Annotated in this window: 55 protein-coding genes, 3 tRNA genes and 1 pseudogene (1 of these 59 cut by a window edge); 27 read left to right on the plus strand and 32 right to left on the minus strand. The window is 62.6% G+C overall.

Annotated features, from left to right (window positions below):
* The 8 genes and pseudogenes from CO656_RS30495 to CO656_RS16070 form a co-directional block, all read right to left on the minus strand.
* Positions 1-77 (minus strand): annotated as a pseudogene (locus CO656_RS30495) (elongation factor Tu); the annotation flags it as partial.
* Positions 78-504: 427 nt separating this feature from the next.
* Positions 505-1293, minus strand: a complete 789-nt coding sequence (locus CO656_RS16040) for an SDR family oxidoreductase (RefSeq protein ID WP_097526393.1) — start codon at positions 1291-1293, stop codon at positions 505-507.
* Positions 1293-2567 (minus strand): L-fuconate dehydratase, encoded by a 1275-nt coding sequence (locus CO656_RS16045; RefSeq protein WP_097526394.1) that lies wholly within the window; start codon positions 2565-2567, stop codon positions 1293-1295. Before CO656_RS16045 ends, CO656_RS16040 begins: the two co-directional genes overlap by 1 nt.
* Positions 2564-3406 carry an ureidoglycolate lyase gene (locus tag CO656_RS16050; RefSeq protein WP_097526395.1) on the minus strand — a complete coding sequence of 281 codons (843 nt, stop codon included), beginning with the start codon at positions 3404-3406 and terminating at the stop codon, positions 2564-2566. The genes CO656_RS16045 and CO656_RS16050 overlap by 4 nt, the downstream gene beginning before the upstream one ends.
* A gap of 55 nt (positions 3407-3461) precedes the next feature.
* On the minus strand, positions 3462-4406 hold the full coding sequence (locus tag CO656_RS16055) for an ABC transporter substrate-binding protein (protein WP_037414239.1): 945 nt from the start codon (positions 4404-4406) through the stop codon (positions 3462-3464).
* Positions 4407-4473: 67 nt separating this feature from the next.
* Entirely contained in the window at positions 4474-5451 is a 978-nt protein-coding gene (locus CO656_RS16060; protein WP_095677934.1) for an ABC transporter permease, read from the minus strand.
* Positions 5444-6967, minus strand: a complete 1524-nt coding sequence (locus CO656_RS16065; protein WP_097526396.1) for a sugar ABC transporter ATP-binding protein — start codon at positions 6965-6967, stop codon at positions 5444-5446. Before CO656_RS16065 ends, CO656_RS16060 begins: the two co-directional genes overlap by 8 nt.
* A 21-nt stretch (positions 6968-6988) precedes the next feature.
* Complete coding sequence (locus tag CO656_RS16070; protein WP_097526397.1) at positions 6989-7726, minus strand: SDR family oxidoreductase; 738 nt, start codon at positions 7724-7726, stop codon at positions 6989-6991.
* 125 nt (positions 7727-7851) lie between these two features.
* Between CO656_RS16070 and CO656_RS16075 the strand changes: the two genes are divergently transcribed.
* Positions 7852-8643 carry an IclR family transcriptional regulator gene (locus tag CO656_RS16075; RefSeq protein WP_050988170.1) on the plus strand — a complete coding sequence of 264 codons (792 nt, stop codon included), beginning with the start codon at positions 7852-7854 and terminating at the stop codon, positions 8641-8643.
* Positions 8644-8757: 114 nt separating this feature from the next.
* On the opposite strand, the gene CO656_RS16080 is transcribed toward CO656_RS16075, so the two are convergent.
* Positions 8758-8831 (minus strand) — tRNA-Gly (locus tag CO656_RS16080).
* Positions 8832-8854: 23 nt separating this feature from the next.
* Positions 8855-8939: transfer RNA gene (locus tag CO656_RS16085), tRNA-Tyr, on the minus strand.
* Between the two features lie 215 nt (positions 8940-9154).
* Here CO656_RS16085 and CO656_RS16090 point away from each other — a divergent pair.
* The gene (locus CO656_RS16090) at positions 9155-10030 is read left to right on the plus strand and encodes an RNA methyltransferase (RefSeq protein WP_097526398.1); all 876 of its coding nucleotides are present in this window, start codon (positions 9155-9157) and stop codon (positions 10028-10030) included.
* A gap of 15 nt (positions 10031-10045) precedes the next feature.
* Here CO656_RS16090 and CO656_RS16095 read toward each other — a convergent pair whose 3' ends face one another.
* Together CO656_RS16095 and CO656_RS16100 are read right to left on the minus strand one after the other, a co-directional pair.
* Positions 10046-10321, minus strand: coding sequence for a hypothetical protein (locus tag CO656_RS16095; protein ID WP_097526549.1), 276 nt, complete (start codon positions 10319-10321; stop codon positions 10046-10048).
* A 165-nt stretch (positions 10322-10486) separates the two neighbouring features.
* Positions 10487-11107: an FMN-dependent NADH-azoreductase gene (locus CO656_RS16100; protein WP_097526399.1), complete on the minus strand. Its 621-nt coding sequence runs from the start codon at positions 11105-11107 to the stop codon at positions 10487-10489.
* A gap of 203 nt (positions 11108-11310) precedes the next feature.
* On the opposite strand from CO656_RS16100, the gene CO656_RS16105 reads away from it, so the two are divergent.
* Positions 11311-12252 carry a LysR family transcriptional regulator gene (locus CO656_RS16105; protein ID WP_037414227.1) on the plus strand — a complete coding sequence of 314 codons (942 nt, stop codon included), beginning with the start codon at positions 11311-11313 and terminating at the stop codon, positions 12250-12252.
* Between the two features lie 60 nt (positions 12253-12312).
* Here CO656_RS16105 and CO656_RS16110 read toward each other — a convergent pair.
* Positions 12313-12388 (minus strand) — tRNA-Thr (locus CO656_RS16110).
* Between the two features lie 156 nt (positions 12389-12544).
* Between CO656_RS16110 and CO656_RS16115 the strand changes: the two genes are divergently transcribed.
* A complete protein-coding gene (locus CO656_RS16115; protein WP_037414225.1) occupies positions 12545-13315 on the plus strand; it encodes an NAD kinase in 771 nt (256 codons plus the stop codon).
* A gap of 74 nt (positions 13316-13389) precedes the next feature.
* On the plus strand, positions 13390-13872 hold the full coding sequence (locus tag CO656_RS16120) for a hypothetical protein (protein ID WP_037414223.1): 483 nt from the start codon (positions 13390-13392) through the stop codon (positions 13870-13872).
* Between the two features lie 63 nt (positions 13873-13935).
* Here the strand turns inward: CO656_RS16120 and prfB are convergent.
* The 3 genes from prfB to CO656_RS16135 all read right to left on the minus strand — a co-directional run bounded on the left by prfB (position 13936) and on the right by CO656_RS16135 (position 19118).
* A protein-coding gene (prfB, locus tag CO656_RS16125; RefSeq protein ID WP_097526400.1) for a peptide chain release factor 2 occupies positions 13936-15067 on the minus strand; the annotation gives its coding sequence in 2 pieces (ribosomal slippage) (positions 13936-14997 and positions 14999-15067; 1131 coding nt in all).
* 98 nt (positions 15068-15165) lie between these two features.
* On the minus strand, positions 15166-17619 hold the full coding sequence (locus tag CO656_RS16130; protein ID WP_097526401.1) for a penicillin-binding protein 1A: 2454 nt from the start codon (positions 17617-17619) through the stop codon (positions 15166-15168).
* 326 nt (positions 17620-17945) lie between these two features.
* Positions 17946-19118 (minus strand): N-acetylmuramoyl-L-alanine amidase, encoded by a 1173-nt coding sequence (locus CO656_RS16135; protein WP_050988172.1) that lies wholly within the window; start codon positions 19116-19118, stop codon positions 17946-17948.
* Positions 19119-19941: 823 nt separating this feature from the next.
* On the opposite strand from CO656_RS16135, the gene CO656_RS16145 reads away from it, so the two are divergent.
* Positions 19942-22731: an Rne/Rng family ribonuclease gene (locus tag CO656_RS16145; protein WP_179864780.1), complete on the plus strand. Its 2790-nt coding sequence runs from the start codon at positions 19942-19944 to the stop codon at positions 22729-22731.
* 184 nt (positions 22732-22915) lie between these two features.
* Here the strand turns inward: CO656_RS16145 and CO656_RS16150 are convergent, their stop codons facing one another.
* Positions 22916-24073, minus strand: a complete 1158-nt coding sequence (locus CO656_RS16150; RefSeq protein ID WP_083853864.1) for an aminotransferase class I/II-fold pyridoxal phosphate-dependent enzyme — start codon at positions 24071-24073, stop codon at positions 22916-22918.
* A gap of 228 nt (positions 24074-24301) precedes the next feature.
* Here CO656_RS16150 and CO656_RS16155 point away from each other — a divergent pair, with 228 nt between their 5' ends.
* The 5 genes from CO656_RS16155 (at position 24302) to aat (ending at position 28140) form a co-directional block, all read left to right on the plus strand.
* Positions 24302-25069, plus strand: coding sequence for a DsbA family protein (locus CO656_RS16155; protein ID WP_097526551.1), 768 nt, complete (start codon positions 24302-24304; stop codon positions 25067-25069).
* A 144-nt stretch (positions 25070-25213) separates the two neighbouring features.
* Complete coding sequence (aroQ, locus tag CO656_RS16160; protein ID WP_037414211.1) at positions 25214-25660, plus strand: type II 3-dehydroquinate dehydratase; 447 nt, start codon at positions 25214-25216, stop codon at positions 25658-25660.
* A 23-nt stretch (positions 25661-25683) separates the two neighbouring features.
* Complete coding sequence (accB, locus tag CO656_RS16165; RefSeq protein ID WP_037414209.1) at positions 25684-26160, plus strand: acetyl-CoA carboxylase biotin carboxyl carrier protein; 477 nt, start codon at positions 25684-25686, stop codon at positions 26158-26160.
* Between the two features lie 12 nt (positions 26161-26172).
* The gene (accC, locus tag CO656_RS16170; protein ID WP_037383004.1) at positions 26173-27516 is read left to right on the plus strand and encodes an acetyl-CoA carboxylase biotin carboxylase subunit; all 1344 of its coding nucleotides are present in this window, start codon (positions 26173-26175) and stop codon (positions 27514-27516) included.
* 9 nt (positions 27517-27525) lie between these two features.
* Entirely contained in the window at positions 27526-28140 is a 615-nt protein-coding gene (gene aat, locus CO656_RS16175; protein WP_037414207.1) for a leucyl/phenylalanyl-tRNA--protein transferase, read from the plus strand.
* A 70-nt stretch (positions 28141-28210) separates the two neighbouring features.
* Here the strand turns inward: aat and CO656_RS16180 are convergent, their stop codons facing one another.
* From CO656_RS16180 to gatB, 5 genes are all read right to left on the minus strand, one after another.
* The gene (locus tag CO656_RS16180) at positions 28211-28663 is read right to left on the minus strand and encodes a DUF2155 domain-containing protein (RefSeq protein ID WP_037414205.1); all 453 of its coding nucleotides are present in this window, start codon (positions 28661-28663) and stop codon (positions 28211-28213) included.
* Between the two features lie 119 nt (positions 28664-28782).
* Complete coding sequence (locus CO656_RS16185) at positions 28783-29178, minus strand: NADH:ubiquinone oxidoreductase subunit NDUFA12 (RefSeq protein ID WP_037414202.1); 396 nt, start codon at positions 29176-29178, stop codon at positions 28783-28785.
* A 122-nt stretch (positions 29179-29300) separates the two neighbouring features.
* A complete protein-coding gene (locus CO656_RS16190) occupies positions 29301-29759 on the minus strand; it encodes a GNAT family N-acetyltransferase (protein WP_097526403.1) in 459 nt (152 codons plus the stop codon).
* A 99-nt stretch (positions 29760-29858) separates the two neighbouring features.
* Positions 29859-30356 carry a GNAT family N-acetyltransferase gene (locus tag CO656_RS16195; protein WP_097526404.1) on the minus strand — a complete coding sequence of 166 codons (498 nt, stop codon included), beginning with the start codon at positions 30354-30356 and terminating at the stop codon, positions 29859-29861.
* A 2-nt stretch (positions 30357-30358) separates the two neighbouring features.
* A complete protein-coding gene (gene gatB, locus CO656_RS16200) occupies positions 30359-31861 on the minus strand; it encodes an Asp-tRNA(Asn)/Glu-tRNA(Gln) amidotransferase subunit GatB (RefSeq protein ID WP_097526405.1) in 1503 nt (500 codons plus the stop codon).
* 337 nt (positions 31862-32198) lie between these two features.
* On the opposite strand from gatB, the gene CO656_RS16205 reads away from it, so the two are divergent.
* Positions 32199-32453: a YjhX family toxin gene (locus CO656_RS16205; protein WP_037414193.1), complete on the plus strand. Its 255-nt coding sequence runs from the start codon at positions 32199-32201 to the stop codon at positions 32451-32453.
* Positions 32454-32626: 173 nt separating this feature from the next.
* On the opposite strand, the gene CO656_RS16215 is transcribed toward CO656_RS16205, so the two are convergent.
* The 4 genes from CO656_RS16215 to CO656_RS16230 all read right to left on the minus strand — a co-directional run bounded on the left by CO656_RS16215 (position 32627) and on the right by CO656_RS16230 (position 35807).
* Positions 32627-33100: a GNAT family N-acetyltransferase gene (locus tag CO656_RS16215; protein WP_097526406.1), complete on the minus strand. Its 474-nt coding sequence runs from the start codon at positions 33098-33100 to the stop codon at positions 32627-32629.
* Positions 33101-33176: 76 nt separating this feature from the next.
* Positions 33177-34658 (minus strand): Asp-tRNA(Asn)/Glu-tRNA(Gln) amidotransferase subunit GatA, encoded by a 1482-nt coding sequence (gene gatA / locus CO656_RS16220; RefSeq protein ID WP_097526407.1) that lies wholly within the window; start codon positions 34656-34658, stop codon positions 33177-33179.
* Positions 34659-34706: 48 nt separating this feature from the next.
* Positions 34707-34994, minus strand: a complete 288-nt coding sequence (gene gatC, locus CO656_RS16225) for an Asp-tRNA(Asn)/Glu-tRNA(Gln) amidotransferase subunit GatC (RefSeq protein WP_037414187.1) — start codon at positions 34992-34994, stop codon at positions 34707-34709.
* 108 nt (positions 34995-35102) lie between these two features.
* Complete coding sequence (locus CO656_RS16230) at positions 35103-35807, minus strand: metal-dependent hydrolase (protein WP_037414185.1); 705 nt, start codon at positions 35805-35807, stop codon at positions 35103-35105.
* Positions 35808-35924: 117 nt separating this feature from the next.
* Between CO656_RS16230 and ruvX the strand changes: the two genes are divergently transcribed.
* The gene (gene ruvX / locus CO656_RS16235; protein ID WP_097526552.1) at positions 35925-36413 is read left to right on the plus strand and encodes a Holliday junction resolvase RuvX; all 489 of its coding nucleotides are present in this window, start codon (positions 35925-35927) and stop codon (positions 36411-36413) included.
* Here ruvX and CO656_RS30230 read toward each other — a convergent pair.
* Positions 36356-36700: a DUF6105 family protein gene (locus CO656_RS30230; protein ID WP_176536615.1), complete on the minus strand. Its 345-nt coding sequence runs from the start codon at positions 36698-36700 to the stop codon at positions 36356-36358. The genes ruvX and CO656_RS30230 overlap by 58 nt on opposite strands.
* Entirely contained in the window at positions 36697-36852 is a 156-nt protein-coding gene (locus tag CO656_RS30235; protein WP_176536593.1) for a hypothetical protein, read from the minus strand. Before CO656_RS30235 ends, CO656_RS30230 begins: the two co-directional genes overlap by 4 nt.
* 207 nt (positions 36853-37059) lie before the next feature.
* On the opposite strand from CO656_RS30235, the gene CO656_RS16245 reads away from it, so the two are divergent.
* Positions 37060-37995, plus strand: a complete 936-nt coding sequence (locus CO656_RS16245) for an AEC family transporter (protein WP_097526409.1) — start codon at positions 37060-37062, stop codon at positions 37993-37995.
* Here CO656_RS16245 and CO656_RS16250 read toward each other — a convergent pair.
* On the minus strand, positions 37977-39629 hold the full coding sequence (locus CO656_RS16250; protein ID WP_037414179.1) for an acyl-CoA dehydrogenase family protein: 1653 nt from the start codon (positions 39627-39629) through the stop codon (positions 37977-37979). The genes CO656_RS16245 and CO656_RS16250 overlap by 19 nt on opposite strands.
* A 170-nt stretch (positions 39630-39799) precedes the next feature.
* Here CO656_RS16250 and CO656_RS16255 point away from each other — a divergent pair, with 170 nt between their 5' ends.
* From CO656_RS16255 to rpmG, 10 genes are all read left to right on the plus strand, one after another.
* Positions 39800-40741, plus strand: coding sequence for an aspartate carbamoyltransferase catalytic subunit (locus tag CO656_RS16255; protein ID WP_097526410.1), 942 nt, complete (start codon positions 39800-39802; stop codon positions 40739-40741).
* A complete protein-coding gene (locus tag CO656_RS16260) occupies positions 40738-42030 on the plus strand; it encodes a dihydroorotase (protein WP_097526411.1) in 1293 nt (430 codons plus the stop codon). Before CO656_RS16255 ends, CO656_RS16260 begins: the two co-directional genes overlap by 4 nt.
* A gap of 27 nt (positions 42031-42057) precedes the next feature.
* Positions 42058-42669, plus strand: coding sequence for a glycerol-3-phosphate 1-O-acyltransferase PlsY (gene plsY, locus CO656_RS16265; RefSeq protein ID WP_097526412.1), 612 nt, complete (start codon positions 42058-42060; stop codon positions 42667-42669).
* Positions 42669-43829: a DNA-processing protein DprA gene (dprA, locus tag CO656_RS16270; protein ID WP_097526413.1), complete on the plus strand. Its 1161-nt coding sequence runs from the start codon at positions 42669-42671 to the stop codon at positions 43827-43829. Before plsY ends, dprA begins: the two co-directional genes overlap by 1 nt.
* 200 nt (positions 43830-44029) lie before the next feature.
* Positions 44030-46690, plus strand: coding sequence for a type I DNA topoisomerase (gene topA / locus CO656_RS16275; protein WP_097526553.1), 2661 nt, complete (start codon positions 44030-44032; stop codon positions 46688-46690).
* Positions 46691-46692: 2 nt separating this feature from the next.
* The gene (gene rnr, locus CO656_RS16280) at positions 46693-49059 is read left to right on the plus strand and encodes a ribonuclease R (protein ID WP_097526414.1); all 2367 of its coding nucleotides are present in this window, start codon (positions 46693-46695) and stop codon (positions 49057-49059) included.
* A gap of 42 nt (positions 49060-49101) precedes the next feature.
* Positions 49102-49557: a DUF983 domain-containing protein gene (locus CO656_RS16285; protein WP_097526415.1), complete on the plus strand. Its 456-nt coding sequence runs from the start codon at positions 49102-49104 to the stop codon at positions 49555-49557.
* 86 nt (positions 49558-49643) lie between these two features.
* The gene (locus CO656_RS16290; RefSeq protein WP_234819785.1) at positions 49644-50267 is read left to right on the plus strand and encodes an NUDIX domain-containing protein; all 624 of its coding nucleotides are present in this window, start codon (positions 49644-49646) and stop codon (positions 50265-50267) included.
* A gap of 12 nt (positions 50268-50279) precedes the next feature.
* On the plus strand, positions 50280-51464 hold the full coding sequence (locus CO656_RS16295) for an MFS transporter (protein ID WP_097526416.1): 1185 nt from the start codon (positions 50280-50282) through the stop codon (positions 51462-51464).
* Positions 51465-51559: 95 nt separating this feature from the next.
* On the plus strand, positions 51560-51727 hold the full coding sequence (gene rpmG, locus CO656_RS16300; protein WP_034795357.1) for a 50S ribosomal protein L33: 168 nt from the start codon (positions 51560-51562) through the stop codon (positions 51725-51727).
* A gap of 570 nt (positions 51728-52297) precedes the next feature.
* On the opposite strand, the gene CO656_RS16305 is transcribed toward rpmG, so the two are convergent.
* Both CO656_RS16305 and CO656_RS16310 read right to left on the minus strand, forming a co-directional pair.
* Positions 52298-53665 carry a PleD family two-component system response regulator gene (locus CO656_RS16305; protein WP_037414165.1) on the minus strand — a complete coding sequence of 456 codons (1368 nt, stop codon included), beginning with the start codon at positions 53663-53665 and terminating at the stop codon, positions 52298-52300.
* 17 nt (positions 53666-53682) lie between these two features.
* Complete coding sequence (locus CO656_RS16310; RefSeq protein ID WP_037382972.1) at positions 53683-54054, minus strand: response regulator; 372 nt, start codon at positions 54052-54054, stop codon at positions 53683-53685.
* A 156-nt stretch (positions 54055-54210) separates the two neighbouring features.
* Between CO656_RS16310 and CO656_RS16315 the strand changes: the two genes are divergently transcribed.
* Positions 54211-54480 (plus strand): DUF3572 domain-containing protein, encoded by a 270-nt coding sequence (locus CO656_RS16315; RefSeq protein ID WP_037414160.1) that lies wholly within the window; start codon positions 54211-54213, stop codon positions 54478-54480.
* A 2-nt stretch (positions 54481-54482) separates the two neighbouring features.
* Complete coding sequence (locus CO656_RS16320; RefSeq protein ID WP_097526417.1) at positions 54483-55136, plus strand: hypothetical protein; 654 nt, start codon at positions 54483-54485, stop codon at positions 55134-55136.
* 50 nt (positions 55137-55186) lie between these two features.
* Here CO656_RS16320 and CO656_RS16325 read toward each other — a convergent pair whose 3' ends face one another.
* Complete coding sequence (locus tag CO656_RS16325; protein WP_280951809.1) at positions 55187-55774, minus strand: GNAT family N-acetyltransferase; 588 nt, start codon at positions 55772-55774, stop codon at positions 55187-55189.
* A gap of 74 nt (positions 55775-55848) precedes the next feature.
* Here CO656_RS16325 and CO656_RS16330 point away from each other — a divergent pair, with 74 nt between their 5' ends.
* Positions 55849-55960, plus strand: the 5' end (the start) of a protein-coding gene (locus CO656_RS16330) for a DNA polymerase IV (RefSeq protein WP_097526419.1). 1178 nt of this gene lie beyond the right edge of the window; only the first 112 of its 1290 coding nucleotides appear in the window; the start codon lies at positions 55849-55851; the stop codon falls past the right edge of the window.

Here is a 55960-nt window from a genome sequence, read left to right on the forward strand (position 1 = left end):
GTCTTGCCATGGTCAACGTGGCCAATCGTGCCGATGTTGACGTGCGGCTTGTTGCGCTCGAATTTGCTCTTTGCCATGGGTACGCTTCCTGTGGTCAAATACGATGGATCAGCCGGCGAGGCCGGTTTGTGCAGCCGTTTAAGGGTTTCGCGGCATTTGCGCAAGACTTAATTGCGTCCGCCCGGACGGCAAGGTCCCGGCCTCTTCTAAACATCGGAAAGAAGACGCGCCGCGCGAGACCGGATAAACTTCCCAAATCGAAAAAGCCCGAGCAATCAACGCTATGTGATGCTTTTCTCAAGTGGCACACTTACGTCCAATGCGACCAAGTTTCTGGCCCATGACGGTGACCGACATGTCGACCTCGCTCAGGTCGCGCAGCGCGCTCGGCAGAAGATCAGCTCTCGAAGGAGATATTGCGCCTGCAGGTGACTCGTCGTCCGCCGTCCCGGCGATTAATCGTGGAAATTGTGACACCTGCAACCCGCGTGGCCACAAGCCAGTTCACTGATCGGGAGCTTTTTCGAAAGTCCCGCCAATGGCGCGGTCAAGATGGGTGTAGCCGCCATCGGGGAACAGCCACTGCCCCGTCATATGGCTGGCGCGGCTCGACAACAGGAACGCACAAGTGTCGGCGATTTCGCGTGCCGTCGTCATGCGGTGGCCCAACGGAATGCGGCGTACGATTTGTTGGAGTGTTGCTTCGCCGTCAGGCAAGGTATCCAGCCAGCGCCTGTAGAGCGGTGTCATTACCTCCGCGACGACGATGGCATTTACGCGGACCTGGTCAGGCAGAAATTCGACAGCCCATTCGCGGGTAAGCCCGAGTTGGGCGGCTTTGGCGGCAACGTAGGCCGAGGTGCCGCCCTGACCGGTCAAGGCTGTCTTAGAACTGATGTTGACAATGGCGCCGTGCGTTGCCCGCAGATCGTCCCTGAGCGCGTGGACCATCGTATAGTAATGAACGAGATTTTGGTTCAGGCTTTCGCGAAAGGCAGCCGGGCCCCGGTCAATGCCGACCCCATCATTCGCGCCGGCATTGTTGACGAGGCCGCAGACAGTACCGTGTCGAGACCGCACGGTCTCGATCGCAGACCGGCAGGCATCATCATTGGAGAGTTCTGCCTGCACAAAATCTGCACCGGTCCGGCGAAGCCAATCCGGATCAGGCGACCGCCGGGCGACAATGACCGGCCGCGCGCCTTCCTCAGAAAGAACCTCCGTTATACCGGCACCGATACCCGAGCCGCCACCGGTTACCACGACGACCTTGCCTTGCAGATGGAGATCCATCATGCGCCTCTGAAACGGTAGTTTTCGAGACTCTCCGGCTTCATCTCGATCGAGAAACCGGGGGCCTGCGGCGGCATGTAGGCAGCGCCGCGGACGACACAGGGATTGATGAAGTGCTCGTGAAGATGATCGACAAACTCGATCACCCGTCCCTCCCGTGTTCCGGCGATGCAGAGGTAATCGATCATGGACATGTGCTGCACATACTCGCAAAGGCCGACGCCACCCGCATGGGGGCAAACCTTCAGGCCGTATTTGGCTGCCATCAGCATCACGGCCAGGACTTCGTTCAGCCCGCCTAGACGGCAACTGTCGATCTGCACCACATCGATAGCGCCCCGCATGATGAACTGCTTGAAGAGGATGCGGTTCTGGCACATCTCGCCGGTCGCAACCTGCACGGGGGAAACGCCCTCCCGTATCATGCGATGGCCCTCCACATCATCAGGGCTTGTCGGTTCTTCGATGAACCAAGGCTTAACGAAGGCAAGCTTCTTCACCCAGTCAATCGCCTGGTCGACTTCCCAGACCTGATTGGCGTCGATCATCAGATTGACGTCCGGCCCGACCTCGTCGCGCGCGATGGTAAGGCGGCGAATGTCGTCCTCGATATCGCGGCCGACCTTCATCTTGACGTGGCGGAAGCCCGCATCAACCGCCTCACGGCACAGGCGGCGCAGCTTGGCGTCGTCATAACCGAGCCAACCGGCTGAAGTCGTATAACAGGGATAGCCCTCCGCCTTCAGGATGGCGATGCGCTCTTGCTTTTCCCGAGCCTGCTCCGTCAGGAAGCTGAGCGCCCATTCCGGCGTAATGCAATCGGTGAGGTAACGGAAATCGATGCAGCGAACGAGCTCCTCAGGCGACATATCCGCAACCAGCCGCCAGACCGGCTTGCCCTCGATTTTCGCCCAAAGGTCCCAGGCCGCATTCACGACCGCGCCCGTTGCGAGATGGATGGCTCCCTTGTCGGGGCCAATCCAGCGAAGCTGGCTATCGGACGTTACATGCCGCCAAAAGCGCCCCATGTCCTGCGCGATCCAGTTCATGTCGAGGCCAACGACCAGCGGACGCAGTGCTTCGATGGCCGCCACGCAAATCTCGTTGCCGCGGCCGATAGTAAAGGTGAGACCGTGGCCTTCGTGCGGACCGTCCGTCTCCAGGACCACATACGCGGCAGAATAGTCTGGATCGGGGTTCATCGCGTCAGACCCATCCAGGTGCTGGCTTGTCGGGAAGCGCACGTCGACGGTGCGAAGACCAGTAATCTTCATGTCTTGATAACCTTCTGCGTTTGCTCGCCTAGTCCTTCGATGCCGAGCCGAATCGTCTCGCCGCCCTTCAGGAAGACAGGGGGAATCTGACCGAGCCCGACGCCGGGCGGCGTCCCGCTGGAAATCACGTCGCCGGGCTGCAGGGATAGGAAGCGTGTGAGATAGCTGATGATATGGGCCACGCCGAATATCATCGTCGCGGTCGAGCCGTTCTGGTAGCGATGGCCGTCGACCTCCAGCCACATTTTCAGATTGCCGACATCGGGGACTTCGTCCGGCGTCACCAGCCAGGGGCCGATCGGGCCGAACGTGTCGCAGCCCTTGCCCTTGTCCCAGGTGCCGCCGCGCTCGATCTGCCATTCGCGCTCGGATACGTCGTTGACGACGCAATAGCCGGCAACATGCGACAGCGCATCCGCCTCCTCGATATAGCGGCCACCCTTGCCGATAACGATGCCGAGTTCCACTTCCCAGTCGGTCTTGACCGAGCCGCGCGGGATTTCGACGTCGTCGTTCGGGCCGCAGATAGCGCTGGTCCATTTGTTGAAGACCACCGGCTCCTTGGGGATCTCGGCGCCGGTTTCGGCGGCGTGGTCGGCATAGTTGAGGCCGATGCAGATGAACTTGCCGACGCGGCCGACGCAGGGCCCGATTCGGGGATTCCCTTCGACCAGGGGCAAGCTGGAGACATCGAGTGCCGCTAGTCGGCTGAGGTTCTCCGGCAACAACACGTCGCCAGCAATGTCGGCTGCATACCCGGAGATATCACGGATACGACCATCGTGGTCGAGGAGACCGGGCTTTTCCCGCCCGACGGGGCCATAGCGAAGAAGTTTCATTTTGTCGTCTCGATAGAGGACCCGGAGAGTTTGGTCTCCGGGTCGGATGGTGTGATCAATCGTAGAGGACTGCGGAGATTTCCGGGTCGTCGATATTGGTCTTGTCATACCAGTAGAAGCCGGTATCGATGTTCTTCTCGACCTTCTCACCCTTGGAAGCAGCGACGGCGGCCTTGACCGTCTCGTAGCCGATACCCACCGGGTTCTGAGTGATCGCGCCTGCCATCAAGCCCTCGCGGATTGCATCCTTCTGCGCCTTGCCGGAATCGTAGCCGATGATCACGATCTTGGCGCCGGATTCCTTCACGCCGTTGACCACGCCGACCGCCGAGCCCTCGTTCGTGCCGAAGATGCCCTTGATATCGGGATTGGCTGTCAGGATCGCCTTGGTGATCTCCGTCGATTTCAAATGGTCGCCGCCGCCGTACTCGATCGCAACGATCTCGATGTTAGGATGCGCTTCCTTCATCCGGTTGACAAAGCCGTCGCGACGATCAACACCGGTGCGCGAGGTCTGGTCGTGGGCGACAACGGCGACTTTGCCGGCATCGCCGATCAGTTCGGCGAGCGTGTCGGCTGCGAGCGCCGCTGCGGCGACGTTGTTAGTCGATGCCGTCGCAACGGGGATATCGCTGTCAACGCCGGAATCGAAGGCGATGACCGGAATGTTGGCCTCCTTCGCCTGCTTCAGCAGCGGAATTGCCGCCTGGCTGTCGAGGGCGGCGAAGCCGATGGCCGCCGGCTTCTTGGCGAGGGCGGCTGCCAGCATGTCGATCTGCTTGTCAACCTGGCTTTCGTTGTCCGGCCCCTCGAACGTTACCTCGACGCCGAATTCAGCTCCCGCCTGGTCGGCGCCAGCCTTAACGGCCTGCCAGAACTGGTGTTGGAAGCCCTTAGAAATAAGCGGCACGTAGAGCTTGTCCTGTGCGCTTGCCCCTGTCGCTGCACCGAGCAGCGAAATTGCTGCAACTGCACTCAGTAGAGTCCGTCTCGTGAACATGTTTCCTCCTTGTGTTCACTACTGCATGAAATTTTCGACCGTGGGAAATCAGCGGCCTCGTTGCCGGCTATTTCCGCTCGCGCCGGCGCATCTGGTCTGCATAAACGGCGACGATGATGATCACGCCGGTCACGACCGTCTGCCATTCCGGCGCGACCGACAGGACGCGCAAGCCGTTGGTGAGCACCGACATGATCAGTGCGCCGATCAGCGTGCCCACGATCGTGCCGCGCCCGCCCGACAGGCTGGTGCCGCCGATCACCACCGCCGCAATGGCTTCCAGCTCGTAGCCGAGGCCGAGCGCCGGCTGGGCGGAATTCAGGCGGCTGGCAATGAGAAGGCCGGCAATGCCGCAGACGGCGCCCGAGAGCGTGTAGATCGCGATCTTCCAGAAATCGGTGTTGACGCCGGACAGCCGCACCGCCTCTTCGTTCGAACCGAGCGCGAAAGTGTAGCGGCCGAGCACGGTGCGCCCCAGCATCCAGGCGGCGGCACCGGCCACGATGAAAAGCATTAAGACACCGTTCGGCACCGGGAAGGCCGGGATCACCTCGCCGATCAGCGAGCCCTGCGCGATGGTGGTGAAGCCGGGCGTATCGTTGAAATAGATCGGCTTGGTGCCGGTAACGATCAGCGACAGGCCCTTCAACACCAGCATCATGCCGAGCGTGGCGATGAAGGGCGGAATGCGCATACGCGCCACCAGGCTGCCGGACACCAGCCCGCAGGCCGCCCCCGTGCCGACCGCCGCCAGCACGCCGAGCGGCAGCGGCAGGCCGCCCCAGGTCAGCACTACGCCGGTCATGACGGCGCAGAAGGTCATTAGCGTACCGATCGACAGGTCGATGCCGCCGGTAATGATGATCAGCGTCACACCGACCGCCAGCACGCCATTGACGGAGGTCGCCTGCAGGATGGCCATGATGTTGGACACCTGGAAGAAATTCGGGCTCGCCAAGGAGAAGCCGATGACCAGAACGATCAGGCTGGCAAAGGCCAGGAGTTTCTGTTGGGCGCTGCCGCGCCCGCTTGCCTTTTCACCCATGATTAGAGCGTCCCCTCATGCTGCGGTCTTGCCGTTGTGTTGCCAATTCCATGATCTTCTCCTGCTCCGCACCGCCCGGCAGGATGCCTGTCAAGCGTCCCTCACACATGACGGCGATACGATGGGAAAGGCGCAGCACTTCCGGCAGCTCGCTGGAAATAACGATGATCGCCTTGCCGGCGCTGGCCAGCTCGTTGAGAAGACGATAGATTTCGGCCTTGGCGCCGACGTCGATGCCGCGGGTCGGCTCGTCGAAGATCAGCACATCGCAATCCCGCAACAACCATTTGGCGATGACTACCTTCTGCTGGTTGCCACCCGACAAGAGCCGCACCTCCTGCCGGTCGCCCGGCGTACGGATGTTCAGCTTGGCGATGTACTCCGCGGCGATGGACCCAAGCGCCGGCTCGTCGATCCGGCCGATGGCGTCGGCATAACGCGGCAGGCTCGCCATGGCGATGTTGGCGCGTACATCCATGCCGAGCGCGAGACCGAAATGCTTGCGATCTTCCGAGAGATAGCCGATGCCGGCGCGCACCGCGCCGGCGGGACTGGTGATCCGAACCGGCTTACCCTGCACGAAAATCTCGCCCGCTTCGATCGGCTCGGCGCCAAAAATGGCTCGGGCAAGCTCGGTTCGCCCGGCGCCCATCAGCCCGGCAAAGCCGAGGATCTCGCCCTTCTTCAGGTCAAAGCTGATATCCTTCAGCTCCTTGCCGCGCCGGATGCCGCGCACCTCCAGCGCCGTTTCTGCGGCGGAGAGATCGGGGATGACGACCGTCTCGTCCTTCAGTTCGCGCCCGACCATCATCGAGATGATCTTGGAGATCGGCGTTTCCTCAGCCTGGACCGTGCCGACACGGGCACCGTCGCGCATCACGGTCACACGGTCGGAGATGCGTTTGATCTCGTCCATCTTGTGACTGATGTAGATGATGCCGACGCCCTCGTCCTTGAGGCGGCGGATGATGGTGAATAGTTCGCTGATCTCCGCATCGTTGAGCGCGGCCGTCGGCTCGTCCATAATCAAAACGCGCGACCGGTAGCTCAGCGCCTTTGCGATCTCTACCATCTGCTGGCGGGCGATGGTGAGGCCGGCGACCGGCGTGCGCGGATCCATGCGGATGTTCATGCCGGCGAAGATGGCGGCGGTATCCGCATTCAGCTTCGCCTCGTCAAGCCGTCCCAAGGAAAGGCGCGGCTCCCGGCCGATCCAGATGTTCTGGGCGACGGTGAGGTCGTGCATCAACGCCAGTTCCTGATGAATGATGCCGATGCCGAGATCCTGTGCCGCCTTGGGAGTTCGAATGGACACTTCCTGGGCGTCCACGAGCACGCGACCGCTGTCTGGTTGATAGATACCGGACAGCACCTTCATCAATGTCGACTTACCCGCGCCGTTCTCGCCCATCAGCGCGTGGACCTCGGCGGGCCGAAGTTCGAAATCGACGGATTTTAACGCGTGTACGCCCGGGAAACTCTTGTCGATCCCCTCCATCCGCACCAGCTCGCTCATGACGCCGCTCCTCCCGCGCGCTTAGATGGTCACGCCGCCGTCCACCAGCATGGCCTGTCCTGAAACGAACCGGCTTTCATCGGACAGCAGGAAAACAACCAAGGGGACGACGTCATCGACCGTCGCCAGGCGGCCCATGGGCTGGCGCGCGATAAAGTCTTTCTCGGCCTGCTCCGGATCGGCAGCTGAAGCGATACGTCCGCGCAGCGAGGGCGTGTCGACCGTGCCCGGGCAGATGGCATTGCAACGAATGCCTTGCTTGACGAAATCCGCGGCAATCGCCTTGGTCAGACCGATGACCGCCGCCTTGCTGGCACCATAGGCTGTCCGATTGGCAAAACCCTTTATCGAGGAAGCCATCGAGGCCATATTCAGGATCGAAGCGGTTCCGTTGTTGGCCGCCCGATCGAGCATCCCGGGCAGGCAAGCACGCGTAAGACGCATCATCGCCGTGACGTTCAGATCGAAGGCAAAGGCCCAGTCATCGTCGGCGATATCGAGAAGCGTTCCGTTGTGCACGACCCCGGCGCAATTGAAGAGGCCATCGACAGGACCTACTTGCGCCGCAACGGCTTCGACAGCCTGCCGGTCAGTGACGTCCAGCAGCAATGTCTCGACCCCGTCCAGCCCTTCGAGTGCCGCCCCGTTGATATCGGTTGCAATCACCCGCGCGCCTTCGTCACGGCATGCGAGAACACTTGCCCTGCCTATGCCCTGACCGCCTGCCGTGACGAGAATGGTCTTGTCCTTCAGACGCATAATTCCCCCCCGTGCGCCAAAGTTCGTATATAAAATAATGTTTCACATACGAACGGCTTTGACAAGTCGATGCCGATATTCTTTTTTTGTAGAGATCGCTATGAGTCCGGGTCTGGAGGGCGTGAATGGCAACGAAACCGCAAAAACCCGTATTGGCGGAAGGATTGGATCAGGACGAGAAATACCGCGCACCCGCGCTCGACAAGGGCTTGGATATCCTCGAGATATTGGCCAATCAAAGCGGTGGCATGACCCGGACCGAGATCGTGCGGGAAATGGGACTGAGCCCATCGCAGATTTTTCGCATGCTTGAGCGTCTGGTCGCGAGGGGGTACGTAGCCCGGTCGGAGGGTGGCGACCGCTACTCCCTGTCCATGAAGATGTTCCTTCTAGCCAATCGATACCCTCCATATCGACGACTGGTCGCCAGTGCGCAGCCTTTGATGGACGACTTTGCGCGCCAAACGGACCAATCCTGCCATCTCGTGATCCCGGAGTTCGGAACCGGTCTCATCGTCGCTCAGGCAAGCCCCACGTCTCATTGGGAGTTTCGCGCCAGGGTTGGCAGTCAGCTCGAACTTTTTACGACGGGTTCGGGCATAACGTTGATTGCATTCCAAGCCCCCGAACGCTTGGACGAAACACTCAAACAGTGGGGGGTGGCTTCGCCTAAGCCGTTGCAGGGGGCAACGGGCGATGAAATCGACGCGGTCCGTCGACAGGGTTACCGCATTGGCGCTTCCGGCCAACTTGTTGGCGTAACTGATATAAGCGCTCCGATCCTCGGCCCACATGGGGATGCAACATCGGTCGTCACATGTGCATTCATCGAGCACGTTGACGACAAACGAGCACAGAAGCTTGATGAAGCATTGTCACGGTTGCTTACCCTGACAGAAGCCCTAAGCCTGCACTGAGAGCCAACCAACTTGTAGCTCACTTCATTGGCTCGCCGAAGATGAATTTATCGTCGGCTCAGCGGCAGTTCGTTACGCGGAGGCTAGTCACTGCTTCTGAGGCGGCAAAGAGGCTGGAGCGGGTAGCGGGAATCGAACCCGCGTATTCAGCTTGGAAGGCTGCTGCTCTACCATTGAGCTATACCCGCGGGCCTTCGATCCTGAAGCAGAATGGTGGAGGGAGTTGGATTTGAACCAACGTAGGCTGAGCCAACGGATTTACAGTCCGTCCCCTTTAACCACTCGGGCATCCCTCCATTATTCTGTCGGGATCAATCGACCAAGCTTTTGAGATCGTGGAAGAAGCGGCGCCGTTTCGTGCCGCCTTTCGATCTGCGCCGGGTATATGGCCGCCCGCATTCCTCCTGTCAACAGAGCGAAACGGAAAATTTCAGAAATTCTCCACAGACACCGGCGGCCGCACTATCCGAAACCATTTCCAAGACCGAACGAACCTCACTATAAGGCGCGCATGAGCAAGGACAAGAGCGGCGACAAGAGCGCCAAGGACAGCCACTACGCCACTCTGCGGCGCGCGCATCGCGACGCCCGCCGCGAGCGCGGCGAGATTCCGACACCCCGCCCGGACAAGCGCCGGAAGATGCCGGCCGACTGGAAGCCGCCGGCGCTGGCGCCAGAGCAGGTGCTTCTCTATGGGCTGCACACGGTCCGCGCCGCCCTCGACAATCCGGAGCGCACGGTCATCCGCCTCAGCGTGACGCAGAATGCGGCGGCGAGGCTGGAACTCGGCGAGCCTTCGTCACTCCCCTTCCCAGTCGAAATCGTAACGCCGCAGGATCTCGATCGGGTCCTCGGGCCGGATGCCATCCACCAGGGCGTCATGCTGGAGACGCGGCCGCTGCCGCACCGCAAGCTCGAGGCGCTCAGCGAATGTTCGTTGATCCTCCTGCTCGACCAGGTGACCGATCCGCACAATGTCGGCGCCATCATGCGCTCGGCGGTGGCGTTCGAAGCCGGCGCGCTGATCACCACCATGCGCCATAGCCCGACCGAATCAGGCGTGCTCGCAAAATCGGCCTCCGGGGCGCTGGAACTCATTCCCTATATCCAGATAACCAATCTCGCCGATACGATTGAAGAACTGCACAATCTGGGCTTCCAGACGATCGGTCTTGATTCGGAGGGTCCGCAACCGCTGGAGGATACCTTCTCTGGCGAGAAGATCGCCCTGGTGGTTGGATCGGAAGGCAAGGGGCTGCGGCAGAAGACGCGGCAGACCGTTGCGGCGCTGGCCCGACTCGATATGCCCGGCGCCATCAAGTCGCTCAATGTCTCGAACGCCGCGGCGATCGCGATGTATGCAGCAAGGCAGCACCTCAAGGCTTGAGACGGCCGATGCCGGTCAAAGCACCGGCACGGCGCTTAAGGTCATGTGCGTCGTCGGACAGCCGTCACGCACCTTCTTCCAGGTCGTGACGTTGAGGTTCATTTCGCAGCGCGCCATGTAGGAGATGCCGCCGACCCGGATGCATGTCATCTGGCCGAGTTCGTATTTCGTCCCGTCGCGATTGCGACAGGTACAGCGCCGGTCCGGCGGCGACGCAGCCGCACTCTCGGCGACCATGGCGGCAGCCGCCAGCGACAGGGCCAGAACCTGCAGAACGACCAGGCTTCTCATCTCGCTAGAATACCGCAAATCCGGCCCGATCAGAAACGAAGAATGCCGGCCGCTTGCGCGACCGGCATTCTTCCGCAACAGACCGGCACTTTTGGTGAGCGGGATGCGGGCGGAAAACCACGAACAGTTTTCCTCATCTCACTCCGGCGCCGGCCGAATTCAATCTTAGCTCGCCAGGCGCAGAACGTTGCCTTCCGCGATGGTCTTTTCAGCTTCGGCAATGGCGAACTGCTTCTGGTCGGCACCGAGGTTCAGGCCCTCGGCGCGGACGAACTCAACGTCGGTGATGCCGAAGAAGCCGAAAACGGTCCGCAGATAGCTTTCCTGGTGATCCATCGCCGAAGCCGGGCCGGCAGAATAGTGTCCGCCGCGCGTGGAGGCGACAATCACCTTCTTGCCCTTGGCGAGACCCTCCGGGCCCGCCTCGGTGTAACGGAATGTCTTGCCAGCGACGGCCAGGCGGTCGATCCAGGCCTTCAGCTGGCTCGGGATCGAGAAGTTGTACATCGGCGCACCGACGACGATCGTGTCAGCGGCAAGGAATTCGTCGAGCATCTGGCGGCCAGTCCGAATATCGGAGGCGAGCGCCGGATCGACTTCACCGAGGTCGGCAGGCGCCATGATCTGTGCGCCGGTCAGATGCTGGAGGCGCTCGGAGACGAGATCGCGATAGGTGACTTTCGCGTCGGGCCGGTCTGCCTTGATCTGAGAGACGATCGCCGCCGTCAGACGACGGGAAACCGAATGTTCTCCGAGAATGCCGGAGTCGATATGAAGGACGTTCATGGGAGGCACCTTTGTTTTTAGTTGCGGTGCACAACATATGATTTGAAAACAATCGCTGGATAAGACGGCGAATAATTGACATTCCGTTTCCTGAGGGAAACAATCGGAGCGTTCCGGCGCGGGAAAATCAGACTCCGTCGGAACGATTACATTGGATTCCCAGAGCGGATGCGCGCGCGACGCCCGCTCTGGTGGAGGCTAGCATGCAGGACCTGAACGATATCGCCCTCTTCGCCGCCGTCGTGAAGAACAACGGCTTCAGCGCCGCCGCGCGTTATTTGAACATTCCCAAATCCAAGCTCAGCAAGCATGTGGCGCGGCTGGAAGATCAACTGGGCGTGCGGCTTCTCGAGCGCTCGACGCGCAAGCTGCGCGTGACGGAAATCGGCCGCGTTTTCTATGAACACGCCCAGGGGCTGCTCGACGGCGTAGCGGCCGCGGAAGCCGAGGTCGCCGCCGTGCGCGGCGAGCCGACGGGCGTTGTGCGGCTTGGCTGCCCCCTCGGCTTCGCACCGATGCTGGCCGACATTCTGCCGGGCTTCCATCGGCGCTACCCGGGCGTCCGACTGCTCATCACCGCCACGAATCGACGTCTCGATCTCATCGAGGAGCGTTTCGACGTGGCGCTTCGCGCGCGCGACCAGCTCGATACGGACAGCCACCTGATCGTGCGCAAGTTCGGCGAGGTCCGCTCGCGGCTGGCCGCCAGCCCGACGCTTCTTGCGCGAATCGGAGAAGTCACCACCACCAATCTTGCCGAAATGCCGACGCTTTCCATGAACGAGCAACACGCAAGCGACGTGTGGCGCCTCTATCACGCGAACGGCGGATCGATCGAGATCGCCCACCGACCGGTGATCGGCTGCAGCGATTTCGTCATCCTCGAACGCGCCGCGATCGAAGGAATGGGGATCGCGCTTTTGCCGGACCACATCTGCGAGCGCGCCTTCCGAACCGGCGTTCTCGTCCCCGTCCTGCCTGAGTGGGGCTCCGGCAACGTCGTGGTCCATCTCGTCTTTCCGTCCCGCCAGGGCGTGCTGCCGGCGACGCGCGCGCTGATCGACTATCTGGCAGAGAACCTGATCAAGGCGATGCAGCGTTGCCGCGAGATCGACCCGAGACCGGCGCAGTCCTTCGATATTTGAGGAAATTGTGAGTCGCCGATCAGTGTGGGGAGGTGTGGTAGCTTCGAAAAGCTTCAAAAATGGTGCCCCCAGAGAGACTCGAACTCCCGACCTACTGATTACAAATCAGCCGCTCTACCAACTGAGCTATAAGGGCACTTTTCGATCACGGGAGTTACCATATTCCTTTCTTGTGTAAAGCAAAAATGCGGCTCCCCTCAAAATTTCGGGTGCACTCGCCGCATGGTCGTGCCAGAAAAACAGGCATGGCGTCGATCGCCGCGCCGGGCGCAACGACAAACGGACTGAATGCATGACCCAGTTCAGCACACTCGCCTTCATCGCCTCGACGGCCGAAGAAGCGCAGAAGGCGGCAAAGGAACTCAAGGAGATTTACGGCGACCACGACCCGGAGGAGGCGGACGTGATCGTCGCGCTCGGCGGCGATGGTTTCATGCTGCACACGCTGCACAAGACGATGAATACCGGCAAGCGCGTCTACGGCATGAATCGCGGCTCGGTCGGCTTCCTGATGAACCGCTACAGCACCGATGATCTGCGCGAACGCATCGCCAGCGCCGTCGACAACGCCTTCCACCCCTTGGAAATGCGGACCCTCGACGCCAACGGCAACGAATTCACCGCGCTGGCGATCAACGAGGTCTATCTCTTCCGCCAGTCCTATCAGGCGGCAAAGCTCAAGGTCCTCGTCGACGGCAAGGTGCGGCTCGATGAACTGACCTGCGACGGGCTGCTGCTCGCAACACCGGCGGGATCGACTGCGTATAACCTGTCCGCCCACGGGCCGATCCTGCCGCTCGAGGCCCCGCTTCTCGCCTTGACCCCGGTCAGTCCCTTCCGGCCGCGGCGCTGGCGCGGCGCGCTGCTTCCCAACCGCGTTACCGTCCAGATCGAGATTCTCGAGGCCGAGAAGCGGCCGGTCAACGCCGTCGCGGATCACCAGGAGGTCAAGTCGGTCGTTCGGGTCACGATCGCCGAATCGGAGAAGCTGACGGCCCGCATCCTGTCCGATCCGGATCATTCCTGGTCCGACCGCATCCTGGCCGAGCAGTTCTCCAATTGAATCACAAGCGGAACGTCATGGTATTCTGCGGTCAGCGGTTATTGTTCCGCGCCGCGCACGAAGGAATCTTGAGGATGCGCAACCCCCTTGTGATCGCGCTTTGCTTCCTGTTGTCCGCGGGCGCTCTGCGGGCGCAGGACGGCGGCATCCTCCCCTCGAACGTCACTTTCGTCACAAGCACCGGCTATTGGGAGGATGGAGCCGGCGTAGCGCCGGCCGGCGATCCAGAAGGCGTTGCGCAACGGGCCGCGCAGCGTGGCTACTACAAGCTGATTGCCGTGCGGCAGAGTGACGGCACCGCGCGCATCCATCTCCAGCAGATCGCCTCGACGCCGGCCGGCCCGGAAGTCGTCTCGTCCGCCGAGCTCGAGGAGTTCACGGCGATGAAGTCCTTTGTCACCGACATTCGACCCGAGACCTCGACGGGCATCACGCGGCAGCCGGGAATGTTCGCGACCGTCTATCTGAAGACCGACCCTTCCGCCACCGAACCGGAATCGTGGACGGTGCTGATAGACGAAGTCGGGGACATCAAGATCGAGCGCGCGACCAACTGACGCCGACAAAAGAATACGGCCGGGGAGCACCCGGCCGTTTGTCGCAGTTCCTGTTCTGCGCGTTCAGCCCAAATCCTCGACGACCGCATCCGCACCGCCGCTGACGCGGTGGGCAAGTGCGGCCTCCATAAACTCGTTGAGCTCGCCGTCGAGCACGTCGCCGGGGCTCGTGCTTTCGACGCCCGTCCGCAGGTCCTTCACCAGCTGATAGGGCTGCAGGACATAGGAGCGGATCTGGTGACCCCAGCCGATATCGGTCTTTGAAGCGGCTTCGGCATTGGCCGCTTCCTCGCGCTTCTTGAGCTCGGCTTCATAGAGCCGGGCGCGCAGCATGTCCCAGGCCTTGGCGCGGTTCTTGTGCTGCGAACGCTCCTGTTGGCACTGCACGACGATGCCGCTCGGCATATGCGTGATGCGCACGGCCGAGTCGGTCGTGTTGACGTGCTGGCCGCCGGCGCCCGACGAACGGTAGGTGTCGATGCGGCAATCGCTTTCGTGGATGTCGATCTGGATCGAATCGTCGACGACCGGATAGACCCAGATGGACGAAAACGAGGTGTGACGGCGCGCATTGCTGTCATAGGGCGAGATGCGGACGAGCCGATGGACACCCGATTCGGTCTTCAGCCAGCCATAGGCGTTGTGGCCCTTGACGAGGAGCGTCGCCGACTTGATGCCGGCCTCTTCGCCGTCCTGGATTTCCAAGAGTTCCACCTTGTAACCTTGCCGCTCGGCCCAGCGCGAATACATGCGCAGCAGCATGTTGGCCCAGTCCTGACTTTCGGTGCCGCCGGCGCCCGAATGGACTTCGAGATAGGTGTCGTTCTGGTCCGCCTCGCCCGAAAGCATGGCCTCGACCTGCTTCTTCGCAGTCTCGTTGCGCAGCTGACGGAGTGCGTCCTCGGCCTCGCTGACGATGGCCGAATCGCCCTCCTCTTCGCCGAGTTCGATCAGCTCGATATTGTCGCTCAGCTGCTGCTCGAAACGGCGCAGGCCGGTAATGCTGTCGTCGAGCTGCTGGCGCTCGCGCATCAGCTTCTGCGCCTCGGCGGCATCGTTCCAGAGCGACGGATCTTCCGCCTTGTTGTTCAACCAGTCCAGTCGTCTTATCGCCTGCTCCCAGTCAAAGATGCCTCCTCAGCAGGCTTATGGCCTGCTTGATTTCGTCGACGATGTTCTCGATTTCGCTGCGCATGGTCCCGCTTCTTGGTGTGGCTTCGAAAAATGTGAGGGTCAAATAGCGACGCCCGCCGCCGATGTAAAGGCGACGGGCATCCGGATCGAGGGCAAGGCTCAGAAGAGGCCGTTGGAGCCGGAGGTCACGGCCTGGTTGGCCTGCGGGGAGTTCTTCAGGATCTCCTCCGGCGGCGCATATTCGTCGAGGTCGCCGATGACCGAGAAGGTTTCGGCCGGACCGGTGCCCGGCTTGAAGGCTTCGATGATCGTGTCCGGCTCGCCTTCGACCGCCGCCATGCCGGTCTTGCGGTTGACCGGGATGAGGTTCATGCCCTCCGGAACCACGAACTTGCCCGGCTGCGTCCCCTTGACCGCCTCCTGCATGAAGGCGTTGAAGATCGGTGCCGACAGACTGCCGCCCGTCGCGCCGCGACCCAGCGGCGCCGGATCGTCGAAGCCCAGATAGAGGCCGGCGACGAGGTCGGGCGTATAGCCGACGAACCAGGCATCCTTCTCGTCGTTGGTCGTGCCGGTCTTGCCGGCGACCGGACGGTCCAGCTTGATCTTGCCCGCCGCCGTACCCCGGGTGATGACGCCCTCCATCATCGAAGTGATCTGGTAGGACGTCATCGGATCGAGCACCTGCAGGCGGTTGTCGGTCAACACGGGCTCTTCCTGCTCGGTCCAATTGTCGGCGTTGCAGTTGTCGCAGGTGCGGTCCTCGTGACGGAAGATCGTCTTGCCGTAGCGGTCCTGGATGCGGTCGATCAGCGACGGCTTGATCTGCTTGCCGCCATTGGCGATGACCGCATAGGCCGACACCATGCGCAGCACGGTCGTCTCGCCGGAGCCGAGCGACATGGAAAGCAGCGGCGGCATCTTGTCGTAGATGCCGAAGCGCTCGGCATATTCGGCGACGAGGTTCATGCCCATGTCGTTGGCAAGCCGCACCGTCATGAGGTTGCGCGACTTTTCGATGCCGAGGCGCAGCGTCGATGGACCGGCAGAGCCGCCGCCGTAGTTTTCCGGGCGCCAGACCTGGCCGCCGGCGACGATTTCGATCGGCGCATCGAGAATGACCGAGGCGGGCGTGTAGCCGCTGTCGAGAGCTGCCGCATAGACGAAGGGCTTGAAGGAGGAACCGGGCTGGCGCATCGCCTGGGTGGCGCGGTTGAACTCCGACTGGCCATAGGAGAAGCCGCCGACCATCGCCAGAACGCGGCCGGTATGCGGATCCATCGCGACCAGCCCGCCCTGCACCTTGGGCGGCTGGCGAAGGCGATACTCGCCTTTTTGCTCGAGCGGCTCGACATAGACGACATCGCCTGGACCGACGACGCCCTCCGGGGACTTTGCCGCCTTGCGCTGGCCGCCTGCGGCGCGGTAGGCCCATTGCATGTTCTCTGCGGAAATGTGCCCGGTGACCCGTTCGGCGACGATCTTCCCCGAGGCTTCCTTGTCCGGCTGGATGCCGATCTCGGCCCCTTCGCTGTCGACGGCGAGCACGACGGCGAGTTTCCATTCCGGCATGTCGTTCAATGTCGGGATCTTGCTCAGAGGCTCCCCCCAGTCGCCGCCGATCTCGATCGTCTTGACCGGCCCGTGAAAGCCGCGGCGCTCGTCATAGCCCAAGAGCCCGTCCTGCAGCGCCTTGCGCGCGATGATCTGCAGATGCGGATCGAGCGACGTGCGAACCGACAGCCCGCCCTCGTAAAGAGCATTGTCGCCATATTTCTGAATGATCTGCCGGCGCACCTCTTCGGCGAAGTAGTCCGAAGCGAAAAGATGGGCACCGCCACGGCGCGGCGTCACGCCGAGCTCCTGCTTCTTCGCCTCCTCGCCGTCTGCCTTGGTCACATAGCCGTTCTCGACCATGCGATCGATCACCCAGTTGCGGCGCTCGATCGCCGCCTCGGTCTTGCGGAACGGGTGATAGTTGGCCGGTCCCTTCGGCAGCGCAGCAAGATAGGCGGCCTCGGCGACGGTCAGTTCCGTGACCGACTTGTCGAAATAGGTGAGCGACGCGCCGGCGACGCCGTAGGAATTCAGGCCGAAGAAGATCTCGTTCAGATAAAGTTCGAGAATGCGATCCTTGGTGTAGGCCTGCTCGATGCGGAAGGAGAGGATCGCCTCCTTGATCTTGCGGTCGATCGTCTGGTCGGCGGTCAGCAGGAAGTTCTTCGCCACCTGCTGAGTGATCGTCGAGGCTCCGACCGGGCGGCGGCCCGAGCCGAAGTTCTGGATGTTGACGGCAATGGCGCGCGCCAAGCCGGTGATGTCCACGCCCGGATGCTTGTAGAAGTTCTTGTCCTCGGCGGAGATGAAGGCTGCCTTGACGCGATCCGGTATCGCCTGGATCGGCAGATAGAGGCGGCGCTCGCGCGCATATTCGGCAATCAGCGCACCGTTTCCGGCGTGAAAGCGGGTCGTGACCGGCGGCGCGTACTTGGCGAGCACCTCATAGTCGGGCAGATCCTTGGTGATCGCGCCGAGATAGATCGCGACGGCTGCGGCGACCCCGAGCAGCAAAAACGCACCAATGCCGAAAAAATATCCTATCAGTCTGATCATCAGCCAGATACCGGTACCTTATTGTCCCATCGCCGGGTCGCCATTCGAAGGACCCACTGTCGCAAGCCAAGCGGCCGCGCCAACCGCTTTCGTCGGAAATCGGCCGGCACGACAGCTACACGCTTCGCGGGTTCCCTCATATGGCGAGGAAACTCAAGCTTCAACATCGTTTCCCAACAAATTGGGATGCCCTTCCCCCAAAGGCCGGGATTGTGAGTAAAATAGGGCTGGTGGTCGGTTATACCGTGCGCATCTCGCTGAAAAGCATATCGCTGTTACGCCGGCGACACAAATCACATCCCTCCCGTGGCTGCCTTCGGAAGGCTTCACCCGCCGTTCGCAACCGCCGTCTGGCGATAGCGCCCGACGGCGACGGCCAGCAGCTCCGACACTTTCTTGCGCCATGCCGGATCGAGCAATTGCTTCTCGTCCTCCTTGTTCGACAGGAAGCCGAGTTCGAGCAGGATCGACGGGACGTCCGGCGCCTGCAGGACGCGGAAGCCGGCATGGCGGTGGGGATTGTTGATCAGCTTGATCTGCCCTTCGAAGGATGAGACGACGCTGCGCGCCAAGTTGACTGAAAATGCCTGGGTTTCGCGGCGGGTGAGATCGATCAGGATGTCCGCGACCTCCGCCGGCTCGCTTTCGAGCGGAATGCCGGCGATCTCGTCGGAAAGGTTTTCGCGGGCCGCCAGGTCGGCCGCGAGGTGGTCGGAGGCCTTGTCTGAGATGGTATAGACCGTGGCGCCGCGGATATCCTTCTGCCTCAGCGTGTCGGCGTGGACGGATATGAACAGGTTGGCACTTCTCTGCCGGGCCATCTGGACACGCTGCGGCAAGGACAGAAACTCGTCGCCGGCCCGCGTCAGAAAGGCCTCTATGCCGGGCTCGCGGTTGAGCGTCGCCACAAGATCGCGCGCAAAGGCGAGCGTAACGTGCTTCTCCTCCGTCTTGGTGACGCTGCCGATGGCGCCGGTGTCGATGCCGCCGTGCCCGGCATCGACGGCAACCACGAAGGCGCCCGGAGCTTTCGCCGGCGCGGGGGCGGGACGGTCGGTCTTGGCGGTGCGCGCCGTTCCCGTCCATTGCTGGTCGCCGAGGAGCTTGTCGAAGCGGGCCTTGTCGATCTTCTCGGCATCGATGATCAGGCGGAAGCCCTTGCCGTCTTCCTCCGGCTTCACTTCCGCGTGGGTGACCTCGGTCGGCCCTTTGGCGGAGAGCACCAGCCGCGAAGCCCCTGCCCCCATTCCGCCATAGCGGATGGCATCGAAGAGACCGCGTGGCTCGAGGCTCTCCGGCTTCAGGCCGAAGGATGTCTCCGGCAGGTCGACGATGACGCGAACCGGATTTGCGACGTAGTGAATGGAGAATTCGGGATTGCGATCGAATTCGATCACGATCCGCGTCCGCGCGTCGTCGCCGGCTACCCGCGCCCCGTAAGCCAGCAAGGGGGCGGCATCATCGGCCGCACCGGCAACAGCGGGCAACAGGATGGACATCGCCGCAAAGAGGACGGCAAACACGGGTGCGACGCGACGCGACAGCCTCTTTGAATGCGGCAAATGCCGCTCTGTTGCGGAACGCTTCACCCGGGCTCCCCCATCGTCATTCGAAATCCGGCGCAGGGCCTCAGGAACCGCCACCGTCACTGTCCACCAATGAACCCTCATGGTTAACCAAACCTTGCCGCGGCGCCACCCAAGGTGACGAATGCGGACCGGTTCGAAACCGATGCAATGGTTCCTGAACACAAGATTTCACCCGGGCAAGCGAATCGATCAATATTGTGGCGGCAAAGGCTTTTCCCTTGCCAATGTGACATAGAAACCATAAAAGCGTCACAAGGAGAAAGTGTTGACGGGATAGAATCGTCGGCCGGGCAGCCGGAGCTTCGAGAAGCTTGGCGCCAGGGAAGTGATCGAGCCGGAACAGCCGGTTGCAACCGTATCATGCTTCCGCGGCCGCAGGTGTTCATCCGCCGTCGCTGCATTTCCTCCCGTACACTGGATCGCAATTTCCGGCGGTGGCCGGAGTTCTTGATGGTGATTTTCACCGACTGCCCGCAAGCGGGCGTATTCATCGGACCTCCCCTCGAGGTCCAGGACATTGGCATTCTTGTTTGGTCTTTGATGTGACTCAGCAGCATCGGTCAGGAGTAAAGAGGCCCCGGGACGAGATCGTTCCGGCTGCCGTCTGGCTGCTGCACCATCACCTGCGCCAAACAGGACCTTTCACATCCGGCGCAGCTTCCGACGAGTTCGACAGCCTTCCAAGCGAAGTGCCTCTGTCTGCCGTTGCCCTGCGCCGAGGAGCAGAGCTTAGATGGCAGAGAAAATGCTTATCGATGCGTCTCACTCAGAGGAGACGCGCGTCGTTGTCGTTCGCGGGAACCGCATAGAAGAATTCGATTTCGAATCGGAACATAAGAAGCAAATCCGCGGCAATATCTATCTGGCCAAGGTGACCAGAGTGGAGCCGTCGCTGCAGGCGGCCTTCGTCGATTATGGCGGCAATCGCCACGGCTTCCTGGCCTTCGCCGAAATTCACCCCGACTACTATCAGATCCCCCTCGCCGACCGTCAGGCGCTGTTGAAGGCGGAAGCCGAAGAGGCCCGCCGCGAGGACGACGTCGAGCCGGTCGAGACCGCAGACGAGCAAACCGTCGCGCCGACAAGGGACGAGGCTCCGGCTGAAGAAGCCGCCGAGACAGTCGAGCCAACTGAGACGGCCGAACCGGAAACGGAAGTCAAGGCAGAGGCGGAGAAGCCGAAGGCCAAGCCGAAGCGCACGCGCCGGGCGAAAGCCAAGGCCAGCGAACAAAAGGAAGAGGCGCAGGGCGACGCCGAGGCGAGTGATGAGGGCAGCAGCGGCGAAATGGCCGCGATGGTCGACGTCGACTCGATCTCCGAGGACGTCGATGCGCGCCGCCGCCGCGACGATGATGACGACGATGACGACGGCCATGACGGCGAGAAGGAAATCATCGAGTCTGTCGGCGCAGAAGATGCGATGGAAGAGGTTCCGGACCGGCAGGTCCGCAAGCCGCGAAAGCAGTACCGCATCCAGGAAGTGATCAAGCGCCGGCAGATCCTGCTCGTCCAGGTCGCGAAGGAAGAACGCGGCAACAAGGGCGCGGCGCTCACCACCTATCTTTCGCTCGCGGGCCGCTATTCGGTGCTGATGCCGAACACGGCGCGCGGCGGCGGCATCTCCCGCAAGATCACCAACTTGCAGGACCGCAAGCGCCTCAAGGAAATCGCCCGCGGGCTCGACGTGCCGCAGGGCATGGGCGTGATCCTGCGCACCGCTGGCGCCAACCGCACCAAGGTCGAGGTCAAACGCGACTTCGAATATCTGATGCGGCTGTGGGAGAACGTCCGCACGCTGACCTTGAACTCCACCGCCCCCTGCCTCGTCTATGAGGAAGGCAGCCTGATCAAGCGTTCGATCCGCGACCTCTACAACAAGGATATCAGCGAGATCATCGTCTCCGGCGAAGAGGGCTACAAGGAAGCCAAGAGCTTCATGAAGATGCTGATGCCGAGCCACGCGAAGGTCGTGCAGCCCTATCGCGACGTGCATCCGATCTTCTCGCGTTCCGGCATCGAAGCCCAGCTCGACCGCATGCTGCAGCCGCAGGTGACGCTGAAGTCGGGCGGCTATATCATCATCAACCAGACCGAGGCGCTTGTCTCGATCGACGTGAACTCCGGTCGCTCGACCCGCGAGCATTCGATCGAGGATACCGCGCTGCAGACCAACCTGGAGGCGGCCGAGGAAGTCGCGCGCCAGCTGCGTCTTCGCGACCTTGCCGGCCTGGTGGTCATCGACTTCATCGACATGGAAGAAAAGCGCAACAACCGCGCCGTCGAGAAGAAGCTCAAGGACTGCCTGAAGAACGACCGGGCGCGCATCCAGGTCGGCCGCATCTCGCATTTCGGCCTGCTTGAAATGTCGCGCCAGCGCATCCGCGCCTCGGTGCTCGAAAGCACGATGCAGTCCTGCCCGCATTGCAACGGCACGGGCCACGTTCGCTCGCAGTCTTCCGTCGCGCTGCATGTGCTGCGCGGTATCGAGGAACATCTGCTAAAGAACACCACGCACGACATCGCGGTCCGCACGATCCCGGAAATCGCGCTCTACCTTCTCAATCAGAAGCGCGGCACGATCACCGACTATGAGCGGCGCTTCGGCGTCTCGATCATCATCGAGGCGGACGCGCATGTCGGCGCCCAGCACTTCGCGATCGACCGAGGCGAACCGGTCGAGAATCCGGTGAAGATCGAGCAGCTTCTGCATTTCGAGCCGGAGCCGGAAGAAGAAGAAGAAGAAGACATCGTCATCGAGGAGGATCTGGACGAGGAGGAAGCGGAAGAGACCGCGGCCGAGCGTCCGGGACAGGCGAAGGCGCAGGCCTCCGACGACCAGGGCGGCCGCAAGCGCAAGCGCCGTCGCCGGCGGCGCGGCAAGGGTGCCGGCCACGGACCGGAATCGGTCGCGGCGGAAGCCGGAGACGCGCTTGATGGCGCGGCTGACGAAGGCGACGAGTCCGAGGACGAAGGCGAGGCCCAGGATGCCTTGACGGCAGACGGGGATCAGAAGCGCAAGCGTCGCCGTCGCGGCAAGCGGGGCGGCCGCCGCAACCGGCCAGAAGCCGAAGGTGAGGCCGCTTTTGCTGCAGAGTCCGATGACGAGCCGGCCGATGCCGAAGAGGCAGCGGACGCCAACGACGCCGATGCAGCTGCCGCCGCGGCCGTCGAACAGGTCGTGAATGCGGCGTCTGTCAAGGCCGAGACTCCCGCTGCCGAAGCCAAGCCGGCGAAACCGAAGCGCAGCCGCAAGAAAGCCGTGGCCGCCGAGGCACCGGCGGAAAATGCCGACACGGCGGCCGAACAGGCTGTCGAAGCGCAGCCGGATGAAACCGGTCCTGCTCAAGTCGAGGAAGCGGTCGCAGACCTGGAGGCCGGCAAGCCCGCACGCTCCAATCGGGATCTGACGACGATTGCTTCCGAGCCCGTGGTCACATCGAATGTGGCCAAGGCCGACAGCAGCGAAGAAGAGGCAGCCAAGCCGAAAAAAGGCGGCTGGTGGCAGCGCCGCGGCTTCTTCTGAGAAAGCATAGGCTTACCAAGCAAAAGGCCCGGAACATTCCGGGCTTTTTTGTTACTACATGCCTCCTTAAATCGACCTCGATTTAGGGAAGCATGCAGTAATTCAAAGTGCTACAGGGACCTTTGCGCGTCTGATAAGACGCGCGGCGCTGTAGTAGCGGTCGACGCGCCCGACCCGAAGGCGGTTATTTCAACCAATGCGCAATGCGGTCCATCGCTTCGGCCATTTCGGCGGGCGCGCCGGCATAGGAAAAACGCATGCTGCGATGCCCTTCGAGCGGATCGAAATCGAAGCCGGGCGTGGCGGCGACATTGATCTCGGCGAGCATGCGACGGGCGAAGGCCATGCTGTCGTTGGTGAAGCGGCTGACGTCGACATAGGCATAGAAGGCGCCGTCCATCGGTGAAGCGATCGAAAAGCCCATCTCCGGCAAACGCGTCAGCAGGAGGTCGCGATTGGCGGCATAGGCCCGCTTGTAACCATCCAATTCCTCATGCGCGCCGAGGGCGGCCTCCGCGGCAACCTGGGAGAGCTCCGGCGGCGAAATATAGAGGCTCTGGGCAATGCGCTCGAAGACACGCACCTGAGCCTCCGGCAGCACCATCCAGCCGATGCGCCAGCCGGTCATACAATAATATTTCGAAAACGAATTGATGACGACCGCATCGTCGGCGATCTCGAGGACCGAGGTCTCCTCGCCGGCAAAGGTCAGCCCGTGATAGATCTCGTCGGAGATGAAGGCGATCGATCGGGCGCGGCAATAGTCGGCGAGCGCCTTGAGACGCTCCCTTCCCGTGACTGTGCCGGTCGGGTTTGCAGGGCTGGCAAGAAGCACCCCCTTCAGAGGCTTGCCGGCCTGCGCCGCCGCCCGCTCCAGGCTTTCGGGCGTGAGCGTAAAACCTGTATCGGCGTTGGCTTCGATCTCGACCACGCTCAGGCCGAGCGCGGCCATGATATTGCGGTAGGCAGGATACCCGGGCCGGGCGATGGCGACGCAATCGCCCGGATCGAAGAGAGCCAGGAAGGCCAGATTGAAGCCCGCGGAGGAGCCGGTGGTGATCGCAACCCGCTGCGGATCAAGCGCGATGCCGTGGCGGCTCTGATAGTGGGCGGCGATTGCCCGCTTCAGCGAGAGGGTCCCGAGGGCGTCGGTATAGCCGAGGCGGCCGTGCTCCAGCGCCCGCCGCGCCGCCTCCAGCGCGGCCTTTGGGGCGGGATGGGCCGGCTGGCCGACCGCCATCGAGATGACGGGATGGCCGGCATCGCGGCGACGCGTCGCTTCCGCCAATACATCCATGGCATGGAACGGTTCGACGGCGCTGCGTTTCGACATCTGTGCCAATGGCTGACCCTCGCAAGTTGACTGGACGCCCGCCCTTTGCCCGATCGCTGCACGCTTCACAAGTATGGGAGCGCCGCAATTCGGCCGATTTTGCCGTTTCGTTTCGCGCCCGCGCACCCTATGCTCGCTTTCGACGGCAGGCTCGCTATCGTCGTTGTCTATGAAGATGCGTTGACGCGGCAGTGCGAAATGGGCGACAGACAGGTACGAGAAGACAACGAGGGAATGATGACGCTCAGGAAGAAGATGATTGCCGCCGGAGCGCTGATCGCGCTTGCAGCCGGCATTGCCCTGCCCCAATCCGCGGCGGCGCTCGATGCAAAGCAGAAGGAAGAGATCGGCGCCTTCATCAAGGAATATCTCATCGCCAATCCGGAAATCATGCTGGAAGTGCAGGAAGCCCTGTCCGCCAAGCAGCGCTCCAAGCAGCAGGAAGCTTCGCAAGCGGCGATCGCCAAGAACGAAAAGGCGATCTTTAATTCCGCCTACGACGTTACGCTCGGTAACCCCAAGGGCGACATCACCATCGTCGAATTCTTCGACTATAATTGCGGCTACTGCAAACGGGCGCTCTCGGACATGGACGAGATCATCGCCAACGACAAGAATGTCCGTTTTGTCTTGAAGGAACTCCCGATTCTCGGCCCCGACTCGCTTGCCGCGCACAAGGTCAGCGCCGCCTTCCGCTCGATCGCGCCGGAGAAATACGGCGACTTCCACCGCGCCCTGCTCGGCGCCGAGGAGCGGGCGACGGAGGAAACGGCGATCGCCGTTGCCGCCAAGCTCGGCGTTACCGAAGAGCAATTGCGCGACAAAATGGAAGACGATCCGAATGACGCCGCGGTGCGCGAAGCCTACATGCTCGCCAACGATCTCGGCATCACCGGCACCCCCTCCTACGTCATCGGCAACGAGGCGGTTTACGGCGCCGTCGGCGCCGCCGAAATCACCGGGAAGGTCGCCAACATGCGCGAGTGCGGCAAGACCACCTGCTGACAGCCGAAGCGGAACGCGTCACGTCGTTCAGCCTTTCCCATCCGCCTATGACTTGTGGACAAATCCCCCGGGAGACCGGGGGGCTTTCCCTCGCCGAACCATCGGTCTATAGGTAACCCTCCCATCATCGGACCGGAATCCCTTATGCCCTCCACGATTTTTGTGCTGAACGGCCCAAACCTGAATGCCCTCGGCAAGCGCGAACCAGGCATCTACGGCGGCCAGACCCTGGCCGATATCGAGGCGATGTGCAAAGCGGAGGGGAAGCTCCTGGGCTTCGACGTCGATTTCCGCCAATCCAACATCGAAGGCGTGCTGGTCGACTGGCTGCACGAGGCCGGCGAAAAGGCCGCCGGCGTCGCCATCAATCCGGCCGCCTACGGGCACACGTCGATTGCCATGCACGATGCCATTCGTGCCATCACCGTCCCCGTCGTCGAATTGCATCTTTCCAACATCCATGCGCGCGAGGAATTCCGCCACAAGTCGATGATTGCGCCGGCCGTCAAGGGCGTGATCTGCGGCTTCGGCGCGCAGAGTTACATTCTGGCGCTGCATGCGCTAAAGAACCTGACAAACACGTCGAAATAAGAAGTACACGAGGCTCATATCCCATGGCTGACAAGAAACCCGGTATCGATCAGGCGCTGATCCGCGATCTCGCCAATATCCTCAAGGATACCGACCTGACCGAGATCGAAGTGGAACAGGACGATCTGCGCATCCGCGTCTCGCGGAACGGCACGCCTGTCGCCATGCCCATGGCGGCAATGCCCAGCTATCAGCTGCCGGCGGCCGTTGCCGCTGCACCCGCGCCGATGGCTGCGCCCGTCGCAGCAGAAGGCGGCCACAATGCCAAGAATGCGGTAACCGCGCCAATGGTCGGCACGGCCTATCTCGCTCCCGCTCCCGGCGCCCGCCCGTTCATCGAAGTCGGCGCGACCGTCAAGGAAGGCCAGACGATCCTGATCATCGAGGCGATGAAGACGATGAACCAGATTCCGGCGCCGCGCTCGGGCAAGGTGACGGAAATTCTCGTGCAGGATGCCGCCCCCGTCGAATTTGGCGAACCCCTGATCGTGATCGAATAAGGCGCGTTGGCGATGATCTCGAAAATCCTCATTGCCAATCGCGGCGAAATCGCGCTCCGCGTGCTGCGCGCCTGCAAGGAGCTCGGCATCGCGACCGTCGCCGTGCATTCGACTGCAGACAGCGACGCCATGCACGTGCGGCTCGCAGACGAGAGCGTCTGCATCGGGCCGCCGCCGTCGCGCGAGAGCTATCTGAACATCCATCAGATCGTCGCCGCCTGCGAGATCACCGGCGCGGATGCGGTGCATCCCGGTTACGGCTTTCTTTCTGAGAATGCCAAGTTCGCGGATATCCTCGAAGCGCACGGCATCACCTTCATCGGCCCGACGGCGGAGCACATCCGGCTGATGGGCGACAAGATCACCGCCAAGAAGACGGCGGAAGAGCTCGGAATCCCGGTCGTTCCCGGCTCCGACGGCGAGGTGAAGCCGGAGAACGCGCTGAAAGTCGCCCGCGAGATCGGCTTTCCGGTCCTGATCAAGGCGACCGCCGGCGGCGGCGGGCGCGGCATGAAGGTCGCCAGAACCGAGGAAGACCTCGAGCACGCCGTCGCAACGGCACGTTCCGAGGCCGCAGCCGCCTTCGGCAATGACGCGGTCTATATGGAGAAGTTTCTCGGAAAGCCGCGCCATATCGAGATCCAGATCGTCGGCGACGGCGAAGGCAATGCGATCCATCTCGGCGAACGCGACTGCTCGCTGCAGCGCCGCCACCAGAAGGTCTGGGAAGAAGCCAACTCCCCGGCGCTCAACGTCGAGCAGCGCATGAAGATCGGCCAGGTCTGCGCCGACGCAATGAAGAAGATGAAGTATCGCGGCGCCGGCACGATCGAGTTTCTCTACGAGGACGGCGAGTTCTATTTCATCGAAATGAACACGCGCTTGCAGGTCGAGCATCCGATCACCGAAGCGATCACCGGCATCGACCTGGTGCATGAGCAGATCCGCGTGGCATCGGGCGCCGGCCTTTCGGTCAAGCAGGAAGACGTCGTCTTCTCCGGCCACGCCATCGAATGCCGCATCAATGCCGAGGATCCGCGCACCTTCGTTCCCTCCCCGGGTACGATCACGCATTTCCACGCGCCCGGCGGTCTCGGGGTGCGGGTCGACAGCGGCGCCTACCAGGGCTACCGCATCCCACCCTATTATGACAGCCTGATCGGCAAGCTGATCGTCCACGGCCGGACCCGCGTCGAATGCATGATGCGTCTGCGCCGCGTGCTCGACGAGTTTGTCATCGACGGAATAAAGACGACGTTGCCGCTTTTCCAAGACCTGATAAACAATCAGGATATCGCCAACGGTGATTACGATATTCACTGGCTGGAGCATCATCTGGCCGCAACGTCCGCATAGGGTACGAGATTGAAAGGACCGCGCAGCAAACAACCGGAAATCACCCCGGACATGTTGTTGCGCGCCTATTCCATCGGCCTGTTTCCAATGGCCGATTCGGCAGACGATCCGGAGCTCTTCTGGGTCGAGCCGGAGATTCGCGGCGTCATCCCGCTGGATCGGTTTCACATCTCTCACAGTCTCGCCAAGCGAATCCGCAAGCGGCCCTTCGATATCCGCTTCGATACGGCTTTCGAATCGGTCGTCGAGGGATGCGCGCAGCCCGCGCCGGGTCGGCCGACCACGTGGATCAACGACAAGATCCGTTCCCTCTACGCGGCATTGCACCGCATGGGCTACGCCCATAGCGTCGAAGCCTGGGAGGGCGACAGGCTCGTTGGCGGCCTCTACGGTGTCTCGCTCGGGGCGGCCTTCTTCGGCGAGAGCATGTTCTCGCTACGCACCGACGCTTCGAAAATCTGCCTTGTCCATCTTGTCGAGAGGCTTCGCGCAAAGCACTTCCAGCTGCTCGACACCCAGTTTACCACCGACCATTTGAAATCCTTCGGCGCTGTGGACGTGCCGAAGGCCGAATATGACCTGCTGCTCGCCCGGGCTATCGCCTCGCCGAATCTCGAATTTTAGTCAACACGGCGGAGCAGGCGTCTTTCAGGCAAACCGACGCCCTCAGCATGCATTTGGGTAGAAGGGCGCCCTACTGCTTCGCCGCTGTATCCGGCGGAGGAACGTCGGAGTTTGGCTTGCAGGACTGGAGCCACACGTCATAGACGGGGTGCTCGACGGCGTTGAGGCCCGGGCTGTCGGCAAACATCCAGCCGGTGAAGATGCGGCGGATCTTTCGGTCGAGCGTGATCTCGTCGACATCTACGAAAGTGGTGGTCTTCGGTGCCTCCGTCTCGTCGCGGCTGTAGCAGACATGCGGGGTCACCTGCAGAGCGCCAAACTGCACCGTCTCGCCGATATAGACGTCGAAGGTGGTGATGCGGCCGGTGATCTTGTCGATGCCGGAAAAGACCGCGACGGCGTTCGAGAGGCGCGCGGCGCGCGCCGGCTCGACGGAGGAAATCAACGGCAGGGCCAGAAGAAATGCAAGGCCGATGCTTCGGGCCGTCCGGCCGATCAAATTCCGCAGACAGAAACCTGCCATTCCCGCCAATCCCCTGCGATGCTGTTTTTCCTGGATAGCCCTCAGGCGCTAAACCGAAAATGTGGCTGCGCCGTGATCAATGCTCGAGAGTCGAGATCGGGGCGGCGGCCCGATTGCGACTAGGAGCGCGGCGTCCAGGCGTCGTAGTCGCCGGTCACGCGCGGGCGCAGGCCTGCATTGGCGAGCGAACCCTTCGGCCGATAGGCGTTGGGCGTGCCGGTCGGGTTCGGGCGGTGCGGCTGCTGCCATTCGCGTGCGGCGTATTTTTCGTCGGCGGGCGAAATGTCGGTGCGATGATGCATCCAGCCGTGCCAGCCTGGAGGAATGGCAGAGGCCTCGGCCGGGCCGTTATAGATCACCCAGCGCCGCGTGCGGCCCTCGGAATCCGTGCCGCCCTGATAGTAGACATTGCCGAACTCGTCTTCACCGACACGCTGGCCATGCCGCCAGGTATGGAAGCGCGTACCGATCGTCTGTCCGTTCCACCAGGTGAAAATCTGCAGCAGGAGCTTCATAGGCATTCGTCCCTTGCCGGCCGATCGAAGGGGCGGCCGGATATCAAATCGCGTCCCCGCTTATGCCGTGCCACTCATGCCTTGTCCAGTGGCCTTGTCCAGTGATTCCACCGGCCCGGCGGTCATTTCACCGGCATATTGAAGCCGAAATGGCTGCGCTCGAAACCAAGGCGTTCATAGAAGCGATGGGCGTCGACTCGCGACGCGTTGGACGTCAGCCGCACTTTCGCGGCACCCTTTTCCCGCGCCTCGGCAATGGCGTGGCGGACCATCCGTTCACCGATACCACGGCCGCGCATATCTTCCCTGGTCTGCACGGCCTCGATCACCAGGCTGGAACTGCCGCGCCCGGGAAGCGATATCGAGAGTGCCGTCTGGAAAGTCCCGACGACCTCGCCACCGACGCAGGCGACGTAGAGCGCCTGGTGCGTCGAGGCCTTGATCCGCTCGAAAGCGGCCAGATAATCGGCAAAGGCTTCGGCGTCGATCGTGTCGCCGTGACCGCCAAGGGTGTCATTTGCAAACAGGGCAATGATCGCCGGCAGGTCTTCGCGTTCAGCTTTGCGAATCACTAATTCCATGACCGTGCTACCCCGACATATAGAATTCAGGTGGCGCATCAAACATGGTGAGGCGACAGCGTTGTGACAGCGCATGTGGAGCGCCGGGCACCCGGCAGATCAGGAAAGGCGCTTTTCAAGAACCAGCGCTGGCACACCGGAGTCGTCCTCTCCGCAGTTGGCCGTCTTTCCCACGTCCGAGAAGCCATGCGCCCGATAAAAGGCGAGCGCCTTCAGGTTCTCCGGCTCGACCTCCAGCCGCATGCGCTCGGCATCCGGAAAACAGGTTTCGAGTTCGGCGAACATGTCGCCGCCGATGCCCTGCCGCTGGTATTTCGGCAGGACGTAGAGCTGATGAAGAATGGCGGTCTTTGCAAGCGTCTCCGACATCGCCGCAAAGCCCATGCCGGCGATCTCCTTGCCATTGTCCGCAACGACGAATTCCCCATTCTTGCGTCGCAGCCGAGCCCTCAGGGCATCAAGCGAGTGCCACTTGACCGTCAGTTCGTTAACCTTGTCGACGCCATAGAGGCTGTCATAGGTCGCATGCCAAGTCTCGACAAGCAGAGCGCGCACCTTCTCGAGGTCGCGCTCGCTCGCCGTGCGGACGAAGAACATCGTCACTCTTCGATGCCGAGCTTGGACTTGACGAGAGCCTGCACGGCCTGCGGGTTGGCCTTGCCGCCGGTCGCCTTCATTACCTGGCCGACGAACCAGCCGGCCAGCGACGGCTTCGCCTTGGCCTTCTCCACCTGGTCCGGGTTGGCGGCGATGATTTCATCAACCGCCTTCTCGATGGCGCCGGTGTCGGTAACCTGCTTCATGCCGCGGCTCTCGACGATTTCGGCCGGGTCGCCACCCTCGTTCCAGAGAATCTCGAAGAGATCCTTGGCGAGCTTGCCGGAGATCGTCCCCGCCTTGATGAGATCGATGATGCCGCCGAGCTGGGTCGGCGAAACCGGAGTCTCTTCAATGGCTTCGCCGGCTTTGTTCAAGGCGCCCAACAGGTCGTTGATCACCCAGTTGGCGGCAATCTTGCCGTCGCGCCCTTCGGCCACTGCCTCGAAGTAGTCGGCGATCGCCTTTTCCGAGACGAGAACCGAGGCATCATAGACCGACAGCCCGAGGTCGCGTACGAAACGTTCCTTCTTGTCGTCCGGCAGCTCCGGCAGATCGGCCTCGAGCGCCTCCACAAAGGCGTCGTCGAACTCGAGCGGCAACAGATCCGGATCGGGGAAATAGCGGTAATCGTGCGCATCCTCCTTGGAGCGCATTGAGCGGGTCTCGCCCTTGTTCGGGTCGAAGAGCCGCGTCTCCTGGTCGATCGTGCCGCCATCCTCGAGAATCGCGATCTGGCGACGGGCCTCGTACTCGATCGCCTGGCCGACGAAGCGGATGGAGTTGACGTTCTTGATCTCGCAGCGCGTGCCGAACGCCTCGCCCGGGCGGCGCACCGAGACGTTGACATCGGCGCGCATGGAGCCCTCGTCCATGTTGCCGTCACAGGTGCCGAGATAGCGCACGATCGAGCGCAGCTTGGTGAGATAGGCCTTGGCCTCGTCCGACGAGCGCAGGTCCGGCTTCGAGACGATCTCCATCAGCGCCACGCCGGAGCGGTTGAGATCGACATAGGACATGGAGGGATGCTGGTCGTGCATCGACTTTCCGGCATCCTGTTCCAGGTGCAGGCGCTCGATGCCGATCTCGACATCCTCGAACTGGCCTTGGCGGTCCGGACCGATCGAAATCGTGATCTTGCCTTCGCCGACGATCGGATCCTTGTACTGCGAGATCTGGTAGCCCTGCGGCAGGTCCGGATAGAAATAGTTCTTCCGGTCGAAGATCGAGCGGTGGTTGATCTTGGCTTTCAGCCCGAGTCCGGTGCGTACGGCCTGCTTGACGCATTCCTCGTTGATCACCGGCAGCATGCCGGGCATGGCCGCATCGACGAGCGAGACATTGGCATTGGGCGCGCTTCCGAACTCGGTCGACGCTCCGGAGAACAGCTTCGAATTGCTCAGCACCTGAGCATGAACCTCCATGCCGATGATGACCTCCCAGTCGCCGGTGGCGCCGGGGATGAAGCGTTTCGGATCGGGAGTGCGGACGTCGACGATGCTCATCTCATGCTCTTCTTTGAAGCCTGAATTTTGACGTTTCTCGGTAGAGCAATTGGTTCAGCGGTGCAAGGCTTGTGAGGCGCGCTACGGCCAAGCGCACCCGCCCGCACTGATCTCAACGCCGCCGGACCTTGCAACCTTGACGTTATTGCGGTCGTCTTTTAGAAGATACCTGTCCGAACGGAGTCTTTATGTTCCTTCAGTCTGAGTCCCGGTAAGGGCCCTGCCCGCATTCATCACGAACTGCGCGCACGGGCCGGAAACGCGAACCCCACCCATCTCACGATCGGCGGACCGTTTTCCTGCGTTCTGAAGAACGCCATTCCGGAACACTCAAGACATGGACATTTCGCGCGCCGAACAGCGCATTCTTCACCATTTGGCCCAGGGCGGCCGCATTGAAATCAGGCGGGAAGGCAAGACGATCGCCGAGATCCGCTGCTTCACACGCGACGGCTGGGTTTATCCCGGCGTCAGCCTCGAGCTCTTTCGCAAGCTGAAACGCAAGAGGGCGATCAAGTCGTCGTGCGGAAGGCCCTATCGCATTACCGAACGCGGGCTCTATTTGGTCCGCTCCGAACTCGACAACCGGTGACCCCTACTGCTGTGTCCTTAAAATCGACCTCGGTTTAAGGACAAAGACGTGCAGCAATTCAAAGTGCTACAGCGCCTTTGCGCGCCTGATAAGACGCGAGGCGCTGTAGGCATGTAACCATCCGGTTGCAAACCGGAGATGACAGTCATGTCCGGTTTGGCTCCTGCCGTCGCCTATAATTGCTTGGAGAGACCGATGAATTCCATGTCGCGGTCGAGCTTCTGCGAATAGGCGGTCGACAGCCACTTTACCCGGTAGCCGGCGCTTTGGAAGAAGGCGACCGCGGACGCGTTCTGCGCATGCGTCCTGGCGTTTGCGACATCAAATCCTTCAGCCACCATGCGCTGCTCCATGTCGGCCAGCAGCGCTTTGCCGAGACTCCTTCCCTGCGCGCCGGGATCGATCCAGAGATCGGAGATCGTGCTGTCGAGATCCTCGCGGGCGGCCCAGCCGCAGATACGGTTCTCTTCCTCGATCAGGAGAACGGAAAGCCAGTGCTTCGCGAGGAAATCGACAAAGGCGCGCTCAGCTGCCACGCGCATTGCTGCGGCATCGGCCAGTCCCGCAATCGCCTTTGCCCAAGCCCTGATCCCGATCGCCGCAAGGAGACCGGTCTCGTTCTGGCGAGCGTGACGGATGACGATCATGCGGCAGAGCCCCTTCCCGCCTGCATTACATCATTTCCGGCGCCGCTTGACTATTGCCGGCGGAAGCTGGCGCCAGTTACCACCACTTTGCCGGCGTGAAGTGGCCGGCGGCCTGTTCGATGACATGGGCCGTCTTGAACAGCGTTTCTTCGTCGAAAGGCTTGCCGATCAATTGCAGGCCAAGCGGCAGTCCCTTGTGATCGAGCCCGCCGGGGACGGCAATGCCCGGCAATCCGGCCATGTTGACCGTTACCGTGAAGATGTCGTTCAGGTACATCTTGACCGGATCGGACGCGAGATCCTCATCGGCGATGCCGAAGGCTGAAGACGGCGTGGCCGGGGTGAGGATCGCATCGACGCCTGCCTGGAAAGCAAGCTCGAAGTCGCGCTTAATCAGGGTGCGGACCTTCTGAGCGCGCAGATAATAGGCGTCGTAGTAGCCCGCCGACAGCACATAGGTGCCGATCATGATGCGGCGTTTGACCTCGCGACCGAAGCCGGCGGCGCGCGTCTTCTCATACATGTCGACGATGTCCTTGCCGTCGACACGCAAGCCATAGCGCACACCGTCGTAGCGCGCCAAGTTGGACGACGCTTCGGCCGGTGCAACGATGTAATAGGCGGGCAGCGCGTATTTCGTATGCGGCAGCGTGATATCGACGATCTCGGCACCGGCTTCCTTCAGCCAGGCGATGCCCTGCTGCCAGAGCGACTCGATCTCCTCGGGCATACCGTCGACGCGGTATTCCTTCGGAATGCCGATCTTCATGCCCTTAATCGACTGGCCGATCGACGCCTCGTAGTCCGGAACCGGAAGGTCGACGGAGGTCGTGTCCTTGGAATCGACGCTCGCCATCGACTTCAGAAGGATCGCCGCATCGCGCACGTCGCGGGCGATCGGACCGGCCTGGTCGAGCGAGGAGGCGAAGGCGACGATGCCCCAGCGCGAGCAGCGGCCATAGGTCGGCTTGATGCCGACGGTGCCGGTGAAGGCCGCCGGCTGGCGAATGGAACCGCCGGTGTCGGTTGCCGTCGCGCCTGCGCAGAGTTGGGCCGCAACTGCAGCCGCGGAACCGCCGGAGGAGCCGCCAGGCACGAGATCCATGTTCGATCCCTTGGGGCGCCACGGGTTCTTGACCGCACCGTAATAGGAGGTCTCGTTGGACGAGCCCATGGCGAACTCGTCCATGTTCAGCTTGCCGAGCATGACCGCGCCATCGTTCCAGAGATTCTGAGTAACGGTCGACTCATAGCGCGGCTTGAAGCCGTCGAGGATGTGGCTGCAGGCCTGGGTGTGCACGCCTTCGGTACCGAAGAGGTCCTTGATGCCGAGCGGGATGCCTTCGAGAGCACCGGCATTGCCGGCGGCGATACGGGCATCGGAAGCCTTGGCCATCTCGCGCGCCTTTTCCGGCGTCACGGTGACATAGGCGTTGATCGTCTCATTGGCTGCCTCGATCGCTGCGATATAGGCATCGGTCAATTCGACCGCGGTGATTTCCTTTGCGGAAAGCTTGGTGCGGGCTTCGGCGATCGTGAGGCGGGTCAGGTCGGTCATGGTGCAATCGAACTTTCGAATCTGGACGCGGGCGGCGGGAAGCGGCTCTTACTCGACCACTTTGGGAACGAGGAAGAAGTTGCGATCCGAATTCGGCGCATTGGCCACGATGTCGGCGGCCTTGCCGCCGTCGGCGACAATGTCGTCCCGCTTCTTCATCTCCATAGGCGTCACCGATGTCATCGGCTCGACGCCATCGACGTCCACTTCGGAAAGCTGCTCGACGAAGCCGAGGATGCCGTTGAGCTCGCCGGTCATCCGTTCGGCTTCCTCGTCACTGACGGCGATGCGGGCGAGGCGCGCGACACGCTTCACGGTGGCAAGGTCAACGGACATGGTCGTCTCCGGTATCTCAAAGTTTCCCCCGCTATAAAGGCGAGTTGCACAACGTGCAACTGGGGCAAACGTCGGCGAGCCGGCCCCTGCGCTTCACGCTCTCCTTCGTCAGGCGGTGACCACGCCTCCGACCTCGGGCGTCGCGACCAGGGTCGAGGTGCCGTCCATGCCGGTGACGAAGGTCTCCGGCGTCTGATCGATGATCGGAAACGAGCCATAGTGGCAGGGAATGGCGGTGTTGAATTCGAAATAGCGTTGGCAGGCGAGCGCCGCCACCGCACCGCCCATGGTGAAGCGGTCGCCGATCGGCACGATGCCGATATCCGGCTCGTGCAACTCTTGGATCAGAGCCATGTCGGAGAAAATGTCCGTGTCTCCCATGTGATAGAGCGTCGGCTCGTCATCAAAATGGAGGACAAGGCCATTCGCATTGCCGAGGCAATGCGAAACGCCATCCTCGGTAATCTGCGCCGAGGAATGCAAGGCATTGACAAAGGTGGCCGAGAAGGCGCCGAGCCGGATCGTGCCGCCAGTATTGCCGGGCTCCATCTTCGAAATGCCATGCCGCCCGAGCCACATGCACAGGTCGAAGTTGGCGACGACGGTGGCGCCGGTCTCCTTGGCGATCGCCACCGTGTCGCCGACGTGGTCGCCATGCCCGTGCGTCAGCAGGATATGGGTCAGCCCGGCGGTCGCCGTCCGGCGTTCGCTGTCGCGGAACGCCGGATTGCCGGTGAAGAACGGATCGATCAGGATCTTCGCCCTCGCGGTTTCGATGTGAAAGGCGGAATGGCCCAGCCATTTGATCTTCATGACGTTCTCCCTGAAATCATGGCGGCTTCGAAGCAAGCCATAAAGGTCATCGATTTATCTGCCGGACAAGCATATGGATCAGACCAGCGAAGCGAAAAGATCGAATCGGCCAAACCCATGACAATTCTCACCATCGAAGAACTCGCCGGCCGGCTGCCGCCACATCAGGCGATCGCCGGTCTCGATCTCGGCACCAAGACGATCGGCCTCTCCGTATCCGATCTCGGACGGCGCTTTGCAACGCCGCGCGAGGTGATTCGGCGCACCAAGTTCGGCGTCGATGCGCAAGCGCTGCTGGCGATCGCGGAAAAAGAAAAGGTCGGCGCCTTTGTCATCGGCCTGCCGGTCAACATGGACGGAACGGAAGGGCCGCGCTGCCAGGCGACGCGCGCCTTCGTGCGCAATATGGGCGAGAAGACCGATATTCCCTTCGTGCTCTGGGACGAACGGCTTTCGACGGTCGCGGCCGAGCGGGTGCTGATCGAAATGGACGTGTCGCGCAGGAAACGCGCCGAGCGCATCGACTCGGCCGCCGCCTCCTTCATCCTTCAGGGGGCGCTCGACAGATTGGCATCCCTCGGCAGGGCGGATAGCTCGGCCGGCTGAGATGTCGCGCCGCCGAAGCGGGCGCGTAGCCAGGTTGCAATTTGCCGGTGCTTGCGCAGCGCGACGAGGCCGAAAAGGACGATTGTATCGACAACCATTGCCCGCGCAACGAGCGGCGGAATGCTCTCCGGCGGGATACCTAGGATGTGGCCGTAGAGGCGGAAGACGAGGTCATGCGCCTCGCGCGTCAGCATGAAGATGCCGAAGCTCATGTCGTAATAGGAGAGCGAGTACCAGCCGGTCAGCAGGATCACCGGGCCGCCCCAGAAGACCATGAGCCACTTCATGCGTCGCCCCTCCCCTCGGCCCAGCCGCTGAGCACCGGGTAGATGGCGCGGTCGGCAAGGACAAAGGCGACCAGCCCGGCGGCGAGCGTCGCTATGTCGAGCGCCAGCGCAGCGAAAAACATCATCATGATGATCATCAAGCCAGTTCTCACCGAACCGCTCCATTCCGAACGTCATTGAACTGACGCCAGTATCTCCGCCATCGCCGGTTCTCTGCAACGTAAACCATCTGTTAAGGTTAATATTCACAAGCCGAGCCGGCTTGCGGCACTCACCCGGCCGGCTTTAATAGATAGAGCGAAAGGCGCGCCGATTTCCTTGCCCCCGCCCACCTGACCCCTCCACCTGCATGAGCCGCGATGACCGCCATTTTCGAAAGCATCCTGCCCGTCTTTCTGCTCGTATTGCTGGGCGTCTGGCTCCGCCGTTCGCGGCTCATCGATCAGGAGCTCTGGGTGGGGCTCGAGCAGTTCGGCTACTACTTTCTCTTTCCCGCGCTGCTCTTTTCGACCCTGGCGAAGGCGGATTTCACGGGAATGAGGGCCGACGCGACGGCCGTCGCGGCAATTGGCAGCGTCACGCTGATGTCGATCGCTGTCCTGCTTGCCTGGCCCCTCCTGCGCAATAACGGCATTTCCGGCGCCACCTTCACCTCGATCTTCCAGACTGCGACGCGTTGGAATGCCTTCATAGCGCTCGCCATCGCTGAAAAGCTCTATGGCGCACTTGGACTGAGTCTGACCGCTCTGGTGATGGCGCTGATCATCATCCCGATCAACTTCTACAATGTCGCCGTGCTCGTCTGGTTCGGCGGCGGCAGCCGCGGTATCGGCCTGTTTTTCCTGCGGATCGTCACCAACCCACTCATCATCGCATCGGCACTCGGCATCCTATGCAATCTTGCGGGGATCGAGGTCTATTCGCCGGTCATGCGGACGATCGACATGCTGGCGAGCGCCTCGCTCAGCCTGGGCCTGATTCTGGTGGGCGCCGGATTGAAGATCGCCGACGCCCTGAAGCCAAGCGCACCCGCCGTCCTGGCGGTCGCACTGAAACTGATCGTCATGCCGATCTTCATGGTTGCCGGAAGCGCACTCCTCGGCATCGACGGCGATGCCCTGGTGATCATCGGCCTCGGCGCTGCCGTACCGACGGCCATGAACGGCTATATTCTCGCCAAACAGATGGGGGGAGACGCGGAGCTCTACGCCGCCGTCGCTACGATACAGACGGCCCTGTCGTTCTTCACGATACCGCTTGTCCTTTTCGTCACCGGCTACGCCGCGGCGGGATAGAGAAGATCGAGCACATAGGCGGAGTCGAAGCGGGAATCGAGCATGCCGTAGGTCGCGCGCCAACCGGCGGCCAATCGCGACTCCAGGAAGGCATCGGCGATGCGGCCGGCACCCAACCGATAGAGCTCGGCGGCGGCGGCCGCCAGCGCCAGCTGTTCGACCAGCATGCGCGCCGCGCCTTCGTCGCGCTCGCAAAGCGACATGGCGGCGCGCAGCACGTCGATCGTCTTGGGGCCGGAGGGTCCGAGATCGCGGCTGAAGACGGCGAACAACTGCTCGAAGAGCTCCTTGCGGCGACCGAGCACGCGCAAAACGTCGAGCGCCATGACGTTTCCGGAACCCTCCCAGATCGCATTGACCGGCGCTTCGCGATAGTGCCGGGCAAGCGCCCGCTCTTCCACGTAGCCATTGCCGCCGAGGCACTCCATCGCCTCGTAGATCAAGGCGGGGGCGATCTTGCAGCACCAGTATTTCGCGACGGGCGTCATGATCCGGGCGTAGGCCGCATCCTCGGCGCTGCTGTGCGCATTGTCGAAGGCTTCGGCGAGGCGGAACGACAGCGCGCTTGCGGCGGCGACGTCGAGCGCCATGTCGGCGAGAACCCGCGTCATCATCGGCTGGCTGACGAGCGTCTTGCCGAAGACCTTGCGGCCGCGGGTATGGTGCACGGCCTCGGCGAGCGAGGCTCGCATCATCCCGGCCGAAGCGAGCGCGCAATCGAGCCTGGTCAGCGTCACCATGTCGAGGATCGTGCGAATGCCGGCATCCGGCGTGCCGAGCAGGAAGCCGAAAGTGTCCGAGAATTCGACCTCCGACGAGGCATTGGAACGGTTGCCGAGCTTGTCCTTGAGGCGCTGGAAGCGCAACCCGTTGGCGGCGCCGTCCTCGAGCAGCCGCGGCACCAGGAAACAGCCGAGCCCCTCGCGGGTCTGCGCCAGCATGACGAAGGCGTCGCTCATCGGCGCCGACATAAACCATTTGTGGCCGTTCAGACGGTAGATCCCCTCGCCGACCCGTTCGGCGGTCGAGGTATTGGCGCGCACATCCGTGCCGCCCTGCTTCTCTGTCATGCCCATGCCGATCGTCACCGCGGACTTCTGCATCCAGGGCCGGTTGGTCGAGTCGTATTTGCGCGACAGGATCTTCGGCGCCCACTCCTTCTGGACAGCCGGCGAGGCGGTGATCGCGGCGACGGAAGCGCTGGTCATCGTCAGCGGGCAGAGATGGCCGCATTCGAGCTGCGCCGTCAAATAGAAGCGCAGCGCCCTCACCTTGTGCGACCGACCGCGCTCGTCCGGCAGATTCTCCCAGGCGGAAGAGTGCAATCCGGTTGTCATCGACCGGCGCATCAGCGCATGCCAGGCCGGGTGGAACTCGACGACATCGAGACGTTCGCCGCGCGGCCCGTGGGTCTTGAGCTTCGGCACGCCGTCATTCGCCATGCGCGCCAGTTCCTGCGCCTCGGGCGTGGTCACATAGCGGCCGAGCGCGTCGAACTCGTCACGAAGCGTCTTCGACATGCTTGACGTGATGTCGACCACTAGGGGGTCGGAACGGTAGGCATTGATACCGGACCAGGGCTTCGGCTGGTTCAGTTCGGCGAGTTTCTGTTCGGTCCGGTTCATCTGATTCATGAGGCCGGTTCTAGCGCAAGTTTCGCGGGTACGAAACAGGCCCGCGGACAAGAACCATGGCCGCCGCTCGTTTTCTTCGGAAGCCCCTGTGCGTCGCTTGCCGCGCCACTTGCCGTGCCAAGGGCCACGTTCTATAGAGCGAGCCAAATTCCAGCATGCAAGGGCGGCTCATGATCACTTTCCCGCATCGCCACCTGCTTGGCATCAAGGGGCTGACGGAACAGGACATCACGCTCCTCCTCGATCGCGCCGACCAAGCCGTGAAGATCTCCCGGCAGCGGGAGAAGAAAACGTCTTCGCTCCGCGGGCTGACGCAGATCAATCTCTTCTTCGAAGCATCGACCCGCACGCAATCGTCCTTCGAACTGGCCGGCAAGCGGCTTGGCGCAGACGTCATGAACATGTCGGTCGGCAACTCCTCGGTGAAGAAGGGCGAGACGCTGATCGACACGGCGATGACGCTGAACGCGATGCATCCGGACGTGCTGGTCGTTCGCCACTCGTCGGCCGGCGCCGCGGCACTGCTTGCGCAGAAGGTCTCCTGCTCCGTCGTCAACGCCGGCGACGGCCAGCACGAGCATCCGACCCAGGCGCTGCTCGACGCGCTGACGATCCGCCGCGCCAAGGGGAAGCTGTCGCGGATCATCGTGGCGATCTGCGGCGACGTCCTGCATTCGCGCGTCGCCCGCTCGAACATCCTGCTGCTCAATCAGATGGGAGCGCGCGTTCGCGTCGTCGCCCCGGCGACTCTGCTCCCCGCCGGCATCGAGCAGATGGGTGTCGAGGTCTATCGATCCATGGCGGAAGGCCTCAAGGATGCGGACGTCGTCATGATGCTGCGGCTCCAGCGCGAGCGCATGGCCGGTTCCTTCGTGCCGTCGGTGCGGGAGTATTTCCACTATTACGGGCTGGACGCGGAAAAGCTGAAGGCGGCGAAGGACGATGCGCTCGTCATGCACCCTGGCCCGATGAACCGGGGCGTCGAGATTGCGTCGGAGATCGCCGACGGACCGCAAAGCGTCATCGAACAGCAGGTCGAGATGGGCGTTGCCGTGCGCATGGCCGTCATGGAAACGCTTCTTCTCTCTCAGAACCAGGGCCCTCGCCTATGACCAGACCGCTTGTTCTCGAGAACCTGCGCATCATCGATCCCTCGCGAAACCTCGACGAGGTCGGCACGATCGTCGTCGGCAACGACGGACGGATCCTTGCGGCCGGCAAGGACGCCGTGAACCAGGGCGTCCCGGCGGGCGCCTTCGTCAAGGATTGTGCCGGCCTCGTCGCCGTGCCCGGCCTCGTCGATGCCCGCGTCTTCGTCGGAGAACCGGGCAGCGAATATCGCGAAACGATCGAGTCGGCCGCGCGTGCGGCAGCGACCGGCGGCGTCACGTCCTTTATCTCCATGCCCGACACCAATCCGGTGATCGACGAGATCGCCCTCGTCGAGTTCGTGCAGAAGACCGCCCGCGACAAGGCGCTCGTCAACGTCTATCCGGCCGCCGCCCTGACGAAGGAGCTGCTCGGCGTGGAAATGAGCGAGCTCGGGCTGCTCCGCGATGCGGGTGCGGTCTGCTTCACCAACGGCCGGCAGCCTGTCCACGACACGCTCGTGCTTCGCCGCGCCATGACCTATGCGCGTGAATTCGGCGCCGTCGTCGCGCTCGAGACCCGCGACAAATACCTCGGCGCCAACGGCGTGATGAACGAAGGCCTGCTCGCGAGCTGGCTCGGGCTGCCGGGCATTCCGCGCGAGGCCGAGATCATCCCGCTCGAGCGCGATTTGCGCGTCGCGGCACTGACGATGGCCGCCTATCACGCCGCCGAGATCTCCGTCCCCGAATCGACGGATGCCGTGCATGCGGCACGAGAACGCGGGGCGAATGTCACCTGCGGCATCTCGATCAATCACCTGACGCTGAACGAGAATGATATCGGCGAATACCGGACCTTCTTCAAGCTGACCCCGCCACTGCGCGGCGAAGACGACAGGGTTGCCATGGTCGAGGCGCTTGCCGCCGGCAAGATCGACATCATCGTGTCGTCGCACGACCCGCAGGGCGCCGATACCAAGCGGCTGCCCTTCGCGGATGCGGCCGACGGCGCGATCGGATTGGAAACCCTGGCGGCGGCCGCACTTCGGCTCCACCACAGCGGCCAGGTTCCGCTGATACGGCTTATCGATGCGCTCTCGACGCGTCCTGCCGCGATCTTCGGCCTGGACGCCGGCACGCTGAAACCCGGCGCGAAGGCGGATATAGCCATCCTCGATCTCGACGAACCCTGGATCCTCTACGAAAAGGAGCTGGTTTCCCGCTCCAAGAACACGCCATTGGAAAATGCACGCTTTACCGGCCGGGTCGTGCAGACCTATGTTGCCGGCAAGCTCGTCCATTCATTGTGAGCCGAAGCATTTAGGGGGGAGGAACCGGTGGATCTGTTTTCCTGGCAGCTGGGGCTGCCCGCAACACTTCTCTGCCTCGCCTTCGGATATCTGCTCGGCTCTATCCCCTTCGGCCTGATCCTCACCCGCATGGCGGGGCTCGGCGACGTGCGCAAGATCGGCTCCGGCAATATCGGCGCGACGAATGTCCTGAGAACCGGCAACAAGAAACTGGCCGGGGCCACGCTCTTGCTCGATGCGCTGAAGGGAACGGCAGCGGCCGCGGTCGCGTCTCTGTGGGGTGTCGAAGCCGGCATCGCCGCTGGCCTCGCCGCCTTTCTCGGCCATCTCTTTCCGGTCTGGCTCTCCTTCAAGGGCGGCAAGGGCGTCGCCACCTATATCGGGATCCTGCTCGGCCTTGCGCCTCTGATGGTTCCCGCGTTTGCCGCGATCTGGCTCGTCTCGGCCAAGATCACCCGATACTCCTCACTGTCGGCACTGGTTGCCACCGCGATCATGCCGATTGCACTCTACGCCACCGGATACGGGAAGATCGCCCTGTTCTTCGCCTTGATGACGGTCATCACCTGGATCAAGCACCGCGCCAACATACAGCGGCTCTTGAGCGGTACGGAAAGCCGGATCGGAGAAAAGGGATAATGCCGGCCGGCATCGCTCGACGTAACGGAACCGCGCTGACGGAGCGGCAGAGAATCGCATGGCTGCGGCTGATCCGCAGCGATAATGTCGGTCCGGCGACCTTTCGGAACCTCGTCAACCACTTCGGCTCCGCGGAGGCGGCGCTCGAGGCGCTGCCGGAACTGTCGCGGCGCGGCGGCTCGGATCGACAGTTCCGCATCGCCTCGGTGGCAGACGCGGAGCGCGAGCTCGAGGCGGCGCATCGGTTCGGCGCGGTATTTGTCGGTATCGGCGAGCCGGACTATCCGCCGGCGCTCAAGGAAATCGACGCCGCTCCGCCGCTTCTTGCGATGAAGGGCAACCTCCAGGCGGCAAGCCGCCCCTCGCTCGGCATCGTCGGCTCGCGCAATGCCTCGGTCAGCGGCGCGAAATTCGCAGCGATGATCGCGCGCGACGCCGGTGCCGCGGGCTATGTCATTACTTCCGGCCTCGCCCGCGGCATCGACACAGCCGTCCATCGCGCCAGCCTCGAGACCGGCACGATTGCTGCGCTCGCCGGCGGCCTCGACCAACCCTATCCGCCCGAAAATGTCGGCCTCCTGCAGCAGATCACCGCGGAAGCGGGCTTGGCGATCAGCGAAATGCCCTTCGGCTGGGAGCCGCGCGCCCGCGATTTTCCAAGACGAAATCGCCTGGTGGCCGGCATCAGCCTCGGCGTCGCAATTGTTGAAGCCGCCAGCCGTTCGGGCTCGCTCATCACCGCCCGCTATGCGGCCGATTTCGGCCGGCTCGTCTTTGCCGTACCGGGCTCACCGCTCGATCCGCGTTGTCACGGCACGAACGATCTCCTGAAACAGGGCGCGATCGTCACCACCTCCGCCGCCGACGTTCTGGAGGGATTGGCGCCGCTCAGCCGCGACGATCTATTCTCGCGGCTGAGCGCCCGGGAGCCGGTGCCTGAACATGCGCCCGCCGTGCCGCCCACGATGCCTTCGCCCGGAGGAGGCGGCCGCGCCCTTGTCGTCGAAGCGCTCGGTCCGACGCCGGTCGAGATCGACGACATCATCCGCCACACCGGCCTTTCCGCCTCCGAGGTGCACCTCGTGCTTCTCGAGCTCGATCTTGCCGGCCAGCTCAGCCGCCACGGCGGCAATCTCGTATCCCTCGCGCCACCGCAATAGGCGGCAAACGCAGCTCTACACGCGGAAGTCGCAAAACGAACCACCGGAAGTTGCGGAAAATCGAATGTTGCGGTTTGGTTGCGGTTCGCTATTTTCGATAAACCCCTTGACCGCGCCCGAATCCCTGTCCATTTCGTGGCCACCATAAAGGCCGCGCAACACCTGCGCCTTGCCAGAAGAGATTGTCTCAGAGAATGACGATGAATGTTGTAGTGGTGGAGTCGCCTTCCAAGGCCAAGACGATCAACAAGTATCTCGGCCCCGGCTACAAGGTACTTGCTTCGTTCGGCCATGTGCGGGATCTGCCGGCCAAGGATGGATCGGTTCGGCCGGACGAAGATTTCGAAATGTCGTGGGAAGTCGACGGCGCCTCCGCCAAGCGGATGAAGGACATTGCCGACGCCGTGAAGTCGTCGGACGGGCTGTTTCTCGCAACCGACCCGGATCGCGAGGGTGAGGCGATCTCCTGGCACGTGCTCGATCTCCTCAAGAAAAAGAAGGTGATCGGCGACAAGCCGGTCAAGCGCGTCGTCTTCAATGCCATCACCAAAAAGGCGGTGCTCGATGCGATGGCGGACCCGCGCGACATCGATATCTCGCTGGTCGACGCCTATCTCGCCCGCCGCGCGCTCGACTACCTCGTCGGCTTCAATCTTTCCCCGGTTCTCTGGCGCAAGCTGCCCGGCGCGCGCTCGGCCGGCCGCGTGCAATCGGTGGCGCTGCGGCTCGTCTGCGACCGCGAGGCGGAGATCGAACGCTTCGTCACGGAGGAATACTGGAATATCGCGGCGCTCTTGAAGACGCCGCGCGGCGACGAGTTCGAAGCGCGGCTCGTCTCGGCGGAGGGCAAGCGGCTGCAGGCGAAGTCGATCGGCAACGGCGAGGAGGCCAATCGGCTGAAGGCGCTGCTCGACGGCGCGAGTTATGTGGTCGAGAGCGTCGAGGCGAAGCCGGTCAAGCGCAATCCCGGTCCGCCCTTCACCACCTCGACATTGCAGCAGGCCGCTTCCTCCAAGCTCGGCTTCTCGGCGTCGCGCACCATGCAGGTGGCGCAGAAGCTCTACGAAGGCGTCGATGTCGGCGGCGAGACGGTCGGTCTCATCACCTATATGCGTACCGACGGCGTACAGATGGCGCCGGAGGCGATCGATGCAGCGCGTCGGGCGATCGGCGGCCAGTTCGGGCCCCGTTACCTGCCGGAAAAGCCGCGCTTCTATTCCACCAAGGCGAAGAACGCTCAGGAAGCCCACGAAGCGATCCGGCCGACCGACTTCAACCGCACGCCCGATCAGGTCCGCCGCTTCCTCGACGGCGACATGCTGAAGCTCTACGATCTGATCTGGAAGCGCGGCATCGCCAGCCAGATGGCCTCCGCTGAGATCGAACGGACGACGGCCGAGATCGCGGCCGACAATGGCGGCAGGAAAGCCGGCCTCCGGGCCACCGGCTCGGTCATCCGCTTCGACGGCTTCATCGCTGCCTATACCGACATGAAGGAAGACGGCGAGCAGGCGGACGACGGCGATGAGGATGGCCGGCTGCCCGAGATCAATGCGCGCGAAAACCTCGCCAAGCAGAAAATCAACGCCACCCAGCACTTCACCGAACCGCCGCCGCGCTATTCGGAAGCGACGCTGATCAAGAAGATGGAAGAACTCGGCATCGGGCGGCCCTCTACCTATGCCGCGACGATCAGCACGCTTGTCGACCGCGACTATGTGACGATCGACAAGCGCAAGCTGTTGCCGCAGGCCAAGGGCCGGCTGGTCACCGCCTTCCTCGAGAGCTTCTTTACCCGCTATGTCGAGTACGACTTCACCGCGTCGCTTGAGGAGAAGCTCGATCAGATTTCCGCCGGCGAGCTCAACTGGAAAGACGTGCTGCGCGAGTTCTGGAAGGATTTCTTCTCGCAGATCGAGGATACCAAGGAACTGCGTGTCACCAATGTGCTCGATGCGCTCAATGAGGAGCTGGCGCCGCTCGTTTTCCCGAATCGCGAAGACGGCGGCGACCCGCGGACCTGCCAGGTCTGCGGCACCGGCAAGCTCTCCCTGAAGCTCGGCAAATACGGCGCCTTCGTCGGCTGCTCCAACTATCCGGAGTGCAATTATACGCGCCAGCTTTCGTCGGAAAGCAACGGCGAGGCGGAAGCCTCCGTGTCGAACGAGCCGCAGAGCCTCGGCAAGGACCCGCACACCGGCGAGGAAATCACGCTGCGCAGCGGCCGCTTCGGACCCTATGTCCAGCGGGGCGACGGCAAGGAGGCCAAGCGCGCAAGCCTTCCCAAGGGCTGGACGCCGGCGACGATCGACCACGAGAAGGCGCTTGCCCTTCTCTCGCTGCCGCGCGACATCGGCAAGCATCCGGAGACCGGCAAGATGATCTCGACCGGGATCGGCCGCTACGGCCCGTTCGTGCTGCATGACGGCACCTATGCCAATCTGGAGTCTGTCGAGGACGTCTTCTCGATCGGCCTCAATCGGGCCGTTTCTGCACTCGCCGACAAGCAGTCGAAGGCTGCAGAAGGCGGCCGCGGGCGCACCGCCGCCGCTCTCAAGGAACTCGGGGAACATCCCGACGGCGGGGCGATTACGGTACGCGACGGTCGCTTCGGCCCCTATGTCAACTGGGGCAAGGTGAACGCAACCCTGCCGAAGGGCAAGGATCCGCAATCGGTGAGCGTCGAAGAGGCGCTCGCACTGATCGCCGAACGCGCGGCGAAAAGCGGCGTGTCGAAGGGCAAGTCGGCCAGGGGCCGATCCGCGGCCGCGGCAACGAAGAGCACGGCGACGAAAACCGGAAAACCCAAGACCGCTGCAAAGGCGAAGAGCAAGACGGCCGCGAAGGCCAAGAAGGACTGACCTTGAGCAGAATTCCGCGCGATCCGACCGAACGGCCCGCAAGAGGCGCCGGCAAGAAGCAGTTGCGCGCGGCCCAGGCGGCGCCCGCCCAAAAGGAAACGATCATCCACGGCGCCGTTCCGTCACGCGACATGCTGATGCGCTTCATCGCCGAAAACCCGCAGCAGGCCTCGAAGCGGGAGATCGCCAAGGCCTTCGGCCTTAAGGGGGAAGCTCGCGTCGAACTCAAGGCGCTGCTGCGCTCGCTGGAAGAGGACGGGCTGGTCGAGAAGAAGCGCAAGTCGCTCGTTCGCCCCGGCGCCCTGCCGCCGGTGACCGTGCTCGACATCACGATCCGCGATATCGACGGCGAATTGATCGGCCGGCCGGCCGAATGGCTCGACGACGACGGCGTCGCGCCGGCCGTCCTCATCCGGCAGTCTGCCGTCGGCAAGGCGAAGGGCAAGATACCCGTCGCCGGTCTCGGCGACCGGGTGCTTGCCAAGATCTTCCCGGCCAAGGAGCGCGGCGGGCCGGCCTACACGGCGCGCATCATCAAGGTCCTCGACAAGCGCAAGGATGCCGTGCTCGGCGTTTTCCGCGCTACACCGGGCGGCGGCGGACGGCTGCTGCCGATCGACAAGCGGGGCGAGGAAGTCCTCGTCGATCCGGAATTCACCGGCGAGGCCAAGGACGGCGACCTCGTCGAAGTGCATCTCGCCCGCCTCGGCCGCTACGGCCTGCCGCGTGCACAGGTGCAGAACATCATCGGCTCCGTCGCTTCCGAAAAGGCGATCTCGATGATTGCCATCCATGCGCATGGCATTCCTCACATTTTTCCGGAGCGTGTGCTGCAGGAGGCCGATGCGGCAGAGGCCGCCACAATGGCGCATCGCGAGGATTGGCGCTCGCTGCCGCTCGTCACCATCGACCCGGCCGATGCCAAGGACCACGACGACGCCGTCCATGCCGAACCGGACCCCTCGCCCGACAATCCCGGCGGCGTCATCGTCACGGTCGCGATCGCCGATGTCTCCTGGTACGTCCGGCCGAAATCGGTTCTCGATCTCGAAGCGTTGAAACGCGGCAATTCCGTCTATTTCCCCGATCGCGTCGTGCCGATGCTGCCCGAGCGAATCTCCAACGATCTCTGCTCCTTGAAGGAAGGCGTCGATCGCCCGGCGCTCGCCGTCAGGATGCGCTTCTCCAAGGAGGGCCGTAAGGCGGGGCATACGTTCCACCGCATCATGATGCGCAGCGCCGCCAAGCTTTCCTATCAACAGGCCCAGGCCGCCATCGACGGCGCGCCGGACGAAAAGACCGGGCCGATCCTGGAACCGATCCTGAAGCCGCTATGGGAAGGCTACCGCATTCTCAGCCGCGGGCGGGAACGGCGCCAGCCGCTCGAGCTCGACATGCCCGAACGCAAGATCATCCTGAAGCCGGATGGGACCGTCGACCGGGTCTTCGTGCCGGAGCGGCTCGACGCCCACAGGCTGATCGAGGAAATGATGATCCAGGCCAACGTCGCCGCCGCGGAGACGCTGGAACAGAAACGCCAGGCACTGATCTACCGCGTCCATGACCAGCCGTCGCTCGCCAAGCAGGAAAGCCTGCGCGAGTTCCTGGCGACGCTCGACATCTCGCTCTCCAAAGGCGGCAATATGCGCGCCAACCATTTCAACGGCGTACTCGCCCGGGCCGACGGCAAACCCTACGAGACGATGGTCAACGAGATGGTGCTGAGGTCGCAAAGCCAGGCGATCTACAGTCCGGAGAACATCGGCCATTTCGGCCTTAATCTGATGCGCTATGCTCATTTCACCTCGCCGATTCGGCGCTATGCCGACCTAGTGGTGCATCGGGCGCTGGTGAGCGCGCTCGGGCTTGGCGAGGGCGGCTTGACACACCAGGAAGAGGGCGTGCTCGACGATATCGCAGCGGAAATCTCCACCTTTGAGCGGCGCGCGATGGCGGCCGAACGCGATACGGTCGACCGGCTGATCGCCCATCACTTGAGCGGACGCGTCGGCGAGGAGTTCGACGGGCGCGTTTCGGGCGTCACCAAGGCGGGACTATTTGTCACCCTTCCCGCCTATGGTGCGGATGGGTTCATCCCTATATCTACGCTCGGACGCGACTACTTCATCTATGACGAAGCGCATCAGGCCCTTTCCGGCGAAAAAACCGGACTTGGCTATCGGCTCGGCGATCCGGTCCGCGTCAAGCTCGCAGAAGCCGTGCCGCTCGCCGGCGCGCTCCGCTTCGAGATGCTGAGCGAAGGGCGAAAGATGCCGACGGCAATGCGCTCCTTTCACAAGTCCGGCCGCCGCGATCGCATGAACGCAGGCAAGCGGCCGGGAACGCGACCGCCGCGCGGCAGGCGCTGATCTTCAGCGGCCGGAGCGGTCCTCGTTCGATTAGGATTGGGCATGAAGGCAATGGCAACGGACAAGCTCCAACTGGGCGGGGAGCAGCGGGAGGAGCGGCCCGTCGGCCGCTCGATGAAGCGCGGCTTTCTCGGGAAGTGCCCCGCCTGCGGCCAGGGCCGACTGTTTCAAAGCTTCGTCAAATCGGTGGATGCCTGCGCCGTCTGCCGCGAGCGAATGGACCATCACCGTGCCGACGACTTTCCGCCCTATATCGTCGTGACGATCGTCGGCCATGTGGTGCTCGGCGGCTATATGATGACCGATCTCGTCCTTCCGCTCACCACCTGGCAGCACCTGGCGCTCTGGGCGCCGGTGACGCTCGTCAGCGCACTCGCTTTGATGCAGCCGGTCAAGGGCGCGGTCATCGGCCTGCAATGGGCTCTCAAGATGCACGGCTTCGGCGGTCACGAAGACCGGCCGGAAGACATCCTGCCGCCGCGGGATCCCTCGGCATGAAGCCTAATCGGAGCAGCGGCCCGCCGCAGCCACAGCCGGGCGCGGCCAAGCATCCGCCGCTCCGACCGCGGGACGCGGCGTCGATCATGCTCCTCGACCGCTCCAACAAGGGCGTGCGTGTCCTGATGGGCAAGCGCCACAGCGCCCATGCCTTCATGCCCGACCTCTATGTCTTTCCCGGTGGCCGCCGCGATCCGACGGACCATCGGCTGGGATTTTCCGGCGATCTGAAGCCGACAGTGCTCAGCGCGCTGAAGGCAAGCGAAGGGCGCCCGATCCCCGAGGGACGCGCCCGGGCGCTGGCGCTCGCGGCCGCGCGAGAACTCTTCGAAGAGGCGGGAGTATGTCTCGGCCGGCAACACAGCCCGTCGGGTGCTCCCCTTCCCTTTCTTCCCGATCTCACAAACTTGCGCTATATGGCGCGGGCCATCACGCCGCCGGGACAAGCGCGGCGGTTCGACACGCGCTTCTTTGCAGTCTTCGCGGATGAGGCCGAAATCGATCCGTCTGCTATCCTGGACAGCCGGGAGCTTCAGGATTTGCAGTGGATCGACGTCAACGACTTCTCGTCTCTCCAAGTGCCGGAGATCACCGCAATCATCCTCGCGGATCTGAGAGCCGGGCTTGAGGCGGATTCCTCGCTTCCTCATGACCGAGCAATCCCGTTCTACTTCACGCGCCGCGGGCGCTTTCTTCGCACGCTTCTCTAGGGATCCTGCCGAATGTCGAAGCCGCAGTCCGGCACATCCGCGCCGGTTGACGAAATTCACTGGCCTTCGCTGATCGCTGCGCTTGCGTCGATCACCGCCGTCGGCATTGCGATGGGTCTTGGCCTTCCGCTGCTCAGCATCATCATGGAAAAGCGCGGCATCGCACCGACGCTGAACGGGTTGAATGCTGCAATGGCCGGCATCGCATCGATGGCCGCCGCTCCGTTCACAATGAAATTCGCCCATCGTCACGGCGTTGCGCCGACCATGCTGCTGGCGATCGTTTTCGCGGCGGCAAGCGCGCTCGGCTTCTACTACGTCAGCAATTTCTGGCTCTGGTTTCCGCTTCGAATCGTGTTTCACGGTGCAATTACCGTTCTCTTCATTCTCTCGGAATTCTGGATCAATGCCACTGCGCCGCCCAACAGGCGCGGCTTCGTGCTCGGCATCTACGGCACGGTGCTCTCGCTTGGCTTCGCCAGCGGCCCCCTGCTCTTTTCTATGCTGGGGAGCGAGGGCGTGCTGCCCTTCGCCGTCGGCGCGGCGGTCATCCTGCTCTCGGCAATTCCGATCTTTCTCGCGCGCAACGAAAGCCCGGCCCTCGACGAGAAGCCGAAACGCCATTTCATGCGTTACGTCTTCCTCGTGCCGACGGCCACCGCCGCCGTCTTCATCTTCGGCGCGGTGGAATATGGTGGCCTTTCGCTCTTCCCTATCTTCGGGACACGCGCCGGCTTTACCGAATCGCAGGCGGCTCTGCTCCTGACCGTCATGGGCATCGGCAATTTCATCTTTCAGATTCCGCTCGGCATGCTGTCCGACCGCGTGAAGGATCGCCGTACGATCCTGTCGGCACTGACCTTGATCGGCTTCGTGGGCGCATTGTTTCTGCCGATGCTGGTCGAAAACTGGTTTCTCATGGCACTTGTGCTTCTGTTCTGGGGAGGGTGCGTCTCGGGCCTCTACACGGTCGGACTCAGCCATCTAGGCGCCCGACTCCAGGGGGCCGACCTCGCGGCCGCCAACGCAGCCTTCGTGTTCTCATACGCCGTCGGCACGGTAGCGGGCCCGCAAGTGATCGGCGCCGCAATGGATGTCACCGGCAACGACGGGTTTGCCTGGGCCATTGCCGGCTTCTTCGGGCTCTATGTCGTGCTTTCGCTCGCCCGCATGGTTTTGAATCCAAAACGGCCTTGACTTTTCGGCCGCGATTTGTACTTTCGCGCCAACCTTGACCGTGGCCCGCAACCGGTTGTCCACGGCTTTCATCTTTCTATAAAGGCAGGACGACCATGGCGAAAGCTACCACCATCAAGATCAAGCTGCTGTCGACGGCCGACACGGGTTTCTTCTACGTCACGACCAAGAACAGCCGCACGATGACGGAAAAGATGACGAAGACGAAGTACGATCCGGTCGTCAAGAAGCACGTCGAATTCAAGGAAACGAAGATCAAGTAAGATCGCGTTTCGGTTCGACCGATGAGCGCCGGCCGCAAGGTTCGGCGCTTTTTCTTTGGCTGCAGCCGATGGCGAAGTTCTTCGCTTGAACAGCGTCCGACAGCACGCGCGACGCCTTGCGATCGGTAACGAAAAACGCCGCCTCAGTCCGAAGCGGCGTTTTGAAAGGGGGTCGGCTGGCTCCGACTGCGGCACGAGGAATCCGCGGATGTCGGAAACCAGCCGACCGACCCCACGACCCAGGAGATGCGGCGGACCTGAGCATCATGGGGTAACCGATCGATCGTGGAAGTCACACTTCCTTAATATCAGCATTGCTTGAAAATAAAAAAAAATCAACGAATTCTTAATCGCCGGAGCGCGTTGCTCGGCGTTTGGTTAATTCTGTCTCGTCTTCGGACAAATCCAAACCGACCGCTCTTTGGAAATGCTTGCCCCAGCATCAGCGATGCGGCAAAAGATACAACTTATAAGTAAGATGGCAAGCTGAGTTTGGGCGTATGCTTCGCTCTCCCATACGCCCAATGGCGAAGTCCATGACGGCCGGCGAGCGCCGCTTGCCAATTCGGCTTACGCGGCCGCCGCCACGACCCGGTTGCGCCCGTTGTTCTTGGCCTGGTACAGCGCCGTATCGGCGCGCTTCAGCAGGGCTTCGGGCGTATCGTCCCGGGGCCGCAGCGTGGCGATGCCCAGGGACGCCGTGACGCTGAGGATCGTTTCGCCCTGTGAAATCCCGAAGGCGCGTCCCTCAACCATCAAGCGAAGCCGCTCCGCGACGATCGCGGCCATCTCGGGCGTCGTGTCCGGCATCACGATGACGAACTCCTCGCCGCCGAACCGGCAGGCGAGATCGGCGCCGCGAACCGTCGCACGGACGCGGTTGGCAAATTCGCGCAGAACTTCGTCGCCCGCATCGTGCCCATAGGTGTCGTTCACCAGCTTGAAGCGGTCGATATCGGTGATGCAGATCGAAAGCGGCCGGCCGCGCGCGCTCGCCCGATCGATCAGGAGCTTCAGATGGCTGTCGAGGTAACGGCGATTGTGAAGGCCGGTGAGATCATCGGTGATCGCCAATTCGATGGTTTGCTGGACGCTGGCGCGCAGCCGGTCATTGCAGTGCTTGCGGCGGATCTGCGTCAGGGAGCGCGCCACCAGCTCGTTGGGATCGACCGGCCGCATGATGTAGTCCGTTACCCCGAGTTCCAGGGCGCGGACGACCATCTCTTCGCTCCCCTGCTCGGTGACGAGCAGGATCGGTATGAAGCGCGTCCTCTCGAGAGAGCGCAATTGCGAGCAGAGACGCAGCGGATCGTAGTCGTCGAAGTTGGCATTGACGATCGCCAGATCGAAGCTGTTCTCCGCAGCCTCGAAAAGGGCAGCCTGGGGGTCGGAGATCACCGAAACGTCGGCGATCGGCTTCAAGGCGCGCAGCAGCCGCTCCTGCGAGGAGGCCCGACCGTCGACAAGGAGCACGTTGCCGGGCTCGTCGGGCCGGTCGGCGCGGGCAAGTTCCTGCAGGCCGATCGTCTGCGCCGTCTGCGCCCTGAGGCGCAATTCGTCGCTGACATTCTTGAGCCGCACCAGGCTTTTCACCCGGGACATCAGCTGCAGATCGTTGACCGGCTTGGTGAGGAAATCGTCTGCACCGGCCTTGAGGCCCCGGACCCGATCGGAGGGTTGGTCAAGCGCCGTCACCATGACCACGGGTATATGGGCGGTGCGGCCGTTTTCCTTCAGTCTCGCGCAAACCTCGAAGCCGTCCATGTCCGGCATCATGATGTCGAGGAGGATAAGGTCGACCGGCGTATTCTCGCAAATTGCCAATGCGGAGCGTCCGTCGCCGGCGGTCAAGACATCGAAATACTCGGCGACGAGGCGCGCCTCCAGAAGCTTTACGTTGGCTGGTACGTCATCGACGACGAGGATGCGAGCAGTCATATCGTCTTTCCCGGCAATCAGGCATCGCCCAGATATGTCTTGATTGTTTCAATGAATTTCGGAACGGAAATCGGTTTGGACACATAGGCTTCACATCCGCCCTGTCGAATACGCTCCTCGTCGCCCTTCATGGCGAAGGCGGTTACGGCGATGACCGGAATGACGTGGAGCTCGTCGTCCTCCTTCAGCCATTTCGTCACTTCGAGGCCGGAAACCTCCGGCAGTTGAATGTCCATGAGGATGAGGTCGGGCCGGTGCTTGCGCGCTAGTTCGAGCGCTTCCATGCCGTTGCGCGTCTGGATCGTCTGATAGCCAGAAGCCTCAATCAGGTCGCGGAAGAGCTTCATGTTCAGCTCGTTATCCTCAACAATCATCACCTGTTTGGGCATGTCGATCCCTTGCTGTCTGTCGCCGCCTTGCAAGTCCCCTGGAGAGATATAAGCTTCACGAACGGTGACTCGACCCACTTTCTCGGTCGCAAGACTAACGATATTTGGTTGAAAAAGAGGTAACTCCGAGCGCCATATGAGAAGAGATTCAAGAACATGAAGAGCGCTGACGAAACGGCGATCGCGATCCTCGGCTGGCTCGCCAACGAACCGGAACTGCTGTCGCGTTTCCTGGCGCTGACCGGCACCGACCCTGTGTCGCTGCGCAAAGCCGTGGGGGACCCGGCCTTCATGGGCGGGGTCGTCGCCTTTCTGATGGACCACGAGCCGACGCTCATCGCCTTCTGTGCGGCGACTGGGACCGCTCCCGAAGACGTCGTCTGGGCGCACCAGGCATTTTCCGGCCCGGCGCACTTCGAGGATTGAGCATGCCTACCTTCGCCGCTCCTGGCGACGTGCCTCTTAAGCCACGGCCGCTGATCGTCACCGACGTCGACGAGGTCGTGCTCGAATTCCTGACTCCGTTCATCGCATTCCTGGAGGCCCGCGAGCACGTTTTGCTCCCGCGCTCCTTTCGCCTTGCCGGCAACATCATCGACCGGCCGAGCGGCGAACCAGTCAGCGAAGCGACGGCGGAAGCGCTGCTCGAAGCCTTCTACACCGTCCAGGATCAATGGCAGACGCCGGCCGCGTTGGCCGTCGAGACGCTCACGGCACTTTCGGAAGAGGCCGACATCGTCTTCCTGACGGCGATGCCGCCGCGCCATGCGCCGCTGCGCACTGCCCTGCTCGACGCCCTCGGCCTTCCCTATCCGCTGATTGCCTCCGAGGAGCCGAAGGGACCGCTCGTCAAGCACCTGCACGGGGAGCGCCGCCTTCCGCTCGTCTTCATCGACGACATCCTGCGCAACCTCCATTCCGTGCAGGAGCACGCGCCCTCCTCCTTCCTCATCAATCTGATGGCGAACGCGGAGTTTCGCGCACTCGCCCCGACGCCGGCCGCCGGCATCCAGGTTGCCGCCGATTGGGGCGTAGCGGCAGGGCTGATCCGCGCCCACTGGGGCGCGACGACGGGCGGCTGAAGCAAGCCGGGGCGGCGCTCCACAGGCCGGCAGAATTTCCAGACGCATCGTCATTGCCTCAAGTCCAGTCGCATCAGCGGCCTGCCGTCCTTGCGACAGGCGACCGTCTCGAAGCCGGCCGCATCGAAAATCGCCGTCGAGCCGATATAGAGACCCACCGATTTCGGCCGCTTCGTGTGATCGATCGGACAGGCATCGAGGTAGTGCGCGCCGCTCGCCCGCGCATGGTCAATCGCCGCAGAGAGCATATGGTGGCTAAGTCCTTTGCCGCGCAGCGGCGAGGCAAGGAAGAAGCAGCTCACCGCCCAGACGCTTGCGTCCTCGGCCTCGCGTTCTTCCAACGGCCGCGAACACGTTCGCGGCGAATTGAATTGCGGCACATCCTGACGAGGGCCGACCTGGATCCAGGCGACCGGCCTTCCCTCGCAATAGCCGAGGATGCCCGGCGGCGGGCCGGCTTCGATGCGCTCGCGGATAAACGCCTTGCGGTCATTGGCCGACATGGTGCCGCGGATCTTGTAGGGCAGGCGCAGGGCAACGCACCAGCAGCCGCAATAGGCCCCCTTCGGCCCGAAGAGCGTCTCGAAATCCGGCCAGAGATCCCGTGTCACCGGCGCAAATTGCAGGGCGATATCCACCATGGCCTCCGATCGCCGCCTTGAGACTCACTAGCGTAGAGCGTAAAGTCACCGCGTTCAACATTTGTTCCTCCATGACCAGCGCTGCACCGTTTTCCGGCTTCTGCCGAGACTGCCTCAAGGAACTGGCTGCGCCGGTGCGACGGTGTCTGGCCTGCGGCAGCCCGCGGCTTCTCAGCCATGCCG

Origin of the sequence: Sinorhizobium sp. FG01 (assembly GCF_002531875.1) — a bacterium.
GTDB classification, from domain to species: Bacteria; Pseudomonadota; Alphaproteobacteria; order Rhizobiales; family Rhizobiaceae; genus Sinorhizobium; species Sinorhizobium fredii_C.

Bases quoted from the DNA above. Each gene is read 5' to 3' on its own strand.
- CO656_RS16230 (WP_037414185.1), bottom strand. From the start codon at position 35,807: ATGAAGATCAAATGGCTGGGCCATTCCGCCTTTCACATCGAAACCGCG.
- CO656_RS16130 (WP_097526401.1), bottom strand. From the start codon at position 17,619: ATGATCAGACTGATAGGATATTTTTTCGGCATTGGTGCGTTTTTGCTG.
- CO656_RS16060 (WP_095677934.1), bottom strand. From the start codon at position 5,451: ATGGGTGAAAAGGCAAGCGGGCGCGGCAGCGCCCAACAGAAACTCCTG.
- CO656_RS16305 (WP_037414165.1), bottom strand. From the start codon at position 53,665: ATGACTGCTCGCATCCTCGTCGTCGATGACGTACCAGCCAACGTAAAG.
- CO656_RS30230 (WP_176536615.1), bottom strand. From the start codon at position 36,700: ATGAAGTGGCTCATGGTCTTCTGGGGCGGCCCGGTGATCCTGCTGACC.
- CO656_RS16195 (WP_097526404.1), bottom strand. From the start codon at position 30,356: ATGTTCTTCGTCCGCACGGCGAGCGAGCGCGACCTCGAGAAGGTGCGC.
- CO656_RS16120 (WP_037414223.1), top strand. From the start codon at position 13,390: ATGCGCAACCCCCTTGTGATCGCGCTTTGCTTCCTGTTGTCCGCGGGC.
- CO656_RS16070 (WP_097526397.1), bottom strand. From the start codon at position 7,726: ATGCGTCTGAAGGACAAGACCATTCTCGTCACGGCAGGCGGTCAGGGC.
- CO656_RS16215 (WP_097526406.1), bottom strand. From the start codon at position 33,100: ATGATCGTCATCCGTCACGCTCGCCAGAACGAGACCGGTCTCCTTGCG.
- CO656_RS16055 (WP_037414239.1), bottom strand. From the start codon at position 4,406: ATGTTCACGAGACGGACTCTACTGAGTGCAGTTGCAGCAATTTCGCTG.
- ruvX (WP_097526552.1), top strand. From the start codon at position 35,925: ATGACAATTCTCACCATCGAAGAACTCGCCGGCCGGCTGCCGCCACAT.
- gatC (WP_037414187.1), bottom strand. From the start codon at position 34,994: ATGTCCGTTGACCTTGCCACCGTGAAGCGTGTCGCGCGCCTCGCCCGC.
- aroQ (WP_037414211.1), top strand. From the start codon at position 25,214: ATGCCCTCCACGATTTTTGTGCTGAACGGCCCAAACCTGAATGCCCTC.
- CO656_RS16290 (WP_234819785.1), top strand. From the start codon at position 49,644: ATGCTCCTCGACCGCTCCAACAAGGGCGTGCGTGTCCTGATGGGCAAG.
- CO656_RS16090 (WP_097526398.1), top strand. From the start codon at position 9,155: ATGAGCAAGGACAAGAGCGGCGACAAGAGCGCCAAGGACAGCCACTAC.
- CO656_RS16180 (WP_037414205.1), bottom strand. From the start codon at position 28,663: ATGGCAGGTTTCTGTCTGCGGAATTTGATCGGCCGGACGGCCCGAAGC.
- CO656_RS16100 (WP_097526399.1), bottom strand. From the start codon at position 11,107: ATGAACGTCCTTCATATCGACTCCGGCATTCTCGGAGAACATTCGGTT.
- CO656_RS16245 (WP_097526409.1), top strand. From the start codon at position 37,060: ATGACCGCCATTTTCGAAAGCATCCTGCCCGTCTTTCTGCTCGTATTG.
- CO656_RS16065 (WP_097526396.1), bottom strand. From the start codon at position 6,967: ATGAGCGAGCTGGTGCGGATGGAGGGGATCGACAAGAGTTTCCCGGGC.
- CO656_RS16095 (WP_097526549.1), bottom strand. From the start codon at position 10,321: ATGAGAAGCCTGGTCGTTCTGCAGGTTCTGGCCCTGTCGCTGGCGGCT.
- CO656_RS16145 (WP_179864780.1), top strand. From the start codon at position 19,942: ATGGCAGAGAAAATGCTTATCGATGCGTCTCACTCAGAGGAGACGCGC.
- accC (WP_037383004.1), top strand. From the start codon at position 26,173: ATGATCTCGAAAATCCTCATTGCCAATCGCGGCGAAATCGCGCTCCGC.
- CO656_RS16320 (WP_097526417.1), top strand. From the start codon at position 54,483: ATGCCTACCTTCGCCGCTCCTGGCGACGTGCCTCTTAAGCCACGGCCG.
- rpmG (WP_034795357.1), top strand. From the start codon at position 51,560: ATGGCGAAAGCTACCACCATCAAGATCAAGCTGCTGTCGACGGCCGAC.
- CO656_RS16250 (WP_037414179.1), bottom strand. From the start codon at position 39,629: ATGAATCAGATGAACCGGACCGAACAGAAACTCGCCGAACTGAACCAG.
- CO656_RS16255 (WP_097526410.1), top strand. From the start codon at position 39,800: ATGATCACTTTCCCGCATCGCCACCTGCTTGGCATCAAGGGGCTGACG.
- gatB (WP_097526405.1), bottom strand. From the start codon at position 31,861: ATGAGCATCGTCGACGTCCGCACTCCCGATCCGAAACGCTTCATCCCC.
- CO656_RS16135 (WP_050988172.1), bottom strand. From the start codon at position 19,118: ATGTCCATCCTGTTGCCCGCTGTTGCCGGTGCGGCCGATGATGCCGCC.
- topA (WP_097526553.1), top strand. From the start codon at position 44,030: ATGAATGTTGTAGTGGTGGAGTCGCCTTCCAAGGCCAAGACGATCAAC.
- CO656_RS16050 (WP_097526395.1), bottom strand. From the start codon at position 3,406: ATGAAACTTCTTCGCTATGGCCCCGTCGGGCGGGAAAAGCCCGGTCTC.
- CO656_RS16155 (WP_097526551.1), top strand. From the start codon at position 24,302: ATGACGCTCAGGAAGAAGATGATTGCCGCCGGAGCGCTGATCGCGCTT.
- CO656_RS16315 (WP_037414160.1), top strand. From the start codon at position 54,211: ATGAAGAGCGCTGACGAAACGGCGATCGCGATCCTCGGCTGGCTCGCC.
- CO656_RS16295 (WP_097526416.1), top strand. From the start codon at position 50,280: ATGTCGAAGCCGCAGTCCGGCACATCCGCGCCGGTTGACGAAATTCAC.
- CO656_RS16115 (WP_037414225.1), top strand. From the start codon at position 12,545: ATGACCCAGTTCAGCACACTCGCCTTCATCGCCTCGACGGCCGAAGAA.
- CO656_RS16205 (WP_037414193.1), top strand. From the start codon at position 32,199: ATGGACATTTCGCGCGCCGAACAGCGCATTCTTCACCATTTGGCCCAG.
- gatA (WP_097526407.1), bottom strand. From the start codon at position 34,658: ATGACCGACCTGACCCGCCTCACGATCGCCGAAGCCCGCACCAAGCTT.
- CO656_RS16310 (WP_037382972.1), bottom strand. From the start codon at position 54,054: ATGCCCAAACAGGTGATGATTGTTGAGGATAACGAGCTGAACATGAAG.
- CO656_RS16040 (WP_097526393.1), bottom strand. From the start codon at position 1,293: ATGGATCTCCATCTGCAAGGCAAGGTCGTCGTGGTAACCGGTGGCGGC.
- accB (WP_037414209.1), top strand. From the start codon at position 25,684: ATGGCTGACAAGAAACCCGGTATCGATCAGGCGCTGATCCGCGATCTC.
- CO656_RS16105 (WP_037414227.1), top strand. From the start codon at position 11,311: ATGCAGGACCTGAACGATATCGCCCTCTTCGCCGCCGTCGTGAAGAAC.
- CO656_RS16075 (WP_050988170.1), top strand. From the start codon at position 7,852: ATGGCAACGAAACCGCAAAAACCCGTATTGGCGGAAGGATTGGATCAG.
- dprA (WP_097526413.1), top strand. From the start codon at position 42,669: ATGCCGGCCGGCATCGCTCGACGTAACGGAACCGCGCTGACGGAGCGG.
- CO656_RS16285 (WP_097526415.1), top strand. From the start codon at position 49,102: ATGAAGGCAATGGCAACGGACAAGCTCCAACTGGGCGGGGAGCAGCGG.
- CO656_RS16260 (WP_097526411.1), top strand. From the start codon at position 40,738: ATGACCAGACCGCTTGTTCTCGAGAACCTGCGCATCATCGATCCCTCG.
- CO656_RS16190 (WP_097526403.1), bottom strand. From the start codon at position 29,759: ATGGAATTAGTGATTCGCAAAGCTGAACGCGAAGACCTGCCGGCGATC.
- CO656_RS16185 (WP_037414202.1), bottom strand. From the start codon at position 29,178: ATGAAGCTCCTGCTGCAGATTTTCACCTGGTGGAACGGACAGACGATC.
- CO656_RS16045 (WP_097526394.1), bottom strand. From the start codon at position 2,567: ATGAAGATTACTGGTCTTCGCACCGTCGACGTGCGCTTCCCGACAAGC.